We start from the raw sequence: 56,490 nt of genomic DNA on the forward strand, positions 1-56,490 counted from the left end.
GTGACCAGTGCTGTCGCGTCATCGGGCACGGCGCCGCGGTGGACCACCTCGGCGCCGGCAGCGGTCAGGGCGGCCGCCAGTCCGGGGCCGTTGGCGTCGTACACGGCCCCGTCCGGGAGACCGGCCCCCTCGCGCTCTGCCCCGTCGGCTGCGACCTCGCTGCCGGTGGACAGCACGATCACCCGCAGCGGCGCCTCGACCTCGACGTCGGAGAGGCCGCAGGCGGCGAGGTGGGCGATCCGGGCCGGCGTGAGCACCTGGCCGCTGCGCAGGATGGTGTCGCCGTGATGGGTGTCCGAGCCCCGGGCCCGCACGAAGCGCCCCGCCGCGGTGGACTGCGGCGTCAGAGTGACCGTACCGGGCGCGGCACCGGTGTCGGCGCCGGTGCCGGCACCGATGGCCGGATGGAAGCTGCCCGCCTCGCTCTCCTCGACGGGAACCACATGGTCGGCTCCCTCCGGGATCGCGGCACCGGTCATGATGGGCCGGGCCGTGCCGGAGGCGAGGCGTCCCGGGCCGTCGCCCGCGGCGATCGTCCCACCCAGCGGCAGCGTCACCGGGACCCCGGCCGCTGAGGGAAGATCCGCACTGGCGACGGCATATCCGTCCATCTGGGAGTTGTCGTGACCGGGGACGTCGACCAGCGCCCGCTGCTGGCCGGCAGCCACCCGCCCCACGGCCTGCCCGTCGAGCGCGACCACCTCTCCCCGGCGCGAGGCGGCGAGCAGGGCGACGGCGTCTGCCACGTGCTCGGCCAGCGGGATGCGCTGGGCACCGGTCATCGTGGTGGCCTCCTTCGCGTACGGACGTCGGGCCGTCATCTCACGTGCCCTCCCGGAGGTCCCAGTATGGCCCCGCACCACCGTGGCGCCTCGGCCGTGATCACTCGCCGGGTGCCCTCATCGCCGCCCCGGATGCCCCCGGTCGGCCCACGAGGCCTATCCTGATCGGACACCCTGCAGACCGGACACTGCGCAGACCGGACACCGTGCAGACCGGGCCACCGCGAAGGGAGGGCTGCGCCATGAGTTCCCGCCGCATCGGACTGGGGATCCCCAAGCCGCGCACGACCGACGACGCCGCGCCCGAGCTGCCCGACACCTCGGACCGCCCGGCGACGCCGGCCCTTGCCGACCGGTTCGGACGCGCCGCCACCGACCTGCGGATGTCGCTGACGGACTTCTGCAACCTCCGCTGCACCTACTGCATGCCCGCCTCCGGGCTCACCTTCCTGAACAAGGACCAGATGCTCTCTCCCGAGGAGGTCGTGCGCCTGGTGCGGATCGGGGTGGAGCGCCTGGGCATCGAGCAGGTGCGCTTCACCGGCGGCGAGCCGCTGACCCGGCCCGACCTCGAGGAGATCATCGCCGGCGTCGCGGCGCTGACCCCTCGTCCCGATATCTCGCTGACCACCAACGCGATCGGGCTCGACCATCGGGCATCGCGACTGCGCGAGGCGGGGCTGGACCGCATCAACGTCTCCCTGGATTCCGTCGTCTCCGAGACCTTCGAGCGGCTCAGCCGGCGCCCCCTCCTCCACCGCGTGCTGGCCGGGATCGACGGCGCGCAGCAGGCCGGCCTGGACCCGATCAAGATCAACGCCGTGCTGCTGCCCGGGGTCAATGACCACGAGCTGCCGGAGCTGCTGGACTGGTGTCTGAGCCGCGATCTGCAGTTGCGGGTGATCGAGCAGATGCCGCTGGATGCGGACCACATCTGGGACCGCACCTCCATGATCACCGCCGCCGACGTCCACGCGATGCTGCGCCCCTCCTACGAGCTCACGCCGGTGGCCGAGGACCGCAACGGCGCTCCGGCCGAGCTGTTCGAGGTCACCGATCGTCTAACCGGGCGCCACCGCGGCCGGGTCGGCATCATCGCCTCGGTCACCGAACCGTTCTGCGCGGACTGCCGACGCACCCGCCTGACCGCCGAGGGCCGGGTGCGCACCTGCCTGTTCTCCCGGGAGGAGACGGACCTGCGCGGCACCCTGCGCTCCGAGGCCGACGACGAAGCGATCGCCGAGATCTGGCGGGCCGCCCAGTGGGGCAAGAAGGCAGGCCACGGCATGGACAGAGCGGACTTCGTCCAGCCCGAACGACCCATGAGCGCCATCGGCGGATGACCCACCAGGAGACGACGTGAGCACGCCCGACCTCTCTGATGCTGGCGCCGGCGCGAGCGGTGCCGGCAACCGCACCGCACTCCCCACCATCACCGTGCGCCTGTTCGCCGGCGCCGCCGCCGAGTACGGGGCCGACACCGCGAGCGCGCACGGCTCGAGCGTGCAGGACGCGATCGATGACCTGCTGAGCACCGCCACCCCGCAGGCGGCACGGGTGATCGGGCGCTCGAGCTTCCTCGTCAACGCCGTGGCCTGCACGGATCGCAGCCGACCGCTCACCGACGGGGATCGCCTCGACGTGCTGCCGCCCTTCGCGGGCGGCTGATCCGCGCGAACGGGCGTCGCGCTGCCGGCGGGGATCGGTCAGGGCGAGGGCCGCTCAGCGGCGCGCGGTCAGCGCCGTCAGGACGAGGCGTCGCTCCCGTGCTGACCCGGGCGATCGGCCTCGCTCCTCTGCACGGACACGAGCTCGATCCCGCTGCCCCGCGCGGCCGCGAAGCCTCCGCGCAGGGAGCGCACCCGGATCCCCCGCTCAGAGAGGACCCGCTGGGTGCTGGCCGACCGGGTCCCCGCCGCGCAGTAGAGCACCGCGCCGTCGAGTCCCTGCGGCGCGAGCTCCGGATCATCCGCCTCCGCCGGATCCAGCAGTCTGCCCATCGGCACGTGCTCGGCGCCGCGGACCATCCCGTCGGCCAGCTCCGAGCTCTCGCGGATGTCGAGCACCCGCGTCCCGGCCGCCAGCAGTGCCGGCAGCTCGTCGGGCTCGACCTCGTCGGTCCCCGGCGCCGTCGGCCCGGGCAGTCCGCAGGTCACGGCGATGTCCTCGATCCGTGTGACGGGCGGGCGCTGCGGATCACGGGCGATCGGCAGCTCGTCCCAGCGGGCGCTCAGCGCGTCGTAGAGCGCGAGGCGGCCGTAGAGCACATCTCCCATACCGGCGATGACCTTGACGGCCTCCATCGCCATGGTCGATCCGATCACCCCGCACAGCATCCCCAGCACGCCGGCCTCGGCGCAGCTGGGCACCTCCCCCGGCCGCGGCGGCACGGGGTGGACGTCGCGGTAGGTGACGCCGCGGCCGCCGGCGCCCCAGAACACGCTGACCTGCCCGGCGAAGGCGAGGATCGAACCCCACACCAGCGGCACGTCGAGCAGCTCGCAGGCGTCGGAGACCAGGTACCGGGTGGGGAAGTTGTCGGTCCCGTCGAGCACCAGGTCGTGGCCGTTCAGCTGCTCCAGCGCGGTGGTGGGCGTGACCGCCTCGACCACGGCCGTGACCGAGAGGTCGGGGTTCTGCGCCCGCAGGTGCTCACCCGCCGCCACGGCCTTGGAGCGGCCGACGTCCGCGGCGGTGAACAGCACTTGCCGGTGCAGATTGGTGGCGTCGACAACGTCCGGATCGAACACCGTGAGGGAGCCGACGCCCGCGGCGGCGAGATAGGAGAGCACAGGGGCACCGAGGCCGCCGGCACCGATGACCGCGACCCGGGAGGCGGCCAGCCTGCGCTGCCCGAGCTCGCCCAGCTGGGGCAGGCGCATCTGACGGGTGTAGCGCTCGCCTGGTGCGTCCGCGCCCGGCGGGCTCAGTCGCTGCGCTGGCAGAGCGCGCTCCGCGATGTCCGGTCGGCCCGCAGACCCCCGGGGTTCCGGCGGACCGCCGACGTGGGACTCGTGACGCTCGGTGACCATGGACGCAGTCTCTCTCAGAACGCTCTCGGGTGGGTCACCAAGCCCGCGTCGCCGGCTCACCAAGCCCACGTCGGCCTCCCGGAGCGCGGCGCCTGCGCAGACGGGAGAGCCCCGGTCCGTGGGGACCGGGGCTCTCCCAGGCGATGGTGCGGTTGCGCCGGCGCGGGGACGTGGTCAGGAACTGAGCTTGTCCGATCCCGCGACGTAGCCGATCTTGGTCCAGTCGGGGTTCTCGAAGCCGAACGCGCCGAAGTTCGCGAGATCGTCGTGCTGGACGAAGAAGTCGTAGGACTGCCACAGCGGGATGGTGCCTGCGAGCTCCCACAGGTTCGCATCGATCTGGTTGATCAGGTCCAGGCGCTTGGCCGGGTCCGTCTCGACCGAGGCCTGGTCGACGAGGTCGTCCGTCTCGGCGTTCCCGACCTTCCCGAAGTTCTGCTCCCCATCCGACTTCCAGATCGCGTCTCCGGAGGACAGGAAGGGGTTGCCGACCCACCCGAACAACGTCAGGTCGAACTCGCCCGGGATGACGTACTTGGCGAACAGGTCCGTCGGCGGAACCTTCTGCACCTTCATCGTGATGCCGATCGCGGCGAGCTGCTCCTGCACGACCGGGACGACCGCCTCATTGGTCTTCGAGCCGTCGTTGTAGACGTAGGTGATCTCGATCGGCTCGCCGTCCTTGGTGGCGAGATCGTTCTCGAAGGCGTACCCGGCATCCTCCAGGAGCTTCTTGGCGGCATCGGGATCGTAGGTCCCGAAGTCGCCGGCGTTGTCCTGGTACCCCTCCTGATTCGTCATCAGCAGGTGGTTGTTCAGAGGCTCGGTGTTCTCCGGGTACGGCATCGTCGCGTTGACGGCGAGGAACACCTCTTCGCGATCGATCGCCCGGTGGATCGCCTGGCGGACGGCCTGGTCAGCAAGGGGACGACCCTCCGCACCGTTCAGCGTGATGTGGGTCCAGTCGGGCCCCGCCGCCATCCGCAGCGTGGCACCGCTGCCGATCATCGGCTCGACGACGGAGTACGTCGCCGGCACCGTCGTCTCGATGACGTCGAGCTGACCGTTCTGGAAGCTGGTGGCGGTCGCGGCCGGATCCTCGATGGTGGTGAACAGGACCTGCTCGAGCAGTGCCTTGTCGGTCCACCAGTTCTCATCCGGCTCGAGCAGCACAGTTTTGTTCGCGGCGTCGATCTTCCCGACCTTGTACGGCCCGGCCGTCACCTTGGGCTCTTCGAGCCACCCAGTGTTGAAAGCGTCCGCGGATTCTGCCAGCGAGTCCGGCATGAGCGCGACAAGGCCGATCCAGTCCGCGTACTTCTCCTTGAACGTGATCACGGCGGTGAGGTCGTTCTCACCCTGCTCGATCTTCTCGACCTTGTCGTACCCCTCGGAGGATGCGATGCCGTACTCAGGCTTCGAGCCGTCCATGATCGTGAAGACGTTCTCGAGCGAGGTGTAGTTGATCGGAGTGCCGTCCGACCACGTCATTCCCTCGTTCAGCTCGACCTCGACGACCTGCGGATCCTCGGATGTCAGCTCGATCCGCTTGGCGTAGTGAGGATTCGCCGTCACTTCTCCGGCGGCGTCGGAGTGCCATACCTCGAGCGGGAAGATGGCGCGCAGCATGTCGCTGGTGTTCGCCTCGTTGCCATCGGTGTGGAACGGATTCCAGTTCGCCGGGAAGGCGTTGTTCGCCAGGCGCAGCACGCCTCCCTCGCCGAGTTCGTCCCGCTTCATCGCGTTGATGTCGTTCTGGTCGGCAGCGATCTGGTCCCCACCGCCGTCGGACGCTCCGTCGCCACTGTTCCCGGGATCCTGGCTGCATGCCGCCAGGGCTGTCATCGAGACGGTCAGAGCCGTCGCCCCCAGCATGGAACGCCGCGTCAAACGCATGTGCTTCTCCTTCACTCGCGGATCCGCTCGTCGGGCCCGCTCCACGTATGTGACCTGCACGCGATATGGGATTGCGACCTCCTTGGTCACTTCCCCGCCTGCGGTGGGTTCACCCTATGTCCGATGCGATCTACGACACGGCCGATCGTTGACGCTGTTACTCATTCGCAACACACGGTATCCGGGCATGCTCCACACGCATTTCTGCGCAGGCAGGAAAAGGGGACGGCACCCTCTGGTGCCGTCTGCTCCGGTTTCCTTCTGTGCTGGTCAGGGGGCCGTACCGACCCCCGAGGAGACTCCTTTGTCGCCACCGAAGATGGAATGATCTATCACGTCCCGACGCCGAGCGCGCGCGATCTCCGGGTCCGGAATCGGAACCGCCGCGAGAAGTTCTCGACTGTACTCGTGCTGGGGATCGGTAAAGACGTCCTCGGTGTCCCCGAGTTCAACGATCTTCCCTTTCTGCATGACCGCGACGCGATCGGAGATGTGCCGTACGACGGAGAGATCGTGGGAGACGAACAAGAAGCTCACCCCGAGGCGCGCCTTGAGGTCGGCGAGCATGGCGAGCACGCCGGCCTGCACCGTGACATCGAGGGCGGACGTGGGCTCATCGAGCACGATCAGTTTCGGATCGCAGGCCAGGGCTCGTGCCACGCCGACCCGCTGGCGCTGGCCCCCGGAGAACTCCGTGGGGAATCGCGCCGCGTGCTCGGGAAGCAGGCCGACCATCTTCAGCAGCCAGTCCACCCGCTCGTCCATGCGCTGTTTGCTGTATCCCTGGACCCGCATCGGCTCCTTGAGGATGTCGCTGATCGGCATGCGCGGGTCCAGTGCTGCCATCGGGTCCTGAAAGACGATCGTGACCTCGGAACGCAGCGCGGCGCGCTCCTTGCGGGTCAGGGCGCCGGTCTCCTTGCCCCCGATGCGTATGACGCCCTGCTGCGGAGTTCTCAGTTGCATGATCTCCATGAGGGTGGTCGTCTTGCCGCACCCTGACTCACCCACCAGGGCGAGGCACTCGCCCTCACGGATATCGAAGGAGATGCCGTCGACGGCGCGCTGTTCGCCCACCTTCCGGCGGACCAGTGCCCCCTCGGTGATCGGGTAGATCCGCTGCAGCTCCTCGACCTCGAGCACGGCCGGTCGCGCCTCGCGCGGCCCGCGGTCCTCGGAGCTCGCGGCGCGCTCGGCGACCTGGCGCAGCGCTGACCCCGCGACGCTCTTGGTGCCTTCGGACTCGGCCAGATCGGCCCGGGGCACCGCCGCGAGCAGGCTGCGCGTGTACTCCTCCTGCGGCCGGTAGAAGATGTCGTCGACCGGGCCGGTCTCGACCATCTTCGATTCCTTCATGACCAGGACCCGATCGGCGAATCCAGCGACCACGCCCATGTCATGGGTGATCAGCACGGTCGCGGCGCCGAGGAGCTCCTGGGCAGACTTGAGCAGGTCCAGCACCTGTGCCTGGATGGTGACGTCCAGAGCCGTGGTCGGTTCATCGGCGATGATCAGTTCGGGCTCGTTGGCGATCGCCATGGCGATCATCGCCCGCTGTCTCATCCCTCCGGAGAACTCGTGCGGGTACTGCTGTGCGCGCCGTTCCGGCTCCGGAATGCCCACGGCGTGGAGAAGCTCGACCGCACGTCGATCCGCCTGCGCCTTCGAGCGTTCGGGGTGATGGATGCGTACGACCTCGGCGATCTGGCGTCCGACCTGATACACCGGGGTCAGGGCCGACAGCGGGTCCTGGAACACCATGGAGATCGTGTTGCCCCGCAGCGCGGAGAGCTCACGATCGTCCATGGTGAATACCTTGCGGCCCAGCAGGTCGATCTCACCGCTCACGCTCGCCGCGCGCGGCAGCAGGCCCATCACCGCCAGCGAGCTCACGGACTTGCCGGAACCGGACTCGCCGACGATGGCGAGCGCCTCGCCCGGACGGACCTCATAGCTGAGCTCCTGGACGGCGCGCACCGTCCCGTACTCGGAGGGGAAGGAGACGCTGAGGTCTTGCACGGACAGGATGGGTTCGGTCATTCGGCTTCCCCTCAGAGTCGGCTGGAGCCGCTGGTCGGGTCGAGGGCGTCGCGGAGAGCTTCACCCATGAGGTTGATGGAGATGACGAGCACCGCGAGGATCGCCGCCGGCGGCATCCAGGTGTAGGGCGCGGAGATGTTGTAGTCCTGCAGCACCGTGCCCAGCGAGACCTGCGGGTACTGGATGCCGAAGCCGATGAACGACAGCCCGGTCTCCCCGAGGATCGCGGCGCTCACGCCGAGCGTGGTGTCGATGATGATCCAGCTGGCGATGTTGGGAATGATGTGCCGCGTCATCGTGATGATCGGGTTGACGCCCATGAAGCGCGACGCCTGGACATACTCGGTGCGCACCAGCTGCTGGGTCATTGCGCGCAGGACGCGGGCGGTGAGCATCCAGGCGAAGCCGGCCAGCAGCGGGATCATCCACAACCAGGTCGCCTGCTGGAGCACGGGGCTGAACAGCATGAGCAGCAGCAGGGAGGGGATCACCAGGAACAGGTTGATCAGGTTGACGAGCCCGCCGTCGGCGAGTGCGCCCCATGTGGACTTGCTGCTGACGTAGCCGGCGACGACGCCGACGACGAGCGCGAGCAGGGAGGTCAGCAGGGCGGTGCCGATTCCGATCACGAGCGAGATGCGCAGGCCCTGGAGGGTGCGCGCGAAGATGTCCAGGCCGTTCTCGTTGACGCCGAACCAGTGGTAGGCGCTCGGACCCGTCAGGGCGTTGCGGAGGTCGCGCTCGAACGGCCCGTACTGATAGAGCATCGGGCCGAAGATCGCGAGCAGCACCAGCAGCGCGAACGAGATCATCCCGATCCAGGCACTGGGACTGCGCAGGAAGCGGCGGCGCAGGAGCACCCCGCGGCTCATCGACTCGAACGGGTCCGCGGTCGGCTGGTCCGCGGGCGCAGCGGCGTCCTGCGACCCCGACTCGAGGACCAGGTTGGCGTCGGGCTCGGTGCTTTCTCGAAGCTGCGCGGCGTCGTCGCTCGAGCGGATGTCGTGGGAGTTCGTCATGGTCTCACCGGATCCTCGGGTCGAGCGCGCCCTGCAGGATGTCAGCGAGCGTCGCGGAGAGCAGCGTCAGGATGGCCGTGTAGAGCACGACCCCGGCCGTGCCGTTGACGTCGGCCATCCCGATGGAGGAGATCGCGAAGCGGCCGATGCCCTGCCAGTTGAACATCAGCTCGACGAACAGGGACCCCGAGAACGCGGCCCCCACGGCGAAGGCGAAGTACTGCCCCATCGGGATCAGCGCCATGCGCAGCCCGTGCCGCGTCATCGCACGCCCGCGGGTGAGCCCCTTTGCCCGGGCGGTGCGGAGGTAGTCGCTGCCGAGGACGTCCAACGTGGTGACCTTCATGTATCGCGAGTACGAGGCGGCAGCGGTCACGGCCAGGACGATCGTCGGCATCACCAGCGCTTTGACCTGGTAGCGGATCGACTCCCAGGACCCGGGCTCGAGCAGCGGGTTGATCGGGTTGATCGCCGGCAGGCCCCAGCCGGTGCTGTCCATGATCGCCTGGTTGGCCTGTTGCACGATCAGGATGATCACGGGGGTGGGCAGGGACAGGACGAAGAAGGCCAGCAGAGTGGAGGCGCGGTCGTCGAGGGAGTCGCGACGGACCGCGGCGATCATGCCGAGCACGACGCCGACGACGGTCCCGATGATGGTGCCGAGCAGCACGAGCCGGAGGCTGATCGGGATCCTGTTGGCCAGTTCGTCGACCACCGGAACCATGGCCTTGTTGGTCCCGGTGGTCACGCCGAGATCACCACGGACCAATCCCCCGAGCCAGGTGGCGTAGCGCTCGAACAGAGGGGTGTCGGGATTGACGTTGCGCGCGTTGAGATAGAGCTGAGCACTCTCGTACGGGACCGGTTCGGTCGCCGCCGGCGGGTACAGCACTTCCTCCGGATGCATGAGGGAGGCGGCCAGCAGGTAGGCGAAGCTGGTGGCGACGAAAGCGAGGATCGCGTACGTGAGCACCCGGATCGAGACGAACCTAATCACGCTGTCTCCTGGGCAAGCTGTCCGGCATATCCTCTGTCTTCCTCTCCGTACCTGCAGGGTCGCGTCCTGCAGTACTTCGTGACCGGGAGTCCGCGTCGAGGCGGGCCCGCTACGACCCGGGATCATCACGGGACGCCGACCACATCTGTGTGGCTCGGTGAGGGTTCCCCACCCTGGGCCTGTCGATGTGCTCCGGGTCTCACCCGGTTCGCACCCCGGACACGATAGCGCCCCGGGACCCGGCAAAAGTGCCTCAACCGGGCCGCCAGGCACCAATTGACAGCCGGTTATGCTCGAATCGTGACCTTCCTGCACCTCCTCACCCTGGCACTGGGCGTCCTCGCCGCCGTCGCGGGGGCCGACCTCCTCGGCAGGAAGAGCATCGGCCCGTGGCCTATCGGGCTGCTCGCCCTCGCCCTCGTCCCCGTGGCCGGATGGCTCTACAGCGCATGGCTGGCCGCCCTGACACTCGGACTGGCGCTCGGCGCCGGCGTGGTCATGATCGCCTCCTGGACACGGACCTTCGTCGATCGCCGTCGATCGCGCCGCGAGATGTCCCGGCAACAGGCTGACGCACGCGACCGCCAGCTCGAGGTGTCAAGCGAAGGCGGCCGGTGAGCCGGCCGCGAGGCGCATGACACGAACGTGGTCGCCTTCCGGCAGCTCCGCTCCGGTGGCGAGCTCAAGCAGCACCAGAGCGTCGGCACGCGCGAAGGGCAGCAGTCGACGCCCCGGTAAGAGTTCGACCCAGGCCTCACCGTCCTTCTGGCTCAGGCGTCCCGGCAATGCATGCAACGTCCTGGCTGTCGGCTCGGCCCGCGCCACGCGGTTCGGCCCCTTCCCTGACGTGCGTGGCCGGGCTCCCTCTGCTGCGGCGGCGAGACGGGCTCGGGCGATGCCGGCTTCCCCGGCCAGCAGAGGCCGCGCGAACAGGTGGAATCCGACGAGGGCTCCGACTGGCGTGCCGGGCAGATGGATTACAGGCACGCCTCCAGGACCGGTGCCGAACCCCTGCGGTCCGCCGGGGCGCAGGGCGAGGTGGGCGAAGTGTGAGGTGCCGCGACCATCCGGTCCCAGCGTCGCCTTGACCACGTCATAGGCGCCGTAGCCGATGCCACCTGTCGTGATCACCAGGTCCGAATCCTCCGCGGCCCGCTCCAGCGTGCGCTGGAACTGCGCTGGAGCGTCACCGCTGCGGAGTGTGCGCGCTGTGTGGCCGAGCTCAGCGACCGCGGCGGCGAGCATCAGACCGTTGGAGTCGCGGATCCCACCGGGTTCCGGCACGCCGTGCCGGCCGTCGACGACCTCGTCACCGGTGACCAGCACACCCACCCGCAACCGCGGCTGCACCGTCAGGGTCGGGAGGCCCAGAGTCGCGGCGAGACCGACGAGACCGGGGCCGACGACGTCGCCGGCTTCGGCCAGCACGCAATCGCGGGCGACCTCCTCGCCCGGTCCGCGCACATGGCGACCCGGTCGCATTTCGTCCGGCGGAGCAATGCGAACGGTGGTCGGAGCCTGGCCGGCGGGTTCCGCGTCGGTCCGTTCGATCTCGACGACGGAATCGGCTCCCGCCGGGATGGGCGCGCCGGTCATGATCCGGGCGGCGGTACCGGTCGGCACGTGGGGCTCCGCCGCCCCCGGCCGCGTCGCGGTGGCCGGCAGATCGGCGATCACGGGCAGCTGGACGGCATCTCCGTCGGCCAGATCGCTCGCGTGCACGGCGAAACCGTCCATCGCCGATTCGGCGACCGCCGGGAGATCCTCCGGCGCCCGGACCGGTTCCGCGAGTCGGCGCCCGCTGGATTCGGCAAGCGGGATCGGCTCACCGGTGCGCACCGGCCGCAGGCGCCCGGCCGCTGCTTCGATCAGCGAGGCGCGCCACCGCCACGGGTCGATGCGGTCAGCGGACATGGTTCTCCTCGGGGTGCTCCGTCTCGTGCTCGGGGTCCGCCGCTCGGGTGGGTCGTGACCGGGCCGGGACACGCAGTCAGGCCGAGATCGGATCGGGGCCGGCATCGCGGCCTGCTGGCAGTGCTCGCCCGCGATCATCCCACGGTCCCCGGACTCGGGCCCCGAGGCCGTCCACAGCCCGGCGCCGCATCCTGCCACCGGCCCGCCCGTGGGTGCATGATGGATCCATGCGCGAGATCCGATTCGACCGCTTCGGCGGCCCCGAGGTCCTGACCCTGCACACGGACGCCCCGAGCCCGCAGCCCGGGCCCGACGAGGTGCTCGTGCGCGTGGCCTACGTGGGGCTGAATCCGCTGGACTACAAGCTGCGCGACGGCTCTTCCGGCAAGGCGAAGGAGCTGGAGCTGCCGGCGGGCACCGGTCGCGAGATGGCCGGCACGGTGATGCTCGCGGGTTCGGGCCTCGATGATGCCGAACTCGGGTCCCGCGGCCTCTCCCCCGGCACCCGCGTGTTCGGGATGCGCGCACCCGGCGACCTCCGGGGAGTGGCCGCCGAGGTCATCGCGATCGGCGCCGACGAGCTCGCCCCCATCCCGGACGAGGTCCCCGACGAGGACCTGCCCCGCTGGGCCGGCCTCGCTCTGGCCGGCCTGACGGCCATCGCCACCGTCCACGACACCGCGCAGATCCAGCCGGGCCAGACGGTGCTCGTCCACGGTGGCAGCGGCGGCGTCGGCCAGCTGCTGATCCCGATGGTGCTGGAGGCCGGCGCCGAGCGGGTCTGGGCCACCGGACGGGCGGCGAACGCCGAGCGGATCCGCGAGCTGGGCGCGACGCCCATCGCCTACGACGCCGAGGACTGGGAGGCCCAGATCCGTCAGGAGACCGGCGGCCGCGGGGTCGACGTCGTCCTCGATACGCACTACCACTCGACGTTCGAGCCCAGCCTGGACCACCTGGCCGAGGGCGGGCTCGCGGTCGCTCTGCCCACTCTGGCCGACCTCACCCCCGCGCACGAGAAGGGTGTGGAAGCACGGGTGCCGCAGATCAAGACCGGCCGCGACCGGCTGGACCGCCTGGTCCAGGGCATCCGCGCCGGCAACTATCCGCTCGAGGTCTCCCAGGTGCTGCCGCTGAGTGAGATCGCCGAGGCCCATCGCCTCCTCGAGGACGGCCACACCCGCGGCAAGCTCGTGCTCGACACGTCGGCCTAGGCTGTTCCGCGGGGTGCCCGGCAGGGCGAGGGATCCTCGACCGCCGAACCGGTGACCCGGGACACATGCCCACCAGGTAGCCTGGTCGGCATGGTTCCGCCCTCCCCCGACGACGCTGACGCCGCGGTCCAGGCGCTCGAGCCTGTCCTCCAGCCCGCCGGATGGGCACTGCTGAACTCCCTGCCGCCGTACCGGGAGCAGGATGCCCTCCGCCAGGGCGCACGCCTTCGCGAGGCCGGGTACTCCGCGGAGCTCGTCTCGGCCGTGATGACCCAGGCACGGCTGCGCGCCAAGGCGGTCGACAAGTTCGGGGAGTTCGCCTCCTCGATGCTGTTCACCCCGCACGGCCTCGAACAGGCCACCCGACTGCCGGTCGCGGCCATGCACGCCGAGCGCTTCCAGCGCGCCGGGATCTCCTCCGTCGCCGATCTCGGCTGCGGCATCGGAGGCGACGCGATGGCCCTCGCCGGTCTCGGCCTCGAGGTCCGCGCCGTGGACCGCGACCCGCTCGCGGTCGCCGTGGCCACCATGAACCTGCGCCCCTTCCCCACCGCCACCGTGAACCTCGGCCGCGCCGAGGGCCACGACCCGACCGACACCGAGGCCATCTGGCTGGACCCGGGCCGCCGTGCCCCGGCCCGCGGAGGCACCCGCCGTCTGCACGACCCCGAGGAGTACGAGCCGCCGCTGTCGACGGTGATCGACCTCGCCCGCCGGCTCGGTCGCGGCGACGAGTTCGGACCCCTGGGGGCGAAGCTCGGCCCCGGCATCGATCGCGACGACCTGCCAGCCGAGACCGAGGTGCAGTGGCTCTCCTTCCACGGCCAGGTCCTCGAGGCCACCGCCTGGTTCGGTCCGCTGGCGCGCCCCGGCGTCACCTCGTCGGCCGTGCTGATCGACCGGGACGGGGCGCACCGGCTCGATCACGGACCCGACGCCACCGCGGACCCGGGCTCCGGCCCGCTCGGCGATCATCTCTACGAGCCCGACGGCGCCGTCATCCGTGCCGGGCTCATCGGGCGTCTCGCGGCCGACCTGGACGCCCACACCGTGGATCCGACCATCGCCTACCTCACCGGTGACCACCGGATCGACACCCCCTTCGCCCGCGGCTACTCGGTGCGGGACGTGATGCCGTTCGGCCTCAAACGCCTCATCTCCTACCTGCGCGAGCACCATCTCGGCGTCCTGGAGATCAAGAAGCGCGGCACTGCCGTGGAGCCCGACGAGCTGCGCCGCAAGCTGCGCCCCCGCCGCTTCGGCAACGAGTCCGCGACCCTGATCCTCACCCGCATCGCCGGTGAGCAGGCCATCGTGATCGCCTCTCCGCACGGCTCGCCGTCCCCGCCGTCACCGGATCCGCTGCCGTGAGCCGACGGGTCGTGGCGCTCCTGCTGCTGGTCGCCGCGCTGGGCGGGGTGGGTCTGGCGACCCTCGGAGCTGCCGCGGACCGCGGCTCCGGCCCCACGTTCGTCGGTCGCACCCAGCCGGAGTTCGAGCCGCCCCTGCGCGAGAGGGAGCCCTCGCAGCCCGACCTGCCCAGCCTGAGCGAGCCGGCCGCGCCGCCGCAGTCCGACGGGAGCTCCACCGGGATCGCGATCACCCTCTGGGTGCTCGGCACTCTCGTGGCCGCGCTGGCGGTGTGGCTGCTGCTGCGGATGCGGAAGCTGGCGCGTCCCACCCCGGCCGTCGCCGCCGACGCGGTCGAGGACGAGCTGACCGCCGCGCAGGCGCAGGCCGCATTCGAGGATGCCCGAGCCCAGCTGTCCACGGTCGTCGACGCCCACGATGCCGTGATCGCCGCCTGGCTCGCGCTGGAACGGGCGATCGCCGAGGCGGGCGTGCGCCGCAGTCCCTCCCAGACCACGCTCGAGTTCGTCGTCGCAGTGCTGGGCACGCTGGAGCTGGACCGCTCATCCCTGGACCGCCTCTCCCAGCTGTACCGGCGGGCATTGTTCGACCCCACACCGCTGGCCGAGAGCGACCGCGACGAGGCCCTGACCCTCCTGGACCGCCTCACCGCCGATCTCGACGCGCCGACCGAGAGGCGATCGCCATGATCGCCGCGATCCGTCCGCTGCTGCCGCTGCTCTGGCGGGTCGCCGTCGCCCTCCTGGGGACGTTCGCGGCCCTCGGGCTCTGCGCCCTGGCCGGGCTCCTCATCCCCGTGCCGATCCCGATCGCCCTGGGCCTGGCCGCCGGAGTCCTGTGGTGGCTCCTCCACGTCGGGATCGCCCGCGCGGAGCCGCTGTACACCCCCGAGCTGGATCTCGAGACCGGCTACATCCTCCCCGACGCCCAGGACATGCGAGTGCGCCGCCTCGAGGACCTCATCCACGGCGCCCAGCCGAATCGCCGCATGACCTCCCGCGGCCTGGCCCGAGTGCTCGGGGACATCGCCGACGAGCGCGCCCGCGATCCGAATGCCCCGCCGCTGAGCTCCGGCCTGCGCCGGCTGATCGCCGACGCCCGCCACCCCGACCCGCAGAGCCATCCCGTCGGCCCCATCGACCGGCGCGCCCTGCACCGCTATCTCCGAGAGCTCGCCGACGGCGAGGAGAGGGACCGATGACCGACCCCACCCCCATGAACGCCTCCGAGGCCACGGCCGCCGCCCAGGCCGTGCTCGACGCCGTCGCCACCGCCGTGGTCGGCAAGCGCGAATCCCTCGAACTGGTGCTGACCGGCATCCTCGCCGGTGGCCACGTGCTGCTCGAGGACCTGCCCGGCCTCGGCAAGACCCTCGCGGCACGCTCCTTCGCCCAGGCGCTGGGGCTGCCCTTCACCCGCGCCCAGTTCACCCCCGACCTGCTACCGGCCGACCTCACCGGCGCGGAGGTGTTCGACCAGCGCACCGGAGAGTTCGTGTTCCGCCCCGGACCGGTGTTCACCGGCCTGCTGCTGGCCGACGAGATCAACCGCACGCCCCCGAAGACGCAGTCGGCGCTGCTGGAGGCGATGCAGGAGCGCCAGGTCTCCGTCGAGGGCACCACCCGCCCCCTGCCGCAGCCCTTCCACGTGCTGGCCACCGCCAACCCGATCGAGCACGAGGGCACCTATCCGCTGCCGGAGGCGCAGCTGGACCGGTTCCTGCTGCGACTGTCCTTCGGATATCCGACCGCCGAGCAGGAATGGGACGTCGTCTCCCGCCGGTTGGACCGGCGGCGGGAGGAGCAGACGGTCGCCGGGGTGCTCGACGGCGCCGGGCTGCTGGGCGTGCAGGCAGCGGTCGAGGACGTCCACGTCGAGGACTCGGTGGGCCACTACGCGGTCGAGCTGGTCGCCGCCACCCGCACCCATCAGCATGCCCTGGTCGGGGCCTCGCCCCGCGGTACGCTCGCCCTGATCACCTGCGCCCGCGCACTCGCGGTGATCCGCGGGCGGACCTTCGTGGTGCCCGAGGACATCAAGGCCCTCGCCCATCCCGCGCTGGATCACCGCGTGACGGTCAAGCCCGAGCTGTGGCTGCAGAACGCGACCGGTGCCGGCGTGGTCGAGGCCGTGCTCGGCCAGGTGCCGGTCCCCGCGGCCGTCGACCCCGTCGGCACGCCGACGTGAGCGCCGGGACCGACGCCAGGCGCAGGGGTGTCCGGCGAGATCAGCCGGCGGAGAACCACCGACCCCGGCTCCCGCTGGTCCGCACCCGGCCGACGGCCGCCCTGGTGCGGGCCGCCGTGGTCGGCTGCACCGCGGTGGGCCTGGCGGTGCTCGTCGGCCGGCCGTTGCTGATCCTCGCCGGGCTGCCGCTGCTGGCGTGGGCGCTGGTGGCCCTCGCGCGGCGCATCGCCCGGGGCGAGGAGCACGGAGTCGCAGCCCCGGAGGCGTCGGCGAACCGTCGCTCGCTCGAGGAGGGCGGTACCGCCGCGGTGTCGATGACGACCGCTCCCGGCGTGCTCACCGCGGCGACCGTCCCGATGCAGCCCCACGCCGTGTACGGACCACGGCACGGCTCCGTGGCCGGCGACGGGTCCCTGCGCCTGCGGGTCAGCGCGCAGCGCTGGGGACGCGTCCGCGTGGGCCCGATACACGTGCTGGCCACCGATGCGTTCGGCGCCTTCCGCGCCCAGCAGCAGCTGCCGCCGCTGGAGGTGCAGGTGGTGCCGTCCTCGACGGTGCTCGACGCGCCGACGGAGGTCCCCACGCCCATCGGGATCAGCGGCATGCACCTCTCCCGCCGGCGCGGCGATGGCACCGCCCTCGCCGAGGTGCGGGCGTTCCGGCCCGGGGACCGTCTGCACCGCATCAACTGGCGCGTCACCAGCCGCACCGGGCAGCTGCACACCAATGCCACGTTCACCGAGCAGGACACCGACGTCCTCATCGTCACCGACACCATCGCCGACATCCCGCCCGCCCCCTGGGCCGGCGAGGAGGCGCCCACCAGCCTGGACATGACCGTGCGCGCCACCTCGGCGATCGCGCGCCACTACCTCACCACCGGGGACCGCGTCGCCGTGTTCGACATCGGCCATCTCATCGGGCCGGTCCGTGCCGGGACGGGGCCGCGCCAGCTGCGCGTGCTGACCGACGCCCTCTCGCGCGCCGGACGGGCCGACGGCCGCACCCGTCCCTCGCGCCGCCTGCACACAGTGCGCCCCGGAACGCTCACGGTCGTCTGCTCGCCGCTGCTGAGCCCCGATGCCGTGACGCAGATCGGCACGCTCGTCGCGCACGGGGCCGACGTGATCGTCGTGGACACCCTCCCGCCCAGCATCGGGGACGTCTCGGTGCTGCGGGGCAAGCCGATGCGCACGGACGGCAGGATCTCCGATCGCTTCTGGCCCGAGGCGTGGGCCCTGCGGCGGATGCTGCGACAGAAGACGGTGCGCGAGCTGCGCGAGGCCGGGGTTCCGGTGACGGCCTGGGAGGGCCCCTCCTCGCTCGCGCCGGTGCTGCTGTCGTTGTCCGCCGCGCGCTCGGCGCCACGGATGAGGAGGTCATGATGCGCCTGGGCAGAATGCTGGATCCGGTGGCCACCCTGCTGCTGGGGCTGTGGACCGTCAGCGGCAGCCAGTGGGCCCTCCGGGCAACCGGGCTGATCGCCATGGCGATCGCTGTGGTCCTCACGCTCCCGGGAGGGCTGTTCGTGCATATCGGCACGGTGCTGGTCACGCTGGGCGTCGGCCTGTCGGTGCTGGTCCAGGTGGTCAATCCGGACAGTGACATCGGCCTGCTGGCGCCCCTGGTCATCATCCTCGCCCTCGTGGGCCAGGACGAGCTGACGCTGGTACGCGCCGCCGGCGTGGGGGTCGCTCTGCTGGTGTCGCATTCGGCGTTCGCGCTGGCTGCCACGCTGCCCGCGCATGGCGTGTTCGAGCGCTCGGCCTGGTCTCTCGGCGGGCGCGGATTCGCGGCGGTCCTCGCTGTCAGCGTCGTGGGCGGAGTCGTGGTGCTGGCGCTCTCCGGGCTCCAGTTCGGTCCGTGGATGCTGGTCGCCGGCGTCCTGGCCGTGCTCGCCCTGCTGGCGACGGTGCTGCCCCGCACACGGTGATCCTTCCGCGCCCGGCCCTCCCCGTGAGAAGCGTCCCTGGCCTCTCCCGCGCGCGGCCGCGCAGGGCTACCGTGAACGGCATGTGGCAGATGATGGATCTCCTGTATGCGCACAAGAAGGACATGGTCGCGCCGGAGGATGCTCTCCCGGGTCGCGATGCGTATCCGTACCGGCTCGAGCGCGAGCATCTCGTGCTGGGCACCGACATGCTCGGCCCCGATGCCCCCGCGGACCCGCGCCCGTGGCCGGCGGGCAGCGAGGAGATCATCCTGGCCGGCGGCTGCTTCTGGGGCATCGAGCGCATCGCGTGGCAGATCCCGGGCGTGCACACCACCTCGGCGGGGTACGCCGGCGGCTACACGCCCCACCCCACCTACGAGGAGGTCTTCTCGGCTCGCACCGGTCACGCCGAGGCGGTCCGCATCATCTACACCGGGGGCGACGAGACCCTGCGCGCCCTGCTGACGGAGTTCTGGCAGCAGCACGACCCGACCACGGCGAACCGCCAGGGCAACGACGTCGGCACCGAGTACCGCAGCGCCGTGTACTGGACGTCCGAGGCCCAGGGCGAGCTCGTGCGCGACTCCGCGGAGCGCTACCAGGAGGCGCTCCACGGCGCCGGCCGCGGGAGCATCACCACTGAGCTGAAGCCGCTGGCGGAGGCCGGGGACGGCACGTACTACACGGCCGAGCCGGAGCATCAGCAGTTCCTCGCGAAGAATCCCGGTGCCTATTGCAATCACGGGTTCAACGGCGTCGCCTGTTCACTGGCGTGACCGGCGTGGCAGTCGCCGGCGAGGTCAGTCCGGCCGGTCGGATTCGACGCGCAGCGTGAGCTCGTCGGGGCTGGGCAGGACGAAGCCGGGCGAGGCGAGGTGCTCGAGCGCCTGCTGAACGCGCCGCTCCCCGTCCGGCACGGTGACACTGAGCAGGCTCAGCATGCCGTCGCTGATCTGCAGCCGCACCAGGAAGCGGATGCCGGCACGCGTGAACTCCCCGGTCACCGGCCAGGTCTGATTCCGGGGCACGGCGAGCCGCTCGGGCTGCTCGACAACGATCTGCACGTCGCTGCTGAGATAGCCCGGGTCGACACTCCGAGCGGTGGCGAGCTGGTCGCGCAGCGTCCGGGCACCGGGAAGCATCGGCCCGTCGTCGGGGGTCTCCAGCAGCGCCGCCGCGAGTGCCCTGGCCTCGCCGGGAAGATCGGCCAGTTCCGGCTCGTCGAAGATCTCGTCGATCGAGCCCCAGCGATGGCTCTGGCCCTCCACGCTCGACATCCCGTACAGCGCCACCGTGGCGACCGCACCGAGCGCCGCCAGCATCGGACGGGCCCGACGGACTCCCGCGCCCCGCATCCCCTCGATGATCGCCGCATCGACCCGTTCGAACGCGCCCATCATCCCCAGGGTGACGCCACCGGTGACGATGCCGTCCCGGACCGGGTCCAGCAGGGGCTGGTCCCGGCGGGCGGCATCGGCCACGATCATGCCGGTCGTCGCCGCGTACCCGAGGCGATAGGCCGCGTGGGACCACGGCCCCAGACGGCGATGCTCGATGAGGCCGAGAGCCCCGACGGCCCCGGCCGCAGCGGCGATGCGGAGCAGTCGGCCCCCGGAGAGCGTGGTCATGACCGAATACTAGAGTCTCCGTCCGAGCGAATCCTGCGCTCGAGCTCCGCTCCGGGCGCGCGGGCGGTGACGTGGCAGCCAGGAATCCGCGGAGCACGGACCGGCCGTATACCCTCGCCCCCGTGAACCTCGCCGCCCACGCCTCCCGGCCGGAGCGGGTCACGCCGCGCCCCGGTCGCGGTCACCAGCGGACGCGTCGCCTGGTCCCGCCGCTGCTGGCCGTGCTCGCGACGCTCGCCTACGGGCTGCTCGGTTCCCAGCAGTTCCACCATCTCGTCGCGCGCTCCTGGGATCTGGGGATCTTCACCCAGCTCGCGCGCGCGTACGGCGAGCTGCGCGCGCCCATCGTCCCCATCAAGGGCGATGGCGTGAATCTCCTCGGCGATCACTTCCATCCGATCCTGGCCCTGCTGGCCCCGGTGTGGTGGGCGTGGCCCTCCGGGGAGGCGCTGCTGTGGACCCAGGCCCTGCTGTTCGGCCTCTCCGCCATCCCTCTGACGCGCCTGGCCATCGATCGGCTCGGCGCGCCGCTCGGTGCGCTCGCGGGCGCGGCGTACGTCTTCTCCTTCGGCCTGCAGTCGGCGGCCGCGGTGCAGTTCCACGAGATCGCCGTCGCGGTGCCGCTGCTCGCCCTGTCGCTGACCGCACTGCTGCGCCAACGGATGCTGGGTGCGATCCTCTGGGCCGCGCCGCTGGTCTTCGTCAAGGAGGATCTGGGGCTGACCGTCGCGCTGCTGGGCGGCATCATCGCCCTGCGTCACCGCGAGTACCGCACCGAAGGACTCGGCCTCGTCTGCTGGGGCGCCGGCTGGTTCATCACGGCGACGTTCGTGATCCTGCCGCTGCTGAACCCGGCAGGGCAGTACGACTACACCGACAACCTCGGCTCTCCGTTCGAGGTGTTCTGGCCGCCGATGAAATGGCTGACCGTGCTCATGCTGCTGCTGGCCGCGGGGCTGATCGGGGCTCGCTCCCCGCTGATCGCGCTGATGCTGCCGACTCTGGCGTGGCGGTTCACCGGGACGGTGGAGTTCTACTGGGATTGGTACTGGCACTACAACGCGATCCTGATGCCGATCGCGCTGGCAGCGATGCTGGATGCGCTCGGGGACAGGCGCACGGGACGGGCCACGGCCTGGCTGCGTGAGGATGCACCGATCCCCGTGCGCCGTATCCGGATCACGGCGGTCGCCGCCTCGGCCGCGGTGACGCTGGTGCTGGCCGGGGCGATGCCGGTCCTGGACATCTTCCGGCCCCAGAAGTGGGAGCCCACCTGGCGCGCCGCACCGGCCGCCGAAGCACTCGAGGCAGTGCCCGACGGCGCGGTGCTCGCGGTCGACATCACCCTGATGGCTCACGCGGTCCCGGATCATGACGTGCAGTGGACCCACGGGCCCAATCAGCGCGTTCCCGATTGCGTGCTGAGTGATCGCTACGCCTTCTCCTGGGACGGTCGCCCGCCCGATGACGTCGCGCTGTGGGCGCAGCAGCGCTGGGGCACGGAGTACGAGACGACCTACGAGGACGGGGGCTTCACGGTCGTCTGCCGGCCGTAGGTCGGCAATCGGAGAGCCAGCAGGCTGCCTCGCCGCCCGCGCCCTACGCGTCCGTGGTTCGCGAGGGCGAGGCCGACGTCGAGGTGGGGGTCGGCACCGGTGAGCCGGTTCCGCCCGGCCGGCCCTCCCCGTCCTGCGGCGGGGTAGATACCTCGTCCGACGGATCCTCGCCGTCCGGCGGAGAACTCTGGCCACCGCCCGGCTGGTCCCCGCCCTCGCCGGGCGGGTCCTCACCGTCACCCGGCAGGTCCTCACCGTCGGTCGGCGGGTCCTGGCCCTCGCTCGGCGGGTCCTGTCCCTCCTCCGGATCCGGGCTCTCAGCCGGGGGCGGGTTCGGCGTGGGGTCAGGGGCCGGCTCCGGGTGCGGAGCTGGCCTCGGCGCTCCACCACCGCCGCCGCTTCCACCACCGCTTCCGCTTCCACCGCCGCTTCCGCTTCCCGGAGTCTGCTCGCGGGGCGATTCCGCCGGCTGGTCCGGTGTGGGCGCGTCCTCCGCCTCGGTGGTCTCCTCGACGGTGGGCTCGGGATCCTCGGTCTGTTCAGCGGTCTCGGTCGGTTCGGGGGTCTCGCTCAGTTCCGCCGGCTCCGTCGTCGTCGCGGAGGGCTCCGGAGGCGCGGGCACGCTCGCGGGAACGGGCATTTCACCTCCCCCGTCGGACGGCGCGGACTCGCTCTGGCGGGACTCGGTGACCTGCTCGGTATCGCCGGCGAGTGCGGCCAGCGGGCCGATTCCCACGATGCCGAAACCTGCCGCCGTGCCCACCGCGGCGACGCTCCCGGTGGCCATGAGGATGCTTGCCCACGGCCGGGTACGCAGCGGCACCTCGCTGCGGATGCCCCTGGCTCGCTTTCGCATGGATCCCCTCCCGATCACGACGGAGCTTTCCGGCCGACGGATATTCGCCCGGCCCGCTGTTCTCCGTGAGGAAAGGATATGCCTGATGCCGCGCCGGAGAAACGGCGACTGCTGATCGCGAGGGTCACAATTCGGGGGAATGCGGTACGGAACGCCGGTGATCAGTCGATCTTCACGTGGCGCGTGCGGCGTGCGCGGGGATCGACGTGGGCCTGTTCCCGCTTTGCTCGGACGGACTCCACGCGCAGGCGCCACGGCGAGTACCGCTCGGCGGCCAGCGCGATCTGCAGGCCTCGGGAGAGCGCCTGGTCCGTCGGCGTGGCCGGCAGCGCCGCGAGCTCGTCCGCCCACTCCGGCAGCCGATGCGCCGTGCCGCAGGCGCTCCAGCGAGCGGCGATCTGCGTGATCTGGCTGCGGGAATCGAGCATCGAGTTGCCGGCGCCGCGCACTTCCAGCAGTTCGGCACCGGGAATCCGCGCCGCCAGCTCCCGGGCGATGCGGGGCGGGGCCACCAGGTCCTGGGTTCCCGTGATCACGAGCGTGGGAGCCGTGATCGCAGGGGCCAGAGCATGCAGGTCCAGCACCTCACCGTGGAACGGCGGCACGGCTCGGGCCTGCTCCCCGTCCACGATCAGCGCGTCCAGAGGACCTCCGTCGGCGTGGGATCCGCGGCCCAGCTCGGTGTGCGAGATCCGCGAGGTCAGATCGTGCTCCATCACGTAGGGCGTGGACTGCAACCATCCCTGGTTGAGCACCTGGCGCACGCTGTTCCAGGTCAGCCGGCCACGCCCCACCGAGAGCAGGTCGACGAGCTCCCGCACCGCCGACGGCCCGCCGTGCTCGTGCACGGCGAGGACGACGGGACCGGCCCGGTGGATGTCGACGGTCTCGGTCTCGGCCAGTCGCCGCAGGACCGCCGCCGTGCTCGACGTCGCCGGCTCGGTGCCGTTCCAGTACATGTCCCGCAGCGCGGCCTGGGCGACGGCTTCGTCCTCGGCGCTGGTCAGGGGCGAGTCCAGCACCAGCGAGTGCACCCGCTCGGGGTGGAGCACGGCCAGTGCCTGCGCCAGATAGGCGCCGTATCCGGTGCCGTAGACGGCGACCTGCTGCGCGCGGGCCCGGTCCAGCACCGCCAGCAGATCCCGGATCACCTCCCGCAGCGTCATGGCATGGGCCGGCAGGTCCTCCCCCGTCGCGTCCAGGCGGGAGAGCCCCACTCCCCGGTGCTCCATCATGAGCACGTCCAGCCCGTGGCCCGCGAGGTTGCGGCGCAGCGCGTCGTAGGGCAGCACGGAGGCGCGGGCGGGCCCGTCGGGGATGAGCAGCACGGGCACCTGCGGTTCGGCGACGCCGACTGAGGGATCCCAGTGCCCGGTCTCCGGCAGCCGCGACCGCACCGCCTGCCCGGTGCGCCCGCGCCGCAGCCGGCGCGGCGTGGTGCGGGCGAAGCGCAGCGGGAACAGGCGATCCTCATCCGCGGAGACCTCGCGGTAGACCGTCATCAGGTCGTTGCGGATCTGCAGCAGCTCGTCCTGCGCGGAGCGCTCGAAGAGGTCGGCCGTCTTCACGAAGGGCAGTTTCACTCGCCGGTACGGCCGTCCAGGAGTTCGGTCAGGATGTCGAGCTGGCCGGCATGGCGCGCGGTCTCCTCGACCATGTGGGCGAGCACCCAGCGGACCGTGCGGGCCTCCCGCGTCCCGCGCAGCTCCTCGTCCGGCTCGCGGCCGGCGAGCTGCGCGCGCGAGGCCTCCGTGGCGGCACGATAGTCCGCCAGCGCCTCCTCCAGCGAGGCGCCGTCCTCGAGCGACCACTCCTGCTCGGCGTCGTGGCCGCGGGACCACGCATATCCCGCCTCGTCGGCGGGCACACCGCCGAGCACCTCGCGGAACCACGAGCGCTCGGTGTCGGCCAGGTGCCGGATCATCCCGGTGACGGTGGTGTCCGAGCCGACCAGACGGGCCGAGGCCTGCTCGTCGCTGAGGCCCTCCACCTTCCACACGATCGTCGCGCGCAGGAAATCGAGGAACCCGGCCAAGGTCTCGACCTCCCCGGCGATCAGCGGCGGCTCCGGTCGCTCGCCCTCGGCGACCGCAGCGGGAGCCTCCTCGTCCGCGCTGAGGGCCTGCTCGGCGGCGAGCCGGTCGACCAGGACGTCGAGCTCGTCGGAGTCCGGCGGGGCGGGTGCGGAGCCGTCGGGGTCGTCCGTGACGGGCCCGACGGACGCGTCCGGAACCGAGGGCTCCGGCGCCATCGGGGCCGACGGGGTCCCGGCCGGCTCCACGGGCTCGCCGCGGTGGCTGGGGCTCATGATGCCGCCCCGTCGTCGGTGCCGATGGTCTTCCACAGGAACGTGTACAGCAGGGCATTCATGCGCGCGGCCTGCTCGTTGGTGGCGGCACCGCCGTGGCCTCCCTCGGTGTTCTCCCACGAGCGCACGTCGGCCCCGAGAGATTCCAGGGCGGCGGTGAACTTCCGGGCGTGCCCCGGATGGACCCGGTCATCGCGGGTGGAGGTGAGCAGGAACGTGGGCGGGTAGTCCGCCGCGCGCTCCTCGGCCAGCAGATGGTACGGACTGAACGTGCGCAGGAACTCCCAGTCCTCGGTGTCCGGGTCGCCGTACTCGGCCATCCAGGAGTAACCGGCCAGCAGCTGGTTGTACCGCTTCATGTCCAGCAGCGGGACCTGGATGATCACGGCGCCGAACAGGTCGGGGTACTGGACCAGCATGTTCCCGGTGAGCAGGCCGCCGTTGGAGCCGCCGCGCACGGCGAGGTGCTCACGATCGGTCACGCCGCGCTCAACCAGGTCCCGTGCCACGGAGGCGAAGTCCTCGTAGGCGCGGTGACGGTTCTCGCGCAGAGCTGCCTGGTGCCAGGTGGGCCCGTACTCCCCGCCGCCGCGGATGTTGGCCAGCACATAGGTGCCGCCGCGTTCGAGCCACGCCTTGCCGATGGCTCCCAGGTATGACGGGGTCAGGGAGATCTCGAACCCGCCGTAGCCGAACATCAGCGTCGGCGCCGGCTCGGCGGCCTCCGCACTCGCCGGTCGGGAGATCTCGAAGTACGGCACGCGGGTGCCGTCGTCGCTGGTGGCGAAGTGCTGGCTGACCTCGAGACCGTCGGCGTCGAAGCGGGCGGGGGTGGACTTGACCAGCTGGAGGTCACCGGGCTCACCGCCGGCGGGCACCTCGGAGAGGTCGCCGAGGCGCAGGGTGGTGGGTTCGATGAAGCCGGTGACGCTCACCCAGATCTCATCGTTCTCGTCGGGGTCGACGGCGGAGACCCCGAGGGAGCCGCTCAGCTCCGGGTAGAGGTCGCGGCGCACCCACTGGCCGTGCTCGTCGCGGGTATGGACCTCGAGACGGTGGATGACATCCTCGAGGACCGAGAGCACCACCGTGCTGCGGGTGATGGTCATGTCCGCCAGCGACGTGGTCGCGGTGGGTTCGAAGAGCATGTGCAGCTCGGGCTCGCCGCGCTGGAAGCTCTCGAAGTCTCCGACGACGAGGGAGCCCGCGGGGTACGTGCCGCCCCCGATCTCCCAGTCGCTGCGGGGAGTGAAGATTCCCAGGTCCCGGTGCGCGCTGGCCTCCAGGTCCCGCGGCACCTCGATCGTCTCCAGGGTGGGCGGGGACTGACTGCGGTCGACGACATGGATGGTGTTGTCGTAGAAGGCGTGGGCCTCGATGATCCAGTCGCGCTCCCAGCCGGGCGTGGAGTCGTGGGCGGCGAAGATCGCCATGTCGTTCTCGGCGACCTCGTGGACGAGCTCGGCCTCGGCCAGGGGCGTGCCGCGCCGCCAGAGCCGAGCCTGGCGGGCGTATCCGGAGCTGGTCACGGTGCCCTCACCGAAGTCCGTGCAGACCCAGACGGTGTCCGCGTCGATCCAGCTGAGGCTCCCCTTGGCCTCGGGCCGGACGAAGCCGCCCTCGGATTCGGGGACGAAGCGCAGGGTCTCGAGGTCGAACTCGCGGGTGACGTCGGCGTCGGACCCACCGTGGGAGAGGTCGATCAGCGCGTGACGATAGGGCTCGCCGTCGGCGGCGCCCGCGGGCCGCAGCAGGCTGGCGCCGTGCCACACCCAGTCCTCGCCCTCGGCCTCGTTCAGCGCATCGACGTCCAGCAGGATCTCCCACTCCGGCTCGTCGGTGCGGTAGGACTCCAGCGTGGTGCGCCGCCACAGCCCGCGTTCGTGCTCCGCGTCGGTCCAGAAGTTGTAGAGGTACCGCCCGCGCTTGACCACGCCGGGGATCTTGTCCTTCGCATCGAGGATCTCGCGGATCTCCTGGTGGAGGGTCTCCGCGAGCGGCGCGCCGCCGGGCTCGCGGGGATCGGGCACGGCCTCGAGCTCGGCCTCGGCGCGTGCATTGCGATCGCGGACCCAGGCCAGCGCCTCCTCGCCGGTGACATCTTCCAGCCACTGGTGCGGGTCCGAGCTGCCGTCGGCAGCGGGCAGCTGCGGGCTCGGGGCCGGCTGGGCGGCGGCGTCGGTCATCGGGTCTCCTTCTCGAAGGCGGCGAATTCGGTGAGGACGGACTTCCAGACGGCTTTCCAGGCGTCGCGTGCCTCGGCGGTCTCGAGGCGCTTGTGCTCCAGGCCCAGAGTGCAGCGGGGGTTCTCGGGCGCGCCGTCCTTGCGGGTGATGTTCACCGAGACCCGGGTGCCGTCCTGGACGGCGGCACGCCAGTAGCGCCACGTCGCGGTGTCGGTCAGCGTCGGCTCCTCGAGCCCGAGCTCCTCACGGCGCACCGGGGTCATGAAGTCGTCCCAGAGCTCGCGCACGGCGTCCGGGTCCCCGGTGACGGTGCGGGAGGCGGAGGCGGCGAAGTCCCCGTCGCAGCTCTGGCCGACGACGCGGCGGCCGATCAGCTGCTCATAGGCGATGGTCACGCCCTGTGCCCACCATTCGGTGATGTCCCAGCGCTGCGGCAGCAGGCGGGCGATGGCGGCATGATCGAGGTCGCGGCCTCCGGCGTCCTCGATGCGCTGGACCCACGTGGCCAGCGGTGTGCCGGTGCCGGACTCGATCGAGGCGGCCCGCGGGTGGTCCTGGGCGGAAGGTGTCGGCGCGCTCATGGGTTCCAGCCTACGGGGCACGCGGCGACGCAGGTCACTTCGCCGCGAAGGCCATGCCACACGGGCCCTGGTGCCTCCGCCGTGGAACACTTCTGGCATGCGCCGACGTCATCTTCTGGCTCTCGCCCCCACGGCGGCACTGGCCGCCTGCACGAACCGGACGGACCCGACCTCGGCCGATCCCGAGGCCACCGCGCCGAGCGACCCCGAAGGCACCCGGCCCGAGGAGTCCGCGGCGCCGACTCAGGAGCCCAGCACCGAACCGAGCACGCAGCCGCCGACGAGGGCGGAGGCGCTGCTCGAGGAGCTCGGCCCGCGCGAACTGGCCGGTCAGCTGGTCCTGGTCGGGATCCACGCCGGCCAGCAGATCCCGTCCGAGGTGCTCTCCGACCACCATGCCGGCGGGATCCTCCTGCTCCAGGTGTGGGAGGTCGGCGACGCCGTCGACGAGATCGTGGCCGAGGCCAGGGACGGTTCCCGAGGCGGCCTGGGACCTCTGGTCGCGGTCGACCAGGAGGGCGGGCAGGTCAGGATGCTGCGCGGGGACGCCGCCCGACGGACCCCGTCGGCCGAGGAGCTCGGGGAGCAGGGACCGGGCGCCGTGACGGAGGCGTACACGAGCATCGGCGAGGACCTCTCCGGCCATGGCATCGGGGTCGCGCTCGCGCCGGTGGCCGACGTGGTCGACCCCGACCTGGGAGATGCCAACGAGCCGGTCGGCGGCCTGGATCGCGGTTTCGGCACCGACCCGGAGCACGTCGCCCGATGCGTGGCCGCGGCGACCGAGGCGCTGGCGGACCGCGGGGTCACCGCGACGCTCAAGCACTTCCCGGGGCTGGGTCGGGTGGAGCAGAACACCGACTTCTCCGCCGAGGGCATCGTCGACGACGTCACCGGCGCCGACGATCCGTTCCTGGACTCCTTCGCCGCCGGGATCGAGGCCGGGGCGGGACTGGTGATGATGTCCTCTGCGATCTACCCGCGGCTGGAGCCCGACGTGCCGGCGATGTTCTCCCGCGCCGCCGTGCAGGATCTGCTGCGCGACCAGCTCGGCTTCGACGGCGTCGTGATCACCGACGACATCGGGGCCGCGGAGGCCGTCGCCGACGTTCCCGTGCCCCAGCGCGCCACGCGCCCGCTCGAGGCGGGCGGGGACGTGGTGCTGACGGCCGATGCGTCCCTGACCGGTGAGCTGGTCGACGCCATCGAGCAGTGGGCGGCCGAGAGCAAGGAGCACCGGGAGAGGTTGCGGGAGTCCGTCGGCCGCGTGCTCGCGCTCAAGGAGAGCATGGGCCTGCTCGAGGAGTGAGGCGCGGAGCGACTCGGGGAGAACGGGGCGGGGCCGGTCAGCTCTTGTCGAGCGTGATGAGGTGGTTGAGCGGACCGTAGCCCCCGCAGGTGCGCCGCGAGACCTTCCACTCCTCGGCGTTCTCGATGGCGCTGGCGAGGAACTCGCGCGCCGAGGCGACGATCGTGGCCATGTCGTCGTCCGACCCCTTCTCCCCGATCTCCCCCAGCTCGCCGGCCCGGTCGAACTCCTCGATGCGGGCGAGCTGCGCCGCGATCGCCGCCGACAGGGTGGAACCGGCCCCGCGCACCTTCCGCCCCGGGATCCGCTCGGCCCGCAGCAGGTCGGTGCCGCCGGGGTGGACCAGCACGTCGACCGCATCATCATCGACCAGTCGTCCACCGGTGATCAGGACGATCCGGGGGCCCAGCGCCTGCAGCGCCAGCGCCTGCCCGCGAATCTCGTCGATGGAGGTCGCGACCGGCCGGCCCAGCAGCTGAGCCGCCTCGGCCATGTTCGGGATCAGCACGTCCACCAGCGGGACCAGGGTCTCGCGCAGCGCGCGGGCACCCTCGGCGGAGATCAGGGCGGCGCCGTCGCTGCCGACCATCACCGGATCCAGGATGATCCGGCCCAGCCGGTCGCGGTGAGCGCGCACAGCGTCCGCGACGGCCTCGACCACGGCGGCGCTGCCCAGGGCGCCGATCTTGGTGGCGTCGATCCACAGGTCCTCGGCGACCGCGTCGATCTGGCTGCGGACGACGTCACCCGGAAGGTAGTGGATGCCGTGGAGCCCGTGGGTGTTCACGGCGCTGATCATGCTCACCGCGCTCGCACCGTAGGCACCCAGGGCGGTGAACGTCTTCAGGTCCGCCTGGATGCCCGACGCGCCGTCGGAGTCGGAACCGGCGATGGTCAGGACGAGGGGCGGGCGCATGCAGTCTCCATCTCTCGGGGGTCCCGGACCGGAGCGGGCGCCTCCGGTGGCCGTGTGGACGGAGAGTACCAACCGTCTCTGGAGTTCCTATCCTGGTGCGGCGCGCTGTGACCGTGCGTGCGAGAATCACCCGGGGACAGAGCCCCGAGCGGGCGTCAGGGGCCCCACAGGGCCGGGAGGTGGCAATGACTCAGGATCCCAGCGGGGAGGATCGGCAGCCCGCGTCATCCGGGCTGCCCGACTTCGCCGACCAGGACCCGAGCGCCCTGCCCGACTATCAGAGCTCTCAGGGCCCGGCCACCCTCGGTGAGCCCAGCGAGCGCGCGCGCAAGCGCACCCTGGCCGTGGTGCTGTCGGTGGTGGGATCCGGCGTGGTGCTGCTGGCCATCGTCGCGCTGGTGCTGTCCCAGACCGTGTTCCGCTCGGTCCTGGAGGAGGACGACGCCCCTACCGCGGACGGACCCGAGACGCGCAGCGCCGAAGGCCAGTCCGAGTACGTGCCCGACCCCGAGGACCCGGACATCGCCCCTCCCCCGCCGATCTTCACCCAGGAACCCACCACGGAGTGCTCGATCCCTGACAGCGGCGCCCAGGCGCCCTCGCCGGATCCCGGCACCGTCCGCGGGGGCGACCTCGAGTACACCGTGCCCGACGGGTGGGACTTCCCCTGGGGCAGCCAGCCGCTGCCCTACATGAGCGAGGTCGGGGCCAAGGCGCGAGAGGTCGAGCAGCCCTGGTACAGCGTGGTCAACGTCGGCCGCGTCACCTGGCCCGAGGAGGACGACGGCGGGTACCCCGGCCTGGAGGGCGCCGCCGTCGCGATCTTCCAGTGCTACGCCACCACCTCCGGCGTCGTGGAGTACTTCGGGGAGAACCCCGACATCACGGACTACCGCTCCGAGACCATGACCGTGGACGGCCAGCCCGCATGGATCGTGCAGGCCACGTACCACTTCGAGGATCCCGACGTGCTGGAGAGCTCGTCCGCCTCCGTGGTCACCTCGATCGTCGTGGAGGGCCCGAACGGTCCCAGCGCCCTGGCCAGTGACGTCGCCGCCGACCAGCCCGAACATGTCGAAGACCTCGAGAACATCATCGCCAGCCTCGACGTCGTCGAGTGACGCCGGCGTGCGAGCCCGGCCCAGAAGGAGCAGACAGTGTCTACCGGACCGCAGTACACTCCGACCCCGCAGACGCCCGGCCCGGGCGGCGGCCGCGGGACTGCCCTCCTGACCGGCGCCATCGCGTTCGCCGTGGTCTTCCTGCTGATCGTGGCCATCACCGTCGGGTACCTCGTGGTGCGCTCCTCCGGGGGGTCGGGCGGCGCATCGCCCACCTCGGTCTCGAACTCCTCGACCCCCGCGGATCCGGAGACGAGCGAGGAGACGGAGGAGCCGACGGACGTCGAGGAGGAGCTGTGCTGGCAGCCGCCCTTCGAGCGGACGTCCTCGAACCCCTCCGGGAAGCTGCGCGGCGGCGGGCTGGAGTTCATCCCCCCGTCGACCTTCACCGGCCGGCAGGACAACCTCTTCCCCTACTTCCTCAATGACACCCAGGTCGCCACGGCCCCCGTGGAGGAGTCCTGGATCTCCACGCTCCATGTCGGGAAGGTCGAGTGGCAGCCGGGGGTCGACTACCCCGGTGACGAAGCCGCCTCCGAACGCATCGTCGACTGCATGTTCCGACTGACCGACTGGGGGGACGCGACGGGCCGCACCCTCGACGACGAGGTCACCGAGCCGGTCACCGTCGCCGGAATGCCCGGATACCGCACCACCGGGACCGTCAACTGGCAGAACGACCCGCTCGAGAAAACGGACGCCACCCGGATCACGGTCGTCGTGGTCGATACCGACGAGGGGCCGAGCGCCTTCATCTCGGAGATCGCCGTCGGCGTCACCGAGCACGAGGAGGGCGCCGAGGAGGCCTTCTCGTCCCTGACCGGACTGTCCGGCTGAGACCCGGCCTCAGACGACCGCCGAGGCCAGGCGGCAGAGGTTGTCCAGCAGCATCATGGGCATCGGCCGGCGGCGCCACTCCTCCAGGGTGAGCTCGCGGCTGCGGGAGCGGTAGACGTCCTCGACCTCGTGCATCTTCTCCATGAAGTCGGTGCCGCCGACCATGATCGTGCTCTCCATGTCGAGGATGAACGAGCGGATGTCCATGTTCGAGGACCCGATCACGGTCACCGAGTCGTCGATGGTCACGTGCTTGGCGTGCAGGATCGTCGGCGCCCGGTAGAGCTGGATCCGCACCCCGGCCTCCAGCAGCGCCGTGTAGTAGGAGCGCTGGGCATGGAAGACGAGGAACTGGTCCCCGATCTCGGAGACGAACAGTTCGATCTCCACTCCCCGGCGTGCGGCGGTGATCAGCGCCGAGAGCATCGACTCGTCGGGCACGAAGTAGGGGCTGACGGCGCAGATGCGATGGGTCGCCGAGTAGAACAGCTGGTTCAGCAGCAGCAGGTTGTTCTCGAGCACGAATCCCGGGCCGCTGGGCACCAGCTGGCACTCGTAGGTGCCCGAGGTGTCCTCCGGAGCCGCGACCAGGGCGGCCTCGGGCAGCTGCTCGCTGGACTCGTAGTACCAGTCGGTGGCGAACAGCAGGTTCATCCCCGAGACGATCGGCCCCCGGAACCGGACCATGGTCTCCTGCCAGTGCAGGCCCCGGCGGATGTTGGCGCGCTTGTCGTAGTGGGCGGCGATGAGGTTCTGGCTGCCCATCCAGCCGACCTGCCCGTCGACGATCAGCAGCTTGCGGTGGTTGCGCAGGTCCGGCCGTTGGAACGCACCGTCGCGGAACGGCTTGATCGGCATCATCGGATAGTGCTCGATGCCGTGCGCGTCGAGGTGGCGGCGCATCGCCCGATAGACCGGCCCGTGGCTGAGCGAGCCCCAGTGGTCGTAGAGCACGCGCACCGTCACGCCGCGACCGGCGGCCTCGGCGAGGGCCGCGAAGAAGTCCTCGGTGGCCGGGTCGAGACCCATCGTGTAGAAGAGCACGTGCACCTCGCGCTCGGCGCTGCGCACGTCGGCCGCCATGCGCGCTATCGAGGTGTCGTAGTCGATCTCCAGGTCGGCGGAGTTGTTGCCGGTCAGCGGGAACGCCCCGAGCTCACGGTTGAGCCGGACGGCGGAGCGCAGCCAGCTGGGGACGTCGTCGTCCAGGGCCGTGTCGGGGATGTTCAGCGAGCGCACGCGCATCAGGCGGTTGACGGCCTTCTGCTTCTCGCGGCGCTTCCGCGGCAGCTGCGCCTTGCCCAGCAGCAGATAGAGCGGGAACCCGACCAGCGGGAACACCATGATCGCCAGCAGCCACGCCAGGGCGGACCCCGGCCGGCGGTTGCGCGGGACCAGGATGAGCCCGAGCACTCGCAGAGCGACGTCGGCCGCGATGAACAGGTAGGTGGCGACGACCAGCCAGTGGGCGAGCAACCACTGCCACAGGGCCATGAACGGGCTCCTCCCCGACGTGCGAAGCGGCGGGCCCCGAGGATACGGGAGCCCGCCGCTGCGGATAGGGCGACGACCGGTCGCCGCCCGGAGTCATCACCCGGCCGAGACGGGCCGGGCGGTCGGGTCAGTTGCTGCGGAGGATCGCGATGATGCGCAGGATCTCGATGTACAGCCAGACCAGGGTGACGGCGAGACCGAAGGCGCAGCGCCAGGCGTACTTGCGCGGGGCGCCGGCCTGCGTGGCGCGCTGGACGTCCTCGAAGTCCATCACCAGCGAGTAGGAGGCCATGACCACCGCGAGACCGCCGATGACCAGCCCCATCACGCCGTCGCGCAGGCTCTGGCCGGTCATCAGCAGGTAGCCGATGTTGACCAGGCCGAAGATCAGGTACGCGACCATCGCGACCATGAAGATCTTGTTCAGCACCGGCGAGGTGCGCAGGATGCCCATCCGGAACATCACCAGCACGGTCCCGGCCACGGCCAGCGTGCCGACGACGGCCTGCAGGGCGATGCCCGGGTAGGACACCTCCATGGTGCCGCTGATGCCGCCGAGGAGCAGACCCTCGAAGCCGGCGTAGGCGAGCACGGCGAGCACCGAGGGCTGCTTCTTGAAGATGTTGATCATCGCGGTGACCAGGCCGCCGATGAGACCGATGATGGTCGCCGCGCCGGCGATCAGCAGGCCGAGCTGGAGGCCGGCGTCGCCCGCGAGGATCTGCAGCGACTTCGGGGTGATCGCGATGACGAAGCCGATCACGACGATCGTGCCGAGGGTGGCCGTGATCGCGTTCAGCGCGTCGCGCATGGTCATGCGGCCGGTGTCGTGACCGGTCGCCGACGGGCGGGCGTACATCGCCTCGAGCGGCTCGGCGCCCTGCTGCTGATCGAAGCCGGAGGACCACTGGGTCCCCTGGGCGGGGCCGCCCTGCGCGCGCTGACCGAACTGCGGGGCGCTGTAGTTCTGTCCCTGGTGCACGGCCTGGTCGCGGCCGAGCACGATGTTGTGGCGTGCCATGGGGCTCCTCACGGATGGGTCTGGTGGGCCGACGTCGGGGAGCACGAGGGACGAGCCCTGGCGTGCCGACCCCACCATGATATCCGTGATTCCCGTGACTGCGCTGTGCACGCGCTCCGCTCTCCGCGAGACCTGAACCCAGCCCCAGCGGGTCTCCGCGGGACCTGAACCCAGCCCCAGCCCCAACCCCAGCGGGCCGGAGCTCAGCGGGCGGCGGCGAGCGCCTGGTCCAGATCCTCGATCAGGTCGGCGACGTCCTCGATGCCGACGGAGAGCCGCAGCAGCTCGTCGGAGATCCCGGCGTTGGCGCGTGCCTGCGGCGTCATGGCTTCGTGGGTCATCACCGCGGGGCGGCAGATGAGCGACTCCACGCCGCCGAGGCTCACCGCGTAGGCCGGATAGCGCAGCGCGCGCAGGAAGGCCACCCGGTCCAGCTCCGGGGCGAGCTCGAAGGAGAGGACCGCCCCGGTTCCGCTGGCCTGGGAGGCATGGATGCGGGCCTCCTCCTCGCTGTGGGAGCCGGGGTAGAGAACCCGGGCGATGTCATCCCGGGCGCGCAGGGCCTCGACGATCGCGAGAGCGTTGTCCTGCTGCCGCTGAAGGCGCAGCGGCAGGGTCTTGAGGTCCTGGATCAGGCGGAAGGATTCCCCCGGGGACAGCACTCCGCCCTGAGCCTTCTGCGCGAGCGCGTAGGCCTCGGCGAGATTGTCGTCGTTCGTGGTGATGGTGCCGGCCAGCAGATCCGAGTGGCCGGCGAGGTACTTGGTGGCGGACTGGACCACGACGTCGGCCCCCAGGTCGAGGGGACGCTGCAGGACCGGGGTCATGAACGTGTTGTCGACGATCACCAGTGCGCCGTGGCGATGGGCGAGGTCGACCAGGCGACGCAGGTCGGTGATCCGCAGCGTGGGGTTGGCCGGGGTCTCCATGAAGATCGCCTTGGTGGCGGGGGTGAAGTCCGCGTCGGTGAGCTCTCCGAGGTCGTCCACGAAGCGGCTGGTGACGCCCCGGCCGGGCAGCACCAGGTCGACGAAGCGGTAGGTGCCGCCGTACACGCTGGCCGGCAGGATCACCTCGTCGCCCACCTCGAGGGTGGACAGGGACGCGGCGGTGGCAGCCATGCCGGAGGCGAAGGCGAAGCCGTGCTCGGCCCCCTCGAGCGTGGCCAGAACCGTCTCGAGCTGCGCCCGCGTGGGGTTGGAGCCGCGCTGGTAGGCGTACGCACCGTCCTCGACCCCGGGGTCGAGCTCGAAGGTGGAGGCGTAGTGCACCGGAGGGACGACGGCTCCGTGCTCATGGTCCCTGAGGGTCTGCACGGCGGCGGTCTGGATGTGCACGGGGCCTCCACGTAGGTCGGGGCGGGGAACGTCGGCTCGGAGCATCGATCCGACCCGACGAGGTCTGGCCGGAGCGTCGATCCGGCCGGACGATGTCGGGGCGGACGGTCAGGCCCTCGGGAGAGCGCCCGAAGGACCCGGCCACTCTAGGCACCGGCAACCCCCGCTCCGGGAGCCAGATGTCCGAGTGTGACGCCGCCGTCGCCCGTCCGAGTCACAACCCGGGCCTCGTCGTGACCGACCGCGCCGCACGGATACCGGTGACCACACACGGGACTAGACCACCCGGCCCGTGACCACGCCCGGGATGTCACCACCCGGCCCGTGACCACACCCGGGACGTGAGTCGAGGTCGCCCTACTCTGTGCAGGGCGACCTCGACTGAGCTCCCGTCGACGGTCAGCGCCGGCCTGCGGTGACCGGCAGGACCGCTCAGGCGTGCACCGGCACCGCGGGGATCGAGTCGGTGGTGGCCGGCTCGTGGCGGCGCAGCATCTCCAGGGTCCGGCGGGCACGCACCCGCAGGGCCACCAGCGTCGCGGCGACCAGCGAGAAGCCGAGCACCGACAGGATGATCGAGACCACCATCGGGGCCTCGTAGCCGAACCCGGCTGCGATCACGGCGCCACCGAGGGAGGCACCGAGAGCGTTGGCGACGTTGAACGCGGCGTGGTTCAGGGACGCGCCGAGCACCTCGGAGCGGCGGGCCACCCGGATCAGCCAGGTCTGCATCGCGGGGTTCAGCGACGCGTTGGTCACGTTGACCACGAAGAACCCGACCAGCAGCGCGGCCAGCGACGTGTGGGCGACCAGGAACAGGCCGACCAGCGAAGCGATGTACAGCGGGAAGCCGATCATCAGGGTGCCGTTCAGCGAACGGTCCGTGGTGGCACCGCCGATGAGGTTGCCGACGGTCATGCCCAGACCGGCCGCTGCCAGCACCCAGGGGACGGCGGCCGCGGGGGCACCGGTGACGTTGGTGGTGATGTCGGCGACGTAGCTGAAGACCGCGAAGGCGCCGGCGAACCCGACGGCGGCGATGCCCATGATGACCCACAGCTGCAGGCGGCGCAGCGCCATGACCTCGTCGACCATGCGCCGGCCCGCCACCTTCTCCTCCCGCGGGACCGTCAGGCGCAGCGCGGTGACGGTGGCCACGAAGATCAGGGTGATCAGCAGGTACACGGCACGCCAGCCGGCGACCTGGCCCACGGCGGTCAGCACGGGCACGCCGGCGAGGTTGGCGACGGTGAGACCGGACAGCGCCAGGGCCACGCCCTTGCCCTGATTCCCCGGCCCCATCAGCGAGGCGGCGAGCAGGGAGGCGACGCCGAAGTAGGCGCCGTGCGGGATGCCGGCGAGGAACCGGGCGAACACGGTCAGCTCGAAGGTGGGCATGATCGCCGAGAGCACGGTGCCCACTGCCAGGGCGCCGGCGAGGGCGACGATCATGCCTGAACGGCTCCAGCGCACCGAGAGCAGGGCGAGCACCGGGGCGCCGACGACGACGCCGAGCGCGTAGGCGGAGATGGCCAGTCCGGCCTGGGCGATCCCCGACTCGGGATCGCCTGCCATCTGTTCGGGCAGCAGGCCGTGGGCGATACCCGGCAGCAGGCCCATGGTCACGAACTCCGAGGAGCCGATGCCGAACCCGCCCAGGGCGAGAGCGAACAGCGCCAGGCGGCGACGGGCGGGGGTGATGCCCGGGGGTGCGGAACGGGTGATGTCGATGGTGGTCATGAGTGATCCTCGGTCTTCGAGAGCGTGCGTGCGGTGAGGGCTCCATCGACCCGAGACCCACAATAAGGCAACGCTGTTGCGTTACGTCAAGGGTGGGGCGGCACCGACCCGCCCGACGACGACTCGTGTCACACCGTGCGTGCAAAGATGGGCGGAATGAGACCGACCAGCCCCTTGGACCGCGTCGCCGGCGCGCACGACGCCGCCGTGCTCGCCCTCGCCCGACGGGGCGAGCCCGTCTCCCGGGGCGAGCTGGCCGAGGCCATGCAGGTCACTCCCCAGGCCGTCTCGAAGATCCTGTCCCGCCTGACGGACCGCGGGCTGATGAGCGAGGTCGGCACGATCACCCCGGGGCCGGGCAAACCGACCACCCTGTACAGCATCGTCCCCTCCTCCCGACGGGCGATCGGGCTGCACCTGACGCGCTCACGGGTCCATGGCGTGGTGGTGGATCTCGCCGGCGAGATCCTGGAGCGGCGCGAGCTGGAGACGGGCCGCCTGCAGCCCGTGCCGGAGCTCATCGAGACGCTCGCCGCCGAGACCCGCGCGCTGGCCGACACCGGCCCCGGCGACCTGCTGGGCGTGGGCATCGGGATGCCCGGACCGGTGGACTGGGCCGAGGGCGTCTACCGCGGGACCTCCGAGCCCGACGCGTGGAGCGGCGCCCCGATCAGGCAGCTGCTGCTCGAGGAGCTCGGGATGCCGGTGCTGCTGGATCACGACTCCCTCGCGGCGCTCGTCGGCGAGAAGTGGTCGCAGCCGGGCCTGCTGGATCATGCCGCGCTGGTGCTGGTCGAGGACGGGCTGGGGGCGAGCCTGTGCCTGGACGGCGCCATCGTGCGCGGCGCCCATTCCCACGCCGGCGAGGCCGGGCACACCGTGGTCCGGATGGGCGGGGTGCTCTGCTCGTGCGGTCGCCGCGGGTGCGCGCAGGCGGAGTACCAGGCCGCCCTCGCCGAGGACGACGAGGACCGCGCCGCCGACGTGCTGGCCACCGTCGTGCTGAACCTGGTGCGCCTGGCCGACGTGGATCGCGTGGTCCTGGGAGGGCGCACCGTCTACGCGCACCACGCGACGTCGATGGACGCGATCCGGCGCGCACTGGCCGAGAGCCTCGAGGCTGAGCCGTGGCTGCACGTCGAGGTGATGCTCTCCACGCGCGGCACGGACCTGATCGCGGTCGGGGCGGCCTGCGAGGTGCTCGAGCACGAGTACGGGCTGCCGCAGGCCCTGGTCCTCCCCGACTGAGCCCCGGCGAACGGGGAAGCCTCTCCGAGCCGGTGCCGGCGAGTCACCGCCGCGTTCCGAGAAGTGCCACGACCCCGGTACCTCTCGGAACACGGCACGGTCGCGAGAGCGTGGAAGACATCGCGCTCGGCGACCGACGTCATTGCGCGCGGGGGCCGAACACGGCGGAGCCGACCCGGACGATGGTCGCGCCTTCGTCCACCGCGATCTCGAGGTCGCCGCTCATCCCCATCGAGAGCTGCTCGAACTCCGGGAGGTCGTGCTGCCGGCGGATGTCATCGCGCAGTTCCCGCAAACCGCGGAGCGAAGCCCGCACCGCGCGCTCATCAGTGGTGTTGGCGCCGATGGTCATGAGGCCGACGGGCCGCAGGGTCTCGCTCGCCCGGAGCCGCTGGATGATCGGGCCGAGGGCCTCGGTGGTGGGCGCGAAGCCACCCTTGGATTCCTCGCCGGAGGTGTTGACCTGGATCAGCACGTCCCGGGCGAGGCCGGCCATCGCGGCCCGGCGTTCGAGGGCGTCGGCGATCTCCACCCGGTCGACGCTGTGGATGAGCTCGGCGAAGGCGACCACGTCGCGCGCCTTGTTCGTCTGCAGGCGGCCGATGAAGTGGCGCGGCACGCCGTTGTCCGCGAGCAGCGGGTCGGCGTGCTTGGCGATCTCCTGGGCGCGGTTCTCCCCCACGGCGATCCGCCGATCGCGAGCACGCAGGAGATCGATCACGGCGGCGATCTCCTCAGGTGTGCGCGTCTTGGTGGCCAGCAACAGCGTGATCTCCCGACCGTCGCGGCCGGCCCGCGCCACCGCACCGTCGATGCGCGAGAGCACCTCGTCGAGTCGGGCGGCGACCCGAGCTGTCGGTGCGGAGGAGGGCTCGTCGTCGGAGGCGGAAGCGGGCGAGGTCATGTGCTCCATTGTGACGCGTCATCTCTGACGGAGCATTCCTCGAGGCGACCCGAGCAGTACCCCCAACGGGACTCGAACCCGTACTGTGCCGATTTTAAGTCGGCCGCCTCTGCCGATTGGGCTATGGGGGCGTGCCGCGGCGCCCTGGCGGCCCGCGTCACGGCTTCACCCTATGCTGGAGCCCATCATGACCGCTGTGATCCGGTCCCTCGCGGACTCCCTGCGCCGGTTCGGTGACGACCGCCTGGAGGCCCTGCTCGTCGCCCGACCGGACCTCGCCTCGCCCTTGCCGGGTGGCATCGGCCCGCTCGCCGCCCGCGCCGCCGGGGCCACCTCCGCGCGCCGCGCACTGGAGTCGCTCACCCTCCCCGAGCTGCATCTGGTCGAGACGCTGGCGGTGCTCGAGGACGGAGCTTCCCCGCAGGCTGTGGCCGATGCGGTCTCCTCGGATCCGGCGACCGTCTCCCCCGGGCTCGAAAGACTGACCACCCTCGCCCTGATCTGGGGCGAGGACGAGCTGCATCTGATCCGGCCGCTGCGGGACGGGCTGCGCACACCGGCCGGCCTCGCTCCGGGGCGTCCGTCGGACCCCACCGCCGACGAGGCCGCCGGCCTGGTGGCCACCGCCCGGACGACCATGCCGGAGGTCCTCGAGACCCTGGCCTGGGGTCCTGCCGAGGTGCAGGGCGAGGGACGCCTCGCCTCGGCCCTGCAGGAGGCGGGCATCGTGGTCGCCGACGAGTCCGGCTCCCGGTACATTCCCCGCTCGGTCCACCTGGCCCTGCGCGAGGGCAGGGTGCGCCGCACCTACGTCGCCCACCGGCCGGCCCCGGACGGCCCCGAGGTCACCGAACGCATCCCCGGCTCCCGGGCGGCGCAGGCCGTCGAGAGAGCATTCGAGGCCCTGCGCCTGCTGGGCACGGTGCGCAGCTTCGACGACGATCCCCCGGGGGTGCTGCGGCGCGGCGGCATCCCCCAGCGCGATCTGCGCCGGCTCGCCGACCGGGCAGGGGTGCCCGTCGTCACCTACGCCACCGTGCTGCAGTCCGCCTGGCAGGCTGGACTGATCGGGCACGACGGCCAGGAATGGCACCCCACCCGCGACTGGGACACCCACCGCGTCCAGAGCGCCGAGCAGCGCTGGGCCGAACTGGTGCTGGCATGGGCGCGTGGCCACCACCTGGCGGCCGTGGTCGGCACGCCGGACGCCTCGGGGACCGGGCGCCCGCTGCTGTCCGAGCACACGCGACGCGACGGCGTGCGCACCCGCCGCGGCAGCCTGTTGCGCACCCTGCGCACCTCCCCCACGATCGCGGCGACGAAGGACTCACTGGTCGACTCCCTGTCCTGGGCATTCCCCCTGGTCCCAGCCGACGTGATCGAGGAGGAGACGGCCGCGCTGCTGAGCGAGGGCGAGGCGCTCGGAGTCCTGGACAGCGGCGCCCTGAGCGTTCTCGGCCAGGCGCTCGTCCCCGCGCTCGACGAGGACGTCACCGAGGCCGACGCCCGGCTCGCCGGGGCCCTGCGCGACGCCGCTCCGCCGCCGGTCGACGAGGTGCTGCTGGACGCCGATCTGACCGTCGTCGTGCCCGGCCGCCCCTCCGAACGCCTGCTGCCGCTGCTGGACTGGACCGACGTCGTCTCCCGGGGCGGCGCGCTCACCCTGCGGTTCTCCGCCACGTCCGTCCGCCGCGCCCTGGCCGCGGGACGGGACGCGGAGGCACTGCGGTCGCTGCTCGAGGAGACCTCGCGATCTCCCATCCCCCAGGGGCTGGACTACCTGCTGCGCGATGAACAGCGTCGCCACGGCAGGGTCCAGGTCGCGCGGGCGAGCACCGTGCTGACCGCGGAGGCCGACGTGCTGGATCTGCTGCAGGTCGCCCCCGAGGCATCCGCCCTGACTCTGCGCCGGCTCGCACCCACCGTCGCCGTGACGCTCTCCGATCCGGGATTCGCGCTCCAGGTCGCCCGCCAGGCCGGGCTCTCCCCGCAGGCCGTCGGGCCGGACGGCCGCACTGCCGGATCGGAGCTGGCCCACTCGCTCGCCGGCGGGCCGCCCGACCCCGACCTGGTGACCGTCGACGGCCCCGAGCTCCGCCTGCCGCCCGCCGAGGCGGTGGCCCGGATCCGCGCCGCGGAGGACGGGGCGACGGATCTGACCGTCACCGACCGCCTGCTGGATGCGATCGCCCAGGGCAGCGAGATCGCGCTGGGCATCGTCGACGGGCGCGGCGGCGTCGTGGTCAAGCAGGCTCGTCCGGTCTCGCTCGAGGGAGGGCGTCTTCGCGCGAGGGAGACCGGGCGCGGAGAGGAATTCACCGTGCTCGTGCATCGAGTGACCCTGGGCTGATCCTCCCGGTGATCCCCCGGCCCGGAGGATACCGACAAGTCATTGAAAAATTGTTTACGCCCGTCCTGTCGTGGGGCGTTCTCTGCTGGCGGAGATGGCGCTGACTCTGGTTATGATTCCTCTCGGCCTCCGAGCGGAGCGAGCCCGCGGCGAATGCAGTGCCGCGGGCACAGAACCCACCCCGCAGGAATGACGAAGGGACCACCTCATGACCGACCAGAACTTCACCTACGCCGCAGGCGGCGGCCAGGCTCCTGTGAGCAAGACCAAGTGGATCGTGCAGCTGGTGCTCTCCGTCGTCTGCCTCGGCAACGTCGTCACCCTGATCCTCGCCATCCTCGGCCTGGTCAACGCCGACAAAGACCTCGCGACCGCGAACAAGTACTACAAGTGGGGCTGGATCGCCTATGCGATCGGCGTCGTCCTGTGGATCCTGGGCATCATCGCCTACTTCGTCTTCATCGGCGCGATGATCGCGAATACCCCGACCACGTACTGACAGCGCTCGGGCGCTTCGCCTGCGGGCCCGCCCATGGGGAGTTGTCCCCATGGGCGGGCCCGCAGGCATTCGGATACCATTCCGTCTGCCAGGAACGGAACGACGAAAACGCCTGACCTGGGGACCGCGCGCATACAGCGTCCGGCGCACGATCATCAGGAAGAAGGAGCTCTCCCATGACCGCACCCATCTCCGGCCCCGACGTCGAGCAGATCAAGAAGAACGCCCTCATCGCGACCATCGTCGGATTCGTCTGCGGCGGCGTCATCTCCGGCGTTCTCGGCCTCCTGGGCTACCTGAAGGCCGACGAGGAGCCGGAGACAGCGAGGAAGTTCACCAAGTGGGCCTGGATCGCCTTCGCGATCGCCTGGGCTCTCGCCATCCTCTTGGTCATCGCGTACTTCGTCATCATCTTCCTCGTCGTGGGTGCCTCCACGCAGATGTGATCGGGATCGTCGAGGGGAAAAGCCCCGGACCACAGCGGTCCGGGGCTTTTCTGTGCGCTCTGGATGGCACGTGCCCTGCACAGCGGCGCGCGAACGCTGCCTTTCGGAGCGGGGCGTGAGATCGAGCGGGTCGATCAGCCGTCCTGGCGCGTCTCCCGACGGTCCTCGGACCACTCGACGTGGAAGGTGCCCTCGCCGTCGTCACGCTGGTAGGTGTGCGCCCCGAAGTAGTCGCGCTGAGCCTGGACCAGCGCTGCGGGCAGGCGTTCGGCGCGCACCGCGTCGTAGTAGGACAGGGTGGAGGCGAACACCGGGACCGGGTAGCCGCTGGCGGCCGCGAAGGCCACGACCCGCCGCCAGGCCGGGACGCACTTGGCGATCTCGGTGGCGAAGTAGTCGTCGGCCAGCAGCAGAGCTAGCTTCGGATCGCGCTCGTACGCCTCGGTGATGCGGTTGAGGAAGCGGGCGCGGATGATGCAGCCGCCGCGCCAGATCTTGGCCATGTCACCGAGGGTGATGTCCCAGCCGTACTCGTCGGCGCCCTTGGCGATCTCGTCGAAGCCCTGCGAGTAGGAGACGAGCTTCGCGGCGTACAGGGCCTTCTGCAGGTCGTCGATGAACTGGGCGCGATCCTCGATCTCGAGCTGCTGGGTCTCGCCGGCCAGGACACCGCGGGCGGCCTCGCGCTGGGGGACGGAGCCGGAGACGGAGCGGGCGAAGGTGGCCTCGGCGATGCCGGTGACCGGCACGCCCAGGTCCAGTGCGGTCTGGACGGTCCAGGCGCCGGTGCCCTTCTGAGCGGCCTGGTCACGGACGATGTCGACGAACGGCTTGCCGGTGGTGGCGTCGGTGTGGCGGAGCACCTCGGCGGTGATCTCGATGAGGAAGGACTCGAGGTCCCCCTTGTTCCACTCGTCGAACTGGTCGCCGATCTCGGAGGCGCCCATGCCCAGGGCCTTGGACATGAGGTCGTAGGCCTCCGAGATGACCTGCATGTCGGCGTACTCGATGCCGTTGTGCACCATCTTCACGAAATGGCCGGCGCCGTCTGCCCCGATGTAGGTGCAGCAGGGCTCGCCGTCGACGTGCGCGGAGATCTTCTCGAACATCGGGCCGAGGCGGTCGTAGGACTCCTTCGTGCCGCCGGGCATGATCGAGGGGCCGTTCAGAGCGCCCTCCTCGCCTCCGGAGACGCCGGAGCCGACGAAGTGCAGGCCGCGCTCGCGCAGGGCGGCCTCGCGGCGGCGGGTGTCGGTGAACAGGGCGTTGCCGGCGTCGACGATGATGTCGCCCTCGTCCATCAGGGAGGCGAGCTCATCGATCACGGCGTCGGTGGGACCGCCGGCCTTGACCATGATGATCGCGACGCGCGGCTTCTGCAGCGAGGCGACGAAGTCCTCCATGGACTCGGAGGGGTAGAACTCGCCGTCGCCGCCGTGCTCGGCGATGACCGCTTCGGTCTTGCCCACGCTGCGGTTGTGGATGGCGACCTTGAAGCCGTTGCGGGCGAAGTTGCGGGCCAGGTTCGAGCCCATCACCGCCATTCCGGTGACGCCGATGTCCGCGACATCGGCGGGGGACGGATCGAAGCTTGCCATGGGATCTCCTCATGTCGAGTGATAGTCGAGCCGGGCCGGACCGCTGGGCCGACGAGGTCGGCCGAGGGCGGGTCCCGGTCCATCGTCGTCCATTCTAGGGATGCGGGGCCGGTTGCTCCGGTGCGTGCCGATCCTTGCCGCCGTCAACGCCACGGATAACCCCACGGATCCGGGACCGTCGTGGATGGTCCGCGGCCCGCCGGTCCCCGTACGGTAGAGCCGTCCCCGAGCGCTGCGCGTCCACCGTGCGCGTCACTGCCAGCCGTCCGGCGCGGGACCAGAGCCCTGCGAAAGAGAACCCCGTGATGACCGTTCCCTCCTCGCCGCACGAGCCGGCCGATCCGCATCCCGGCTCTGATCCATCGTCGCGCTCAGGCGCCGCGCCGCAGGGCACCCCGGGGCGGTACGGACAGCCGGCGCCTCACGGCACGCCGGCCCAGGCCGGGCATCCGGCTGCGATGCGCGGGCCGCTGCCGGGCACCGACCTGGCCTCCGACCTCGGGGCGGCGATGAAATTCTCCGGCAATGCGCTGCTGCGCAACCCGGTCTCCTATCTGGTCGTCGGACTCATCTACTCCGTGATCATCGGTGTCCTGATCTTCGGCGGGATCGCCGCGGGGATAACGGTGATGATCTCGCGGATGCATCAATGGCAGGTCACGGAGCCGGCCGGGACCGTCCCGCTGGGCGAGATCCTGCTGTTCTACGCAGGCTTCTTCGCCGTCGCGCTGCTGGCCGTCCCGTTCGCGCTGCTGTGGCAGTCGGGCTCCGCCCGGGCCGCGGAGGTGATCCTCGAAGGCGGTCGGCCGACGATCCGGCAGGCCCTCATCGGCTCCGGTCGAGTGCTCCTGACCGCCCTGCTGGTCGGTGCGATCACCCTCGTCGGGACCCTGCTGCTCTACATCCCGGGCCTGGTCGCGGCCGTCGCGCTCGTCTTCGCCGTGCCCGCCGCAGCTCGCGGCGCCTCCCCGGTCGAGGCCGTCAAGGAGAGCTTCCAGCTGGCCAGGAGCAACCTCGCCACCACTATCGTGACCTACCTGATCCTCAGCGTGATCGCCTCCGTCGCCGGTTCCCTGATCATCCCCCTGCTCGTCGTGCTTCCCTTCTCGCTGCTGTTCGAGCTGGGCATGTACGAACGGCTCAAGGGCCGGGAGCTGCCGGACCCCGCGCGAGGGGCATGAGCTGCGCGAGCCGGTCCGGGCCGCGGCCTGAGACCGGGGCACGCCTCGTACCGCTCCCACCGCGGCCGGGCGGCGGACGAGTCCCGCCTCACCCGGCCGGCCAGCTGTCGCCGGTCGCGGCGTAGCCTGAGGGGATGAGCGATGGCCCCCTGATCGTCCAGAGCGACAAGTCACTCCTGCTCGAGGTCGCCCATCCGCAAGCGCCGGCCGCGCGGGCCTCGATCGCCGCCTTCGCCGAGCTCGAGCGGGCCCCGGAGCACGTCCACACCTACCGCATCACCGACCTCGGCCTGTGGAACGCCCGCGCCGCCGGGTACGACGCCGAATCGGTCGTCGCCGCGCTGGTGGACAACTCCCGGTACCCGGTCCCCCACTCCCTGCTGATCGACGTGGCGGACACGATGGACCGCTACGGCCGGCTGCAGCTGCAGTCCCGTCCCACGCACGGCCTCGTGCTGCACGCGGTCGACCGGACCGTGCTCGAGGAGGTCTCGCGGGCGAAGCGGGTCCAGGGCATGCTCGGTGCCCGCCTGGACGAGGCCACAGTCATCGTCCACCCCTCGGAGCGCGGCGCCCTCAAGCAGGCGCTGCTCAAGCTCGGCTGGCCCGCGGAGGACCAGGCTGGCTACATCGACGGCGAGGCCCACGCCATCGCGCTGCGCGAGGACGACTGGCAGCTGCGCCCGTATCAGGCCGAGGCCGTCGACGGGTTCCGCCACGGCGGCAGCGGTGTGGTCGTCCTGCCCTGCGGTGCCGGGAAGACCCTGGTGGGCGCCGGCGCCATGGCCGCGATGCAGCGCACCACGCTGATCCTGGTGACCTCCACGGTCTCCGCTCGGCAGTGGAAGTCCGAACTGCTGCGGCGCACCACGTTGACCGAGGACGAGATCGGAGAGTACTCCGGTGCCTCGAAGGAGATCCGCCCGGTGACGATCGCGACGTACCAGGTGCTCACGATGAAGCGGAAGGGCATCCACCCCCACCTCGAGCTCATGAGCGCCCGCGACTGGGGACTGATCGTCTACGACGAGGTCCATCTGCTGCCCGCCCCCGTCTTCCGCATGACCGCCGATCTGCAGGCTCGCCGGCGGCTCGGGCTGACGGCGACGCTGGTGCGCGAGGACGGTCGTGAGGGCGAGGTGTTCTCCCTGATCGGCCCCAAGCGGTACGACGCCCCGTGGAAGGACATTGAGACCCAGGGGTACATCGCCCCGGCCGACTGCACCGAGGTGCGCGTCGCGATGCCGTCGGAGGACCGCATGGCCTACGCCATGGCCGAGGCCGAGGACCGGCCCCGCCTGGGGGCCGCCCATCCGGCGAAGATCCCCGTCGTCCAGCAGATCGCGCAGCGCCACGAGGGTGAGCTGATGCTGGTGATCGGCCAGTACATCGACCAGCTCGAGGAGCTCGCGGAGCAGCTGGGCGCCGATCTCATCACGGGGCAGACGCCGGTCAGGCGCCGCCAGGAGCTGTTCGATGCCTTCCGCGCCGGGGAGGTCACGCGCCTGGTGGTCTCCAAGGTCGCGAACTTCTCCATCGACCTGCCGGAGGCCTCCGTCGCGGTCCAGGTCAGCGGCGCCTTCGGGTCCCGCCAGGAGGAGGCTCAGCGCCTGGGACGCCTGCTGCGCCCCAAGGCCGACGGGCGCACCGCACACTTCTACACCGTGGTCATGCGCGACACCCAGGATCAGGACTACGCCGCCCACCGCCAGCGGTTCCTGGCCGAGCAGGGCTACGCGTACACGATCGTGGACGCCGACGAGCTGGAGCGGGCGGCCGACGCCAGCTGAGCGAGCAGACCGGACCACGGCGGGCTGCTCACGCAGGGCAGGCCGACCGACCGGCCCGTCGGCGCACACGGAGGACGTATGTTCCGGAAGTTCCCAGGATCGATAGAGTGGGGTGTGCGGCGGCCTTGAGGACGAGGCCGCCGAGGGCACTTCCCCCGGCCCCGATATCGAGGAGCGACCATGAGCACAGGACCCCAGGACCCGGATCGTCCCGCCAGCCGTGCACCTGAGGCCGGCTCCGAGCCGGTGCGGCCCGCCGCGGGCGAGAACGTGCCTGCCACCGGCCCCGGCGCGTCCCAGCCGGCCGGCACCCCCTCGTCAGGGCGTCGAGCCGGCGAGCCCGTCGGCGACGACGGCACCGGCTCGCGGCCCGGGGCCACCTCTCCCCAGCAGGCCGGCACCGGCAAGCGCGCCGCGGAGGAGCCCGCCGAGACAGTGCCCTCCGGTGGTGGCACGACGGCCGGGCTGTGGATCGCGCTGATCCTCGGCGCCATCGTGCTGGTGCTGCTGCTGATCTTCGTCATCCAGAACAGCGAGACCGCGGCCTTCGAGTACTTCAACGCCCAGTTCGACCTGCCGCTCGGCGTCGCGATGCTGCTCGCGGCGATCGCCGGCGCGCTGGTGATGGCACTGGTCGGATCAGTGCGCATGATCCAGATGAGCTGGACGATCCGCCGCCTGCGCAAGGCACAGGAGAAGATCCATCGTGCGACCCGCTGACGTCGCCCAGCCGACGTCCAGCCGCCTCCCAACTCCGGGGAGGACCGTATCGCCATGACCACGACTGCAGACCAGGATTTCGAGGCACGACTGCTCGTCGTCGACGACGAGCCCAACATCCGCGACCTGCTCGCGACGTCGCTGCGCTTCGCCGGCTTCGAGGTGTTCACCGCCGCGACCGGCAACGAGGCGATCCGCGAGGCGACCGACAACCAGCCCGATCTCGTCGTCCTCGACGTGATGCTCCCGGACATGGACGGGTTCACCGTCACCCGCCGGCTGCGCGACCGCGGAGAGCAGTACCCGATCCTCTTCCTCACCGCCAAGGACGAGACCCAGGACAAGGTGGCGGGCCTCACGGTCGGCGGCGACGACTACGTCACCAAGCCGTTCAGCCTGGAGGAGGTCGTCGCGCGCATCCGCGCGGTGCTGCGACGCACCCACGGCGGGGCCGACCCCACGGTCGACAGCTCGCTGGTTGTCGGCGACCTCCGCCTGGACGAGGACTCCCACGAGGTCTATCGCGGTGACGTCACCATCGAGCTCTCCCCCACCGAGTTCAAGCTCCTGCGCTACCTGATGCTCAACGCCGGCCGCGTGGTGTCCAAGACGCAGATCCTCGATCACGTGTGGGACTACGACTGGTCCGGCGAAGTGGGCATCGTCGAGTCCTACATCTCGTATCTGCGTCGCAAGATCGACGTGATCGGCGAGCCGATGATCCACACCAAGCGCGGGATCGGCTACGTGCTGCGAGCCGCCGAAGGTTCCTGACGGTTGGCCCTGCCGAGTCCGCGCCCCGACCGGCCCGTGTCCCTGTGGACGCGGATCGTCGCGCTCATCTCCCTGCTGCTGGTCCTCGGCACCGTGCTCACCGGCAGCCTCTCGCTGTTCCTGCTCAACCGCACCCTGATCCAGTCGGTCGACAACAACCTCCACAACGGCATGGGCGAGATGCTCGAGCTGGCCGAGCACGAGCTGGCCGGCAACGACGTCTCCGTCCAGAACAGCCCCTACACCCCGGTCCAGTACGCCGTGGAGGTCCGCGACGAGAACGGGACCCAGGTCAAGAAGGTCGTGATCGACTACGAGGACCGTGACGTCGACATCCCGTTCCCGGACCTGACCGATGAGCAGATCGTCCAGCGCGGCGGCCGGCCATTCACGGTGGTCGACTCCGCCGAGAACCGGTGGCGCGCGGTGGCGATGCTCAATACCGGCCCGGACAAGGGCAGCGTGTACGTCGCCCTGCCGCTGGACGGCGTGGACCGCACCATGCACGAGATGGCGCTGATCATCGTGCTGGTGGGCACGCTGGTGGTGCTGGTCGGCATGGGGCTCGGCGGCTACATGACCCATCGTTCGCTGGAACCGCTCCAGGACGTGGAATCCACCGCTTCGCAGATCGCCGGCGGCGATCTCTCCCGGCGCGTCCCGGTCACGAGCACCAGCCTGGAGGTGCACGCGCTGGCGGTCTCGCTGAACGAGATGCTGGTGCGGATCGAGCAGTCCTTCGCCGCGCAGAAGGCCTCCGAGGAGCACGCCACCCGTTCCGAGGCCAAGATGCGCCGGTTCGTCGGGGACGCCTCCCATGAGCTGCGCACCCCGCTGGCTGCGATCCGCGGATTCGGCGAGCTGTACCGGATGGGTGCCCTGCGCAGCGACGAGGATGTCGCCTCGGCGATGCGCCGCATCGAGGACGAGGCCCGGCGGATGGGGTCGCTGGTGGAGAACCTGCTGCGGCTGGCCCGCCTCGACGAGAACCCGGACCTGCCGATGGAGCCCGTCGACCTGACCGACGCCCTGTTCGACGCCGCCCAGGATCTGCGCGCCCTGGACCCCTCACGGCAGGTCATGGTGACCTCGCTGTCCGGCACGCCGGTCTCCGTCCAGCCGCACCTGTCCATCGGGGTCCTCGGCGACGAGGCCTCACTGCGCCAGGTCATCCTCAACCTCGTGGCCAACGCGAACCGGCACACGCCCAAGGGCACCCCGGTCGAGATCGCGGTGGGCTACACCGAGCGCGGGACGGTGATGATCGAGGTGCGCGACCACGGGCACGGCATCGACGCCGACCACCGCGAGCGGGTCTTCGAGCGCTTCTACCGCACGGACCCCTCACGCGTCCGCTCGGCCACGGAGGGCGGCGGTGCGGGCCTGGGCCTGTCGATCGCCGCGACCATCGTCCAGCAGCACGGCGGCACCATCGGCGTGCACGAGACCCCGGGCGGCGGCTCCACCTTCTGGGTCGAGCTGCCGGCCGCCGAGATCGACGCGGAGCACCGCTCCCAGCCCGATCAGGTCCGGGCCCTGACCGAGCCCGAGGACGGCGAGAGCAGCGCCGACGGGGCCGACGGGGAGGACGACGAACCGACGGACCAGCGCTAGGACGGACCAGCGCTCGGCGGCGCCGGAGCACCAGAGGACGGGCGGCAGAGGCCGCCGCCGAGACGGACGTCGCCTCGCGCTACCGGGCGGGCTCTGCCTCCGCGGAGACCTGGTCGAAGTGCTCCCAGGGCGTCAGACCGCTTCGGCGGAAGTGGTCCGCCCACGCGCGCCGTTCGGCCCCGTGCAGCTCGTCGGTCGCGACGATCGAGACCACGCCGCCCACCGGAACGTCCACGGGGTCCCCGTCGACGCCGGCGAGGTCCCCCTCGAGCGTGGGCCGGAAGATCACCTCTCCGTGGCGCCAGAGCACGCGGTGGGCGATCCGGGCCCGGACCGGCCCGTCCAGGAAGCGCTCACGCCACTCCGGCGGCGACCAGGCCTCCCCGCGCCCGGCAGCGTCGGCGAGTCGGGCCGTGCGGCGTCCGGACACGCCCTCGAACGCCTCCTCCCACCTCGCGTACCGGCGTCGCGCCTGCGCGGCGAGTTCCTTGTCATCGGTGGCGGCGGACTTCGGCGGTCTCGGGAGCGTCGTGCCGTCGGCATCCCGGAGCGTGACGGTGAGGTCGGGTTCCAGGACCGCCGTGAAGGTCCGCGCTCCGTAGGAGAGGGTCTGCTGCCCGGCGTCGTCGAATCCGAAGTCGGGCATCGCCAGGTCCTCCAGCACGCCGATGTCGAGCCCGCGGTGCTCGGCGGCGCGGAGGACCGCGCGGAACGCCCCGTCGGTGGTCGCCTCGACACCGACGCCGCCGTGGATGGTCAGCAGAGCGCGGATCGCGGCCACGTCGTCGTCGCCGGTGGCGGCGAGCATGTCGAACAGCGCCTGCCGCTGCGCGGCCCGACCGCCGGCGCCGGCGCTGCTGCCCCTGGTGTGGTTCTCGATGTAGTCGACGAGCCTGGGGTAGGAATGGCCGGCGCCGCAGGCGGCCACCAGGGCCAGCAGGCCGGGGCTCTTGGCGGCCCCGCTGCCGCGCTCGGCGCCGAGGTCCTCGGACAGCCAGTGCTCCAGGACGAAGCCCCCGAGCGCGGCGCGATCCGCCGGAGCGATGAGGGCGACGTGTGCGCGCAGGTGGGCGCCCGGCTGCGGGGACGTGCCCCGGTGCGCCTCGAGGACCAGGTGACGGGCGAGGCTCGCATCGATGGGCCCTCCGTCGTCGGCCCAGGTGAGGTCTGGCAGATCGTCGACAGGGAACCATGCCAGCGCGGCGGGCGGCTTCCGTGCCGCGGCCTTCTGCGCGGCGGCGATCACCGCGCTCTTGTCGAGGTTGCGGGTAGGAGGTGAGCCCAGATCGGCCAGGCACTCCACCAGGGTCCCGCGGGTCTCCTCGTCGGTCTCGGTGGCCAGAGCTCGCTGCAGCGTGGCCACGGCGTCCTGCGCAGTGCCGGTGCTCGTGGCGACCGTGACCACCCACTGTGCGGCCGCGGCCCGGCGGCCCGGGACGGGATCGTCCAGGGCCGCGGCCGCTCGCGCGGCGGCGTCCGGGAGCGCGGCGAGAAGGCGTCGTGCCGCGTCGCGGTGCGTGGGCGCGCCGTCGAGCGCCAGCGCCCGCGCGCGCTGCTCGGCGGCCTCGGGGAGGCGGTCGTGCTCGGCCAGGACGTGGAGGAAGGCGAGGACATCGCGGGACAGGCCGGCGGCGGCGGTCTCGGCGATCTCGAGCAGGGCGTCGAGATAGCGCACGGCGAGGTCGCCCCTCTCGCCTGCCGGGGCGTCATGCCCGAGGCCCTCCCGCGCGGCGTCGCCCTGATGGTCCACGATGGCGCCGGCGATCGCCCGGGCGTCGATCCCGGCATCCTCGGCGAGGGCTGCGAACTCCGTCGCGGTGGGGTGCCCGGTCCGTTCCGCGAGACGTCGCAGGGCCCGGATGCCCGTGCCGCTGACGATCTCCCCGTCGGAGAACAGCAGGCACCCGACCGCGTCCAGGACGCTCATCAGAGCCGCGGGATCCAGATCGAGCTCCCCGAGCTCCGCGACGAAGGCCCGGCGGCCGCGCGGCTTCGGCGGTTCGCCGTGCGGGTCGGGCGGGGTGCCGAGCTCGAGGCGGAAGAACGCTATCTCGAGGTCCTCATGCGGGATGCCGTGCCGATCAGCGATCGCGAGGATCTGCTCGCGGACCTGGGGATCCAGCGGCGCTGTCCAGGTGACCTCGGGCAGGCGCGGGAGATCCGTCGGCGGCGGCAGCCGATGGGCCGGGTCCAGTCGGGCCAGCAGCGCGCCCGCGGCGAAGCGCAGCGAGCTCTCGTCCGCGGCGGCCTCAGACTCGAGGTGGCCGCGGAACCGCGCGAGCGTCTCGTCGCTCAACCGGCCGAGGGCCTGCAGGGTCTCGCCGCGCCGCGGGACGGTACGCTTCCGGCCGTCGGCGGCCAGAGCCGCCTCGCGGTGCCGGGCGACAGCGTCGTCGATCCCCGGCCAGTCCAGCGCCGTCCATGCCCGGTGCCGGGATCTCGGCCCCGGCTGCAGGATCTGCTCCACCAGCGTCGAGGCGGGTCTGCCGTCGGCGGTCAGAAGCCGCTCGATCGTGACATGGTCGGGAGGGTTCCGGCTCGCCTCACGCCGGGGATGGTGGTCGCTGCGCCCGTGGAGGGAGAGCAGCCCGTCGAGCCACTCCAGCCCGTCCAGCGAGCGATCCGGGTACGGACCCCACTTGCTGTCGAGCACCGGGCGTTCGGCGCTGAGCACCTCGGCGAGTCGGAGCGCGACCTGGTCGGGCATCTGTCCGAGGTGGGCGGTGACGGCCCGGCCGGCCTCGACCCGTCCCTCAGCGTGCTCGAGGAGATGGAGGCCACCGCGACCGTGGCGCAGGGGGCTGGAGAACCGCCACTGGCCCGTCAGGAGGTAGGCCTCCACGTCGGCGCGCTGGGGGTGCTCCGCCACGAGTTCCCGGATCGCCTGGTGCCAGGCGGGGACAGAGGGTTGCTTGCCGCGGAGCCGTCCGAACCAGTTCGCCACATCGTCGATCCTAGGTGAGAGTTCATCCGGGCGCTGAGCCGGCCTGCGGAGGATGCCCTGCGCAGGCCATGGATCAGGTCTTCCTCAGTGCCTTTCAGGCGCTGGTGACGCCCCGGGGGCGCGCACCGTCGGCCAGGACCTGTCCGACGAACCCCGCGTCCCCCCGCCGGCGCGCGAGCACGTCGAGCTGCTCGAGCATCTCGTGCGCGGCGGCGTGTCCCGTCGCGTCGTGCGCCTCGATGCGCGGCGGGGCCGACGGGGCATCGCGCGTCAGACGGTAGGCTCCGGCGCCTGTGTCCTCGACCGGCGGCAACGGGTCGACATGACCGATCGGCCCCACGATGAGATCCCGCGGGACCGGCTCCAGCCCCAGCGCGGCGGCGTGCTCGGCGCTGCGTCGAGCACGGGCGGCGGGCCGGTCCACGAGGGGGATGCGCAGGGCGGAGGCCAGCAGGATCCGCGTCAGCTGCCGGTTGTCGACGAAGCTGATGCCCGCCCGTTCCAGGCGCGGCCGGGCGGCTTCGGGCCAGTCGTAGTGGTCGAGGTCGAAGGAGCGCGGGGGCAGCTCGGCCCGCGCGGCGACCGCGTGCAGCTCCTCGAGGGACGTGTCGGAGATCAGGTGGCCCCACAGTGTGCCGTGGCGGGGCCACCTGGGGGTATCGGCGAAGACGGTCATGCGCGAGCTCCTTGATGCGTGGTCGAGCCCGCCAGACGGCGCAGCACCCACTCCAGCGGGCCCCGTCGGCCCCGGCGCCGCAGAGCGACGGCGAGCACGATCATCCCCAGCCAGCCCGCCACCACGATCACCGCGGCGCCCGCGGTCCCGAGCCGGGCCCCCAGGTCCAGCGTGTACGGCGGGAACAGGGCGATGAACACCACTGACTGGGCGACGTAGGCGCTCAGGGACACGGCCCCCAGCGCTTCGATCCCGCGCACCGCGAGATGGCCCAGCTGCCGCGCCTGCCCCATGCCGATCCCCTCGGAGCGGGTGACGCGGTCGGCGACCAGTGCCGCTGCGGCCGCCGCACCGGCCGCCCCGACCACGCCCGTGCACTGGTGGAGGACGCCGAGGATCCCGAGCGGGAGCTCCGCCTCGAGCAGTCGGTGCGCCGGATCGACGACCAGCACGGTCACCAGCGGCACGGCACCGATCAGTCCGATCCCCAGGCCCCACCGGGCGATCGGGACCAGCAGGTCCCGGTTCGGCGTCACCAGCTCGAGCAGGCGGATCCGCGCTGCGATGGCCCCGATGGCCATCGGGGAGAGCAGTCCGATGTCCGACAGCACAGCGGTGATCATGTCGTAGACCGCCGCGTCGGCGCGCAGGCGCAGGCCGGTGAGATAGTCGGGCGCCGAGGCGGCGGCGTACCCGTCGGCCGAGGAGAGGCCGATGGTGCCGTCCGTCCATCCCCACACCCCGAGCGCCGGCAGCGCGAGGACGGCCGCGATCGGCAGGGCGATGCGGTGCCGGGTCACCAGCAGCACGCAGAACATGCCGACCATCGCGTAGGCGACGAGGATGTCGCCGCTGAACAGCAGCAGAGCGTGGGCCATGCCGATCGCCAGCAGCACCACGTGGCGGCGCAGCATGCGCATCAGGAAGCGCCGGGACGGTTCACCGTGCTCGCGGGAGCGGCGGTACAGGACCCCGATGCCGTAGCCGAACAGCATCGCGAACAGGGGGAAGCCGCGGTTGTCGGCGAGCAGCCCGATCAGCACGTCGGCGATCCGGTCGATCACGGTGGCATCGACCTGTTTCAGCAGCACCGTCCACTGCGAGCCGTGCAGCCAGCCGATGGTGTTGGCCAGGCCGATCCCGAGCAGGGCGAGGCCGCGGGCGAGGTCGGGCCCGCCGGCGCGGCGGGTCAGAGGGACCGAGCCGCTGCCCGCGATCAGCGTCATCAGGGTCGCTCGAGGGGCGTGCCCTGATGGTGGCGCAGCAGCCAGCGGTCCTGCTGTCGGACCCACAGCGAGCTGCGCGCGACCGCGCCCTCCGGCGACGAGGTCGTGTACTGCAGCAGCACCACGCCAGGGGCGATCTCGTCGGCGACGAATGCGTCGGCCTCCACCCTGTCCAGAGGCTCGAGCCGGGCGAGGATCGCGTCGCGGTCATAGCGCCGCCCGCTGGCGCCGATCTCGGTGAACGAGGGGTGCAGCAACTCGGCGGCCTCGTCTGTCGCGGCACGCAGGGTGTCGCTGAGCAGGGCCTGCTCGCGCGCGGTGACCTGCTCGAAGTCGGTGGCGCCGGGCGCGTCGGCGGCGAATCCGGTGGGCTCGGGCCCGGCAGACGCGGGTGCACCGGTCGCCCCGGGGGCGCCGGTTCCGGCGTTCGCGGGAGCGGCAGGAGCCGGCTCTGCGCCGTGCTCGTCGAACAGGCTGAAGAGGTCGTCGGCCGCGGCGGCCTCGGCGGTCAGCGTGGGCGCCGTCGGGGCGGCGGCCGCCGGGGAGACGGCCTCCCCGCGGTAACCGGGGCCGATGACCGGGTCCTGGCGCTTGGAGAAGGCGGTCGCGGCGGCGTTGGCACGCTGGTCCGCGGCCTCGTTCAGGGCGTGACCGGCGTGGCCCTTGACCCATTCGAACTCCACGCTGCGACCGGCCAGGGCGCGGTCGATGTCCTGGAGCAGCTCGACGTTCAGCACGGGCTTGCCGTCCTTCTTGCGCCAGCCCTTGCGCTTCCAGCCCGGCATCCACTTGGTCACCGAGTTGATGACGTACTGGCTGTCGCACAGGATCAGCAGGTGCTGGTCGGCATCCACCGCGGTCGACTCCAGCAGGTCCAGGACAGCCTTGAGCTCACCCATGTTGTTGGTGCCGTGGGGCCAGCCCCCGGCGCGCCAGGTGTTCTCGTCGATGTACCAGGCCCACCCGGCGGGGCCTGGATTCCCGAGGGCGGAGCCGTCGGCAGCAGCGGTGATCGTCATGGTCGCCATGGTTCCACAGCGCAGGGACGGGTCCGGGCGCCTGCGGCGGTGACGTGCGCCGTGCCTCGCCGGTCCGCTCAGACCATCCGGGCGACGGTCATCCCGGAGGTGACCGGCGGGGCATCCATGGCCGTCATCGCCTCGGGCAGATCCTCCATCGCCAGCACCCGGCCGACGGTCCCCTCGAGATCGAGCCGTCCCGCCGCGATGTCTGCCAGCAGGTCGC

Annotated in this window: 49 protein-coding genes and 1 tRNA gene (2 of these 50 cut by a window edge); 24 read left to right on the forward strand and 26 right to left on the reverse strand. The window is 71.4% G+C overall.

Going from position 1 to position 56,490, the window contains the following annotated elements:
- A protein-coding gene (gene glp / locus ACFQS2_RS08505) for a gephyrin-like molybdotransferase Glp (RefSeq protein WP_377793365.1) crosses the window boundary here: on the reverse strand, positions 1 to 821 show its 5' portion. The gene continues 520 nt to the left of window position 1, outside the view; only the first 821 of its 1,341 coding nucleotides appear in the window; it begins with the start codon at positions 819 to 821; its stop codon lies beyond the left edge, outside the window.
- A gap of 203 nt (positions 822 to 1,024) precedes the next feature.
- Between glp and moaA the strand changes: the two genes are divergently transcribed.
- Together moaA and ACFQS2_RS08515 are read left to right on the forward strand one after the other, a co-directional pair.
- Positions 1,025 to 2,125, forward strand: coding sequence for a GTP 3',8-cyclase MoaA (gene moaA, locus ACFQS2_RS08510; protein WP_377793366.1), 1,101 nt, complete (start codon positions 1,025 to 1,027; stop codon positions 2,123 to 2,125).
- Positions 2,126 to 2,141: 16 nt separating this feature from the next.
- On the forward strand, positions 2,142 to 2,450 hold the full coding sequence (locus ACFQS2_RS08515) for a MoaD/ThiS family protein (protein WP_377793367.1): 309 nt from the start codon (positions 2,142 to 2,144) through the stop codon (positions 2,448 to 2,450).
- A 77-nt stretch (positions 2,451 to 2,527) separates the two neighbouring features.
- Here the strand turns inward: ACFQS2_RS08515 and ACFQS2_RS08520 are convergent, their stop codons facing one another.
- The 5 genes from ACFQS2_RS08520 to ACFQS2_RS08540 form a co-directional block, all read right to left on the reverse strand.
- Positions 2,528 to 3,664 (reverse strand): ThiF family adenylyltransferase, encoded by a 1,137-nt coding sequence (locus ACFQS2_RS08520; RefSeq protein ID WP_377793368.1) that lies wholly within the window; start codon positions 3,662 to 3,664, stop codon positions 2,528 to 2,530.
- A 324-nt stretch (positions 3,665 to 3,988) separates the two neighbouring features.
- On the reverse strand, positions 3,989 to 5,710 hold the full coding sequence (locus ACFQS2_RS08525; protein ID WP_377793369.1) for an ABC transporter family substrate-binding protein: 1,722 nt from the start codon (positions 5,708 to 5,710) through the stop codon (positions 3,989 to 3,991).
- Between the two features lie 270 nt (positions 5,711 to 5,980).
- The gene (locus tag ACFQS2_RS08530) at positions 5,981 to 7,750 is read right to left on the reverse strand and encodes an ABC transporter ATP-binding protein (protein WP_377793370.1); all 1,770 of its coding nucleotides are present in this window, start codon (positions 7,748 to 7,750) and stop codon (positions 5,981 to 5,983) included.
- Positions 7,751 to 7,761: 11 nt separating this feature from the next.
- A complete protein-coding gene (locus ACFQS2_RS08535) occupies positions 7,762 to 8,769 on the reverse strand; it encodes an ABC transporter permease (RefSeq protein WP_377016261.1) in 1,008 nt (335 codons plus the stop codon).
- Between the two features lie 4 nt (positions 8,770 to 8,773).
- Positions 8,774 to 9,766, reverse strand: coding sequence for an ABC transporter permease (locus ACFQS2_RS08540; RefSeq protein WP_377016259.1), 993 nt, complete (start codon positions 9,764 to 9,766; stop codon positions 8,774 to 8,776).
- Positions 9,767 to 10,066: 300 nt separating this feature from the next.
- Here ACFQS2_RS08540 and ACFQS2_RS08545 point away from each other — a divergent pair, with 300 nt between their 5' ends.
- Positions 10,067 to 10,384: a hypothetical protein gene (locus ACFQS2_RS08545; RefSeq protein WP_377793371.1), complete on the forward strand. Its 318-nt coding sequence runs from the start codon at positions 10,067 to 10,069 to the stop codon at positions 10,382 to 10,384.
- Here ACFQS2_RS08545 and ACFQS2_RS08550 read toward each other — a convergent pair.
- Positions 10,364 to 11,680, reverse strand: a complete 1,317-nt coding sequence (locus ACFQS2_RS08550; protein ID WP_377793372.1) for a molybdopterin molybdotransferase MoeA — start codon at positions 11,678 to 11,680, stop codon at positions 10,364 to 10,366. The genes ACFQS2_RS08545 and ACFQS2_RS08550 overlap by 21 nt on opposite strands.
- A 227-nt stretch (positions 11,681 to 11,907) precedes the next feature.
- Between ACFQS2_RS08550 and ACFQS2_RS08555 the strand changes: the two genes are divergently transcribed.
- The 8 genes from ACFQS2_RS08555 to msrA all read left to right on the forward strand — a co-directional run bounded on the left by ACFQS2_RS08555 (position 11,908) and on the right by msrA (position 19,161).
- The gene (locus ACFQS2_RS08555; RefSeq protein ID WP_377016253.1) at positions 11,908 to 12,894 is read left to right on the forward strand and encodes an NADP-dependent oxidoreductase; all 987 of its coding nucleotides are present in this window, start codon (positions 11,908 to 11,910) and stop codon (positions 12,892 to 12,894) included.
- Between the two features lie 90 nt (positions 12,895 to 12,984).
- Positions 12,985 to 14,265, forward strand: coding sequence for an SAM-dependent methyltransferase (locus ACFQS2_RS08560; RefSeq protein ID WP_377793373.1), 1,281 nt, complete (start codon positions 12,985 to 12,987; stop codon positions 14,263 to 14,265).
- On the forward strand, positions 14,262 to 14,954 hold the full coding sequence (locus ACFQS2_RS08565; protein ID WP_377793374.1) for a DUF4129 domain-containing protein: 693 nt from the start codon (positions 14,262 to 14,264) through the stop codon (positions 14,952 to 14,954). The genes ACFQS2_RS08560 and ACFQS2_RS08565 overlap by 4 nt, the downstream gene beginning before the upstream one ends.
- Entirely contained in the window at positions 14,951 to 15,466 is a 516-nt protein-coding gene (locus tag ACFQS2_RS08570; protein ID WP_377793375.1) for a hypothetical protein, read from the forward strand. The genes ACFQS2_RS08565 and ACFQS2_RS08570 overlap by 4 nt, the downstream gene beginning before the upstream one ends.
- Positions 15,463 to 16,452, forward strand: coding sequence for an AAA family ATPase (locus tag ACFQS2_RS08575; RefSeq protein WP_377793376.1), 990 nt, complete (start codon positions 15,463 to 15,465; stop codon positions 16,450 to 16,452). The genes ACFQS2_RS08570 and ACFQS2_RS08575 overlap by 4 nt, the downstream gene beginning before the upstream one ends.
- Positions 16,449 to 17,837 (forward strand): DUF58 domain-containing protein, encoded by a 1,389-nt coding sequence (locus ACFQS2_RS08580; protein WP_377793377.1) that lies wholly within the window; start codon positions 16,449 to 16,451, stop codon positions 17,835 to 17,837. Before ACFQS2_RS08575 ends, ACFQS2_RS08580 begins: the two co-directional genes overlap by 4 nt.
- Positions 17,837 to 18,385: a hypothetical protein gene (locus ACFQS2_RS08585; protein ID WP_377016241.1), complete on the forward strand. Its 549-nt coding sequence runs from the start codon at positions 17,837 to 17,839 to the stop codon at positions 18,383 to 18,385. The genes ACFQS2_RS08580 and ACFQS2_RS08585 overlap by 1 nt, the downstream gene beginning before the upstream one ends.
- Before the next feature lie 80 nt (positions 18,386 to 18,465).
- Positions 18,466 to 19,161, forward strand: a complete 696-nt coding sequence (msrA, locus tag ACFQS2_RS08590) for a peptide-methionine (S)-S-oxide reductase MsrA (protein ID WP_377016239.1) — start codon at positions 18,466 to 18,468, stop codon at positions 19,159 to 19,161.
- 24 nt (positions 19,162 to 19,185) lie between these two features.
- On the opposite strand, the gene ACFQS2_RS08595 is transcribed toward msrA, so the two are convergent.
- On the reverse strand, positions 19,186 to 20,013 hold the full coding sequence (locus tag ACFQS2_RS08595; protein WP_377793378.1) for a hypothetical protein: 828 nt from the start codon (positions 20,011 to 20,013) through the stop codon (positions 19,186 to 19,188).
- Positions 20,014 to 20,135: 122 nt separating this feature from the next.
- Here ACFQS2_RS08595 and ACFQS2_RS08600 point away from each other — a divergent pair, with 122 nt between their 5' ends.
- The gene (locus ACFQS2_RS08600) at positions 20,136 to 21,569 is read left to right on the forward strand and encodes a DUF2079 domain-containing protein (RefSeq protein ID WP_377793379.1); all 1,434 of its coding nucleotides are present in this window, start codon (positions 20,136 to 20,138) and stop codon (positions 21,567 to 21,569) included.
- A 43-nt stretch (positions 21,570 to 21,612) separates the two neighbouring features.
- Here the strand turns inward: ACFQS2_RS08600 and ACFQS2_RS08605 are convergent, their stop codons facing one another.
- The 5 genes from ACFQS2_RS08605 to ACFQS2_RS08625 form a co-directional block, all read right to left on the reverse strand.
- Entirely contained in the window at positions 21,613 to 22,425 is an 813-nt protein-coding gene (locus ACFQS2_RS08605) for a hypothetical protein (protein ID WP_377793380.1), read from the reverse strand.
- 161 nt (positions 22,426 to 22,586) lie between these two features.
- Positions 22,587 to 23,993: an alpha/beta fold hydrolase gene (locus ACFQS2_RS08610; RefSeq protein ID WP_377793381.1), complete on the reverse strand. Its 1,407-nt coding sequence runs from the start codon at positions 23,991 to 23,993 to the stop codon at positions 22,587 to 22,589.
- 11 nt (positions 23,994 to 24,004) lie between these two features.
- On the reverse strand, positions 24,005 to 24,733 hold the full coding sequence (locus tag ACFQS2_RS08615) for a DinB family protein (protein WP_377793382.1): 729 nt from the start codon (positions 24,731 to 24,733) through the stop codon (positions 24,005 to 24,007).
- Positions 24,730 to 26,919: a prolyl oligopeptidase family protein gene (locus tag ACFQS2_RS08620; protein WP_377793383.1), complete on the reverse strand. Its 2,190-nt coding sequence runs from the start codon at positions 26,917 to 26,919 to the stop codon at positions 24,730 to 24,732. Before ACFQS2_RS08620 ends, ACFQS2_RS08615 begins: the two co-directional genes overlap by 4 nt.
- A complete protein-coding gene (locus ACFQS2_RS08625) occupies positions 26,916 to 27,500 on the reverse strand; it encodes a hypothetical protein (protein WP_377016225.1) in 585 nt (194 codons plus the stop codon). Before ACFQS2_RS08625 ends, ACFQS2_RS08620 begins: the two co-directional genes overlap by 4 nt.
- Before the next feature lie 97 nt (positions 27,501 to 27,597).
- Between ACFQS2_RS08625 and ACFQS2_RS08630 the strand changes: the two genes are divergently transcribed.
- A complete protein-coding gene (locus tag ACFQS2_RS08630; RefSeq protein WP_377793384.1) occupies positions 27,598 to 28,809 on the forward strand; it encodes a glycoside hydrolase family 3 N-terminal domain-containing protein in 1,212 nt (403 codons plus the stop codon).
- A 37-nt stretch (positions 28,810 to 28,846) separates the two neighbouring features.
- Here ACFQS2_RS08630 and thiD read toward each other — a convergent pair whose 3' ends face one another.
- Complete coding sequence (gene thiD, locus ACFQS2_RS08635; RefSeq protein ID WP_377793385.1) at positions 28,847 to 29,725, reverse strand: bifunctional hydroxymethylpyrimidine kinase/phosphomethylpyrimidine kinase; 879 nt, start codon at positions 29,723 to 29,725, stop codon at positions 28,847 to 28,849.
- A gap of 185 nt (positions 29,726 to 29,910) precedes the next feature.
- Here thiD and ACFQS2_RS08640 point away from each other — a divergent pair, with 185 nt between their 5' ends.
- Both ACFQS2_RS08640 and ACFQS2_RS08645 read left to right on the forward strand, forming a co-directional pair.
- Complete coding sequence (locus tag ACFQS2_RS08640) at positions 29,911 to 30,846, forward strand: hypothetical protein (protein WP_377016219.1); 936 nt, start codon at positions 29,911 to 29,913, stop codon at positions 30,844 to 30,846.
- 36 nt (positions 30,847 to 30,882) lie between these two features.
- Positions 30,883 to 31,683, forward strand: coding sequence for a hypothetical protein (locus ACFQS2_RS08645; RefSeq protein WP_377793386.1), 801 nt, complete (start codon positions 30,883 to 30,885; stop codon positions 31,681 to 31,683).
- A 9-nt stretch (positions 31,684 to 31,692) separates the two neighbouring features.
- On the opposite strand, the gene cls is transcribed toward ACFQS2_RS08645, so the two are convergent.
- From cls to ACFQS2_RS08665, 4 genes are all read right to left on the reverse strand, one after another.
- Positions 31,693 to 33,177 carry a cardiolipin synthase gene (cls, locus tag ACFQS2_RS08650; protein WP_377793387.1) on the reverse strand — a complete coding sequence of 495 codons (1,485 nt, stop codon included), beginning with the start codon at positions 33,175 to 33,177 and terminating at the stop codon, positions 31,693 to 31,695.
- A gap of 127 nt (positions 33,178 to 33,304) precedes the next feature.
- Complete coding sequence (locus ACFQS2_RS08655; RefSeq protein ID WP_377793388.1) at positions 33,305 to 34,198, reverse strand: Bax inhibitor-1/YccA family protein; 894 nt, start codon at positions 34,196 to 34,198, stop codon at positions 33,305 to 33,307.
- Positions 34,199 to 34,401: 203 nt separating this feature from the next.
- Positions 34,402 to 35,535 carry a trans-sulfuration enzyme family protein gene (locus tag ACFQS2_RS08660; protein ID WP_377016211.1) on the reverse strand — a complete coding sequence of 378 codons (1,134 nt, stop codon included), beginning with the start codon at positions 35,533 to 35,535 and terminating at the stop codon, positions 34,402 to 34,404.
- Between the two features lie 432 nt (positions 35,536 to 35,967).
- Positions 35,968 to 37,275, reverse strand: coding sequence for an MFS transporter (locus tag ACFQS2_RS08665; protein WP_377016209.1), 1,308 nt, complete (start codon positions 37,273 to 37,275; stop codon positions 35,968 to 35,970).
- 156 nt (positions 37,276 to 37,431) lie between these two features.
- Between ACFQS2_RS08665 and ACFQS2_RS08670 the strand changes: the two genes are divergently transcribed.
- Positions 37,432 to 38,523: an ROK family protein gene (locus ACFQS2_RS08670; protein WP_377016207.1), complete on the forward strand. Its 1,092-nt coding sequence runs from the start codon at positions 37,432 to 37,434 to the stop codon at positions 38,521 to 38,523.
- Between the two features lie 139 nt (positions 38,524 to 38,662).
- On the opposite strand, the gene ACFQS2_RS08675 is transcribed toward ACFQS2_RS08670, so the two are convergent.
- Positions 38,663 to 39,427: a YggS family pyridoxal phosphate-dependent enzyme gene (locus tag ACFQS2_RS08675; RefSeq protein ID WP_377793389.1), complete on the reverse strand. Its 765-nt coding sequence runs from the start codon at positions 39,425 to 39,427 to the stop codon at positions 38,663 to 38,665.
- 57 nt (positions 39,428 to 39,484) lie between these two features.
- A tRNA-Leu gene (locus tag ACFQS2_RS08680) sits at positions 39,485 to 39,558 on the reverse strand.
- 56 nt (positions 39,559 to 39,614) lie between these two features.
- Here ACFQS2_RS08680 and ACFQS2_RS08685 point away from each other — a divergent pair.
- The 3 genes from ACFQS2_RS08685 to ACFQS2_RS08695 all read left to right on the forward strand — a co-directional run bounded on the left by ACFQS2_RS08685 (position 39,615) and on the right by ACFQS2_RS08695 (position 42,722).
- Positions 39,615 to 41,777: a helicase-associated domain-containing protein gene (locus ACFQS2_RS08685; protein ID WP_377793390.1), complete on the forward strand. Its 2,163-nt coding sequence runs from the start codon at positions 39,615 to 39,617 to the stop codon at positions 41,775 to 41,777.
- A 208-nt stretch (positions 41,778 to 41,985) separates the two neighbouring features.
- Positions 41,986 to 42,276 (forward strand): hypothetical protein, encoded by a 291-nt coding sequence (locus tag ACFQS2_RS08690; protein WP_377016201.1) that lies wholly within the window; start codon positions 41,986 to 41,988, stop codon positions 42,274 to 42,276.
- A gap of 176 nt (positions 42,277 to 42,452) precedes the next feature.
- The gene (locus ACFQS2_RS08695; RefSeq protein WP_377016199.1) at positions 42,453 to 42,722 is read left to right on the forward strand and encodes a hypothetical protein; all 270 of its coding nucleotides are present in this window, start codon (positions 42,453 to 42,455) and stop codon (positions 42,720 to 42,722) included.
- A gap of 134 nt (positions 42,723 to 42,856) precedes the next feature.
- On the opposite strand, the gene gndA is transcribed toward ACFQS2_RS08695, so the two are convergent.
- Positions 42,857 to 44,320: an NADP-dependent phosphogluconate dehydrogenase gene (gndA, locus tag ACFQS2_RS08700; RefSeq protein WP_377793391.1), complete on the reverse strand. Its 1,464-nt coding sequence runs from the start codon at positions 44,318 to 44,320 to the stop codon at positions 42,857 to 42,859.
- A 305-nt stretch (positions 44,321 to 44,625) separates the two neighbouring features.
- Between gndA and ACFQS2_RS08705 the strand changes: the two genes are divergently transcribed.
- The 5 genes from ACFQS2_RS08705 to ACFQS2_RS08725 all read left to right on the forward strand — a co-directional run bounded on the left by ACFQS2_RS08705 (position 44,626) and on the right by ACFQS2_RS08725 (position 50,399).
- Entirely contained in the window at positions 44,626 to 45,501 is an 876-nt protein-coding gene (locus ACFQS2_RS08705) for a hypothetical protein (protein WP_377793392.1), read from the forward strand.
- A 134-nt stretch (positions 45,502 to 45,635) separates the two neighbouring features.
- Positions 45,636 to 47,291 carry a DNA repair helicase XPB gene (locus tag ACFQS2_RS08710; protein ID WP_377793393.1) on the forward strand — a complete coding sequence of 552 codons (1,656 nt, stop codon included), beginning with the start codon at positions 45,636 to 45,638 and terminating at the stop codon, positions 47,289 to 47,291.
- 180 nt (positions 47,292 to 47,471) lie between these two features.
- Positions 47,472 to 48,011, forward strand: coding sequence for a lipopolysaccharide assembly protein LapA domain-containing protein (locus ACFQS2_RS08715; RefSeq protein WP_377793394.1), 540 nt, complete (start codon positions 47,472 to 47,474; stop codon positions 48,009 to 48,011).
- 54 nt (positions 48,012 to 48,065) lie between these two features.
- Positions 48,066 to 48,785, forward strand: a complete 720-nt coding sequence (locus ACFQS2_RS08720) for a response regulator transcription factor (RefSeq protein ID WP_377016189.1) — start codon at positions 48,066 to 48,068, stop codon at positions 48,783 to 48,785.
- 3 nt (positions 48,786 to 48,788) lie between these two features.
- A complete protein-coding gene (locus tag ACFQS2_RS08725) occupies positions 48,789 to 50,399 on the forward strand; it encodes an ATP-binding protein (RefSeq protein WP_377793395.1) in 1,611 nt (536 codons plus the stop codon).
- 79 nt (positions 50,400 to 50,478) lie between these two features.
- On the opposite strand, the gene ACFQS2_RS08730 is transcribed toward ACFQS2_RS08725, so the two are convergent.
- The 5 genes from ACFQS2_RS08730 to ACFQS2_RS08750 all read right to left on the reverse strand — a co-directional run.
- Complete coding sequence (locus tag ACFQS2_RS08730; RefSeq protein ID WP_377793396.1) at positions 50,479 to 53,343, reverse strand: DUF4132 domain-containing protein; 2,865 nt, start codon at positions 53,341 to 53,343, stop codon at positions 50,479 to 50,481.
- 94 nt (positions 53,344 to 53,437) lie between these two features.
- Complete coding sequence (locus tag ACFQS2_RS08735) at positions 53,438 to 54,019, reverse strand: DUF4031 domain-containing protein (RefSeq protein WP_377793397.1); 582 nt, start codon at positions 54,017 to 54,019, stop codon at positions 53,438 to 53,440.
- A complete protein-coding gene (locus ACFQS2_RS08740; protein ID WP_377793398.1) occupies positions 54,016 to 55,245 on the reverse strand; it encodes a DUF418 domain-containing protein in 1,230 nt (409 codons plus the stop codon). Before ACFQS2_RS08740 ends, ACFQS2_RS08735 begins: the two co-directional genes overlap by 4 nt.
- The gene (locus ACFQS2_RS08745) at positions 55,245 to 56,264 is read right to left on the reverse strand and encodes an RNase H family protein (RefSeq protein ID WP_377793399.1); all 1,020 of its coding nucleotides are present in this window, start codon (positions 56,262 to 56,264) and stop codon (positions 55,245 to 55,247) included. The genes ACFQS2_RS08740 and ACFQS2_RS08745 overlap by 1 nt, the downstream gene beginning before the upstream one ends.
- Positions 56,265 to 56,341: 77 nt before the next feature.
- Positions 56,342 to 56,490 carry the 3' portion of a zinc-dependent alcohol dehydrogenase family protein gene (locus ACFQS2_RS08750; protein WP_377793400.1) on the reverse strand. It continues 886 nt past the right edge of the window, so only the last 149 of its 1,035 coding nucleotides appear in the window; its start codon lies off the right edge, out of view; it ends in the stop codon at positions 56,342 to 56,344.

The sequence above is a fragment of the Brachybacterium sp. GCM10030267 genome (assembly GCF_042666875.1).
In the GTDB taxonomy this organism is placed as follows: Bacteria; Actinomycetota; Actinomycetes; order Actinomycetales; family Dermabacteraceae; genus Brachybacterium.

What these genes read in the sequence shown, in the direction of transcription:
- ACFQS2_RS08585 (WP_377016241.1), top strand. Translation starts at nt 17,837, where the DNA reads ATGCGCCTGGGCAGAATGCTGGATCCGGTGGCCACCCTGCTGCTGGGG.
- cls (WP_377793387.1), bottom strand. Translation starts at nt 33,177, where the DNA reads ATGGCCCTGTGGCAGTGGTTGCTCGCCCACTGGCTGGTCGTCGCCACC.
- ACFQS2_RS08735 (WP_377793397.1), bottom strand. Translation starts at nt 54,019, where the DNA reads ATGACCGTCTTCGCCGATACCCCCAGGTGGCCCCGCCACGGCACACTG.
- ACFQS2_RS08710 (WP_377793393.1), top strand. Translation starts at nt 45,636, where the DNA reads ATGAGCGATGGCCCCCTGATCGTCCAGAGCGACAAGTCACTCCTGCTC.
- ACFQS2_RS08620 (WP_377793383.1), bottom strand. Translation starts at nt 26,919, where the DNA reads ATGACCGACGCCGCCGCCCAGCCGGCCCCGAGCCCGCAGCTGCCCGCT.
- ACFQS2_RS08525 (WP_377793369.1), bottom strand. Translation starts at nt 5,710, where the DNA reads ATGCGTTTGACGCGGCGTTCCATGCTGGGGGCGACGGCTCTGACCGTC.
- thiD (WP_377793385.1), bottom strand. Translation starts at nt 29,725, where the DNA reads ATGCGCCCGCCCCTCGTCCTGACCATCGCCGGTTCCGACTCCGACGGC.
- ACFQS2_RS08630 (WP_377793384.1), top strand. Translation starts at nt 27,598, where the DNA reads ATGCGCCGACGTCATCTTCTGGCTCTCGCCCCCACGGCGGCACTGGCC.
- ACFQS2_RS08550 (WP_377793372.1), bottom strand. Translation starts at nt 11,680, where the DNA reads ATGTCCGCTGACCGCATCGACCCGTGGCGGTGGCGCGCCTCGCTGATC.
- ACFQS2_RS08535 (WP_377016261.1), bottom strand. Translation starts at nt 8,769, where the DNA reads ATGACGAACTCCCACGACATCCGCTCGAGCGACGACGCCGCGCAGCTT.
- ACFQS2_RS08595 (WP_377793378.1), bottom strand. Translation starts at nt 20,013, where the DNA reads ATGACCACGCTCTCCGGGGGCCGACTGCTCCGCATCGCCGCTGCGGCC.
- ACFQS2_RS08715 (WP_377793394.1), top strand. Translation starts at nt 47,472, where the DNA reads ATGAGCACAGGACCCCAGGACCCGGATCGTCCCGCCAGCCGTGCACCT.
- ACFQS2_RS08615 (WP_377793382.1), bottom strand. Translation starts at nt 24,733, where the DNA reads ATGAGCCCCAGCCACCGCGGCGAGCCCGTGGAGCCGGCCGGGACCCCG.
- ACFQS2_RS08685 (WP_377793390.1), top strand. Translation starts at nt 39,615, where the DNA reads ATGACCGCTGTGATCCGGTCCCTCGCGGACTCCCTGCGCCGGTTCGGT.
- ACFQS2_RS08720 (WP_377016189.1), top strand. Translation starts at nt 48,066, where the DNA reads ATGACCACGACTGCAGACCAGGATTTCGAGGCACGACTGCTCGTCGTC.
- ACFQS2_RS08560 (WP_377793373.1), top strand. Translation starts at nt 12,985, where the DNA reads ATGGTTCCGCCCTCCCCCGACGACGCTGACGCCGCGGTCCAGGCGCTC.
- ACFQS2_RS08575 (WP_377793376.1), top strand. Translation starts at nt 15,463, where the DNA reads ATGACCGACCCCACCCCCATGAACGCCTCCGAGGCCACGGCCGCCGCC.
- ACFQS2_RS08740 (WP_377793398.1), bottom strand. Translation starts at nt 55,245, where the DNA reads ATGACGCTGATCGCGGGCAGCGGCTCGGTCCCTCTGACCCGCCGCGCC.
- ACFQS2_RS08655 (WP_377793388.1), bottom strand. Translation starts at nt 34,198, where the DNA reads ATGGCACGCCACAACATCGTGCTCGGCCGCGACCAGGCCGTGCACCAG.
- ACFQS2_RS08690 (WP_377016201.1), top strand. Translation starts at nt 41,986, where the DNA reads ATGACCGACCAGAACTTCACCTACGCCGCAGGCGGCGGCCAGGCTCCT.
- ACFQS2_RS08745 (WP_377793399.1), bottom strand. Translation starts at nt 56,264, where the DNA reads ATGACGATCACCGCTGCTGCCGACGGCTCCGCCCTCGGGAATCCAGGC.
- ACFQS2_RS08605 (WP_377793380.1), bottom strand. Translation starts at nt 22,425, where the DNA reads ATGCGAAAGCGAGCCAGGGGCATCCGCAGCGAGGTGCCGCTGCGTACC.
- ACFQS2_RS08570 (WP_377793375.1), top strand. Translation starts at nt 14,951, where the DNA reads ATGATCGCCGCGATCCGTCCGCTGCTGCCGCTGCTCTGGCGGGTCGCC.
- ACFQS2_RS08665 (WP_377016209.1), bottom strand. Translation starts at nt 37,275, where the DNA reads ATGACCACCATCGACATCACCCGTTCCGCACCCCCGGGCATCACCCCC.
- ACFQS2_RS08520 (WP_377793368.1), bottom strand. Translation starts at nt 3,664, where the DNA reads ATGCGCCTGCCCCAGCTGGGCGAGCTCGGGCAGCGCAGGCTGGCCGCC.
- gndA (WP_377793391.1), bottom strand. Translation starts at nt 44,320, where the DNA reads ATGGCAAGCTTCGATCCGTCCCCCGCCGATGTCGCGGACATCGGCGTC.
- ACFQS2_RS08705 (WP_377793392.1), top strand. Translation starts at nt 44,626, where the DNA reads ATGACCGTTCCCTCCTCGCCGCACGAGCCGGCCGATCCGCATCCCGGC.
- moaA (WP_377793366.1), top strand. Translation starts at nt 1,025, where the DNA reads ATGAGTTCCCGCCGCATCGGACTGGGGATCCCCAAGCCGCGCACGACC.
- ACFQS2_RS08555 (WP_377016253.1), top strand. Translation starts at nt 11,908, where the DNA reads ATGCGCGAGATCCGATTCGACCGCTTCGGCGGCCCCGAGGTCCTGACC.
- ACFQS2_RS08675 (WP_377793389.1), bottom strand. Translation starts at nt 39,427, where the DNA reads ATGACCTCGCCCGCTTCCGCCTCCGACGACGAGCCCTCCTCCGCACCG.
- msrA (WP_377016239.1), top strand. Translation starts at nt 18,466, where the DNA reads ATGTGGCAGATGATGGATCTCCTGTATGCGCACAAGAAGGACATGGTC.
- ACFQS2_RS08670 (WP_377016207.1), top strand. Translation starts at nt 37,432, where the DNA reads ATGAGACCGACCAGCCCCTTGGACCGCGTCGCCGGCGCGCACGACGCC.
- ACFQS2_RS08530 (WP_377793370.1), bottom strand. Translation starts at nt 7,750, where the DNA reads ATGACCGAACCCATCCTGTCCGTGCAAGACCTCAGCGTCTCCTTCCCC.
- ACFQS2_RS08640 (WP_377016219.1), top strand. Translation starts at nt 29,911, where the DNA reads ATGACTCAGGATCCCAGCGGGGAGGATCGGCAGCCCGCGTCATCCGGG.
- ACFQS2_RS08625 (WP_377016225.1), bottom strand. Translation starts at nt 27,500, where the DNA reads ATGAGCGCGCCGACACCTTCCGCCCAGGACCACCCGCGGGCCGCCTCG.
- ACFQS2_RS08695 (WP_377016199.1), top strand. Translation starts at nt 42,453, where the DNA reads ATGACCGCACCCATCTCCGGCCCCGACGTCGAGCAGATCAAGAAGAAC.